Raw genomic sequence first — 56645 nt, forward strand, 5'->3', positions numbered from 1 at the left:
CAATCGTGCCAATGTTGACGTGCGGTTTTGTACGCTCAAACTTTTCCTTTGCCATGATGGCCTCCTTTTTCGGTAATGCAGGGAGCGCGATACCCACGCTCCCTCAAATCTTCGCTTATGCGTATTTCGCCTGAATCTCGTCCGAGATGTTCTGCGGAACCGGATCGTAGTGGTCGAACTGCATGGTGAACTGGGCACGACCCGACGACATCGAACGCAGAGTGTTGATGTAGCCGAACATATTCGCCAGCGGCACGAACGCGTCGATGGCGATCGCGTTGCCGCGCGGTTCCTGACCAGACACCTGACCACGACGCGAGGTCAGGTCGCCGATGATACCGCCGGTATATTCTTCCGGGGTGATCACTTCGACCTTCATGATCGGTTCCAATAGTTTCGCGCCAGCTTTGCGCATGCCTTCACGCATACACATGCGGGCCGCGATTTCGAACGCCAGAACGCTCGAGTCAACATCGTGGAACTTACCGTCCAGCAGAGCCACCTTGAAATCGATCACGGGGAAGCCAGCCAGAGGGCCGCTGTCCATAACCGACTGGATGCCTTTTTCGACACCCGGGATGTATTCCTTCGGAACGGCACCACCAACGATGCGGCTTTCGAACGAATACCCTTCGCCCGGCTCGGTTGGAGTGATCTCCAGCTTAACCTCACCGAACTGACCCGAACCACCCGACTGTTTCTTGTGGGTGTAGGTGTGCTCGACCGGCATCGAGATGGTTTCACGATAGGCCACCTGCGGTGCACCGATGTTCGCTTCGACCTTGAACTCGCGCTTGAGACGATCCACCAGGATGTCCAGGTGAAGTTCACCCATGCCCTTCATGATGGTCTGACCCGATTCCAGGTCGGTTTCGACACGGAAGGACGGGTCTTCGGCGGCCAGACGGGCCAGACCCTGAGACATCTTCTCTTGGTCGCCCTTGGTTTTGGGCTCAACCGCGATCTCGATCACCGGATCTGGGAAGGTCATGGTTTCCAGAACAACCGGATCCTTCGCATCACACAGGGTGTCACCGGTGGTGGTGTCTTTCAGACCCGCCAGCGCGATAATGTCGCCTGCAAACGCTTCTTCGATCTCTTCCCGGTTGTTCGAGTGCATCATCATCATACGACCGATGCGCTCTTTTTTACCTTTGGTCGAGTTCAGGATCGAGTCACCCTTGTTCATGGTGCCCGAGTAGACGCGTGTGAAGGTCAGCGAGCCCACAAACGGGTCGTTCATGATTTTGAACGCCAGACCCGAGAAGGCCATATCGTCATCCGCGCGGCGTGCGATGTCACGAACTTCTTCCTCGTCGCCGGGTTTAAAGCCCATGTAGTCGACAACGTCCAGCGGGCTGGGCAGGTAGTCGATCACAGCGTTGAGCAGCGGCTGAACACCTTTGTTCTTGAACGCGGACCCACCCAGAACCGGAACGAAAGCGATTTCCAGAGTACCTTTGCGCAGCAGGGCGCGCAGGGTCGGAACGTCGGGCTCATTGCCTTCCAGGTATTCCATCATCGCGTCGTCGTCCATTTCGACGGCCGCTTCGATCATTTTGCCGCGCCATTCTTCAGCCATGTCTTTCAGGCTGTCGCGGATAGGAGCTTTGATCCAGCTTGCGCCCAGATCTTCGCCCTGCCACAGCCATTCTTCCATGGTGACCAGATCGATCAGGCCTTCCAGCTCGGTCTCGGCTCCGATCGGAATACCAACCGGAACAGCGCGTGCGCCGGTGCGGTCTTCGATCATGCGAACGCAGTTGAAGAAGTCAGCGCCGATCTTGTCCATCTTGTTGACGAAAACCATACGCGGAACCTTGTAGCGGTCAGCCTGACGCCACACTGTTTCGGTTTGGGGCTCAACACCGGCGTTTGCGTCCAGAACGCAGACCGCACCGTCGAGAACCGCCAGCGAGCGTTCGACTTCAATGGTGAAGTCAACGTGGCCGGGAGTGTCGATGATGTTCAGGCGGTGCTTGGGGGTATCGGCGGTTTTACCGTCTTCGGTGCGTTCCCAGAAGGTGGTGGTCGCAGCCGAGGTGATGGTGATGCCGCGTTCCTGCTCCTGCTCCATCCAGTCCATGGTGGCGGCACCGTCGTGCACCTCACCAATGTTGTGGGATTTCCCAGTGTAATACAGGATACGCTCCGAGCAGGTGGTTTTCCCTGCATCGATGTGCGCCATGATACCGAAGTTACGGTACAGTTCGAGCGGATATTCGCGTGCCATTTTTGATAAGCCTCTGAATTACCAACGGTAGTGGCTGAAGGCTTTGTTCGCCTCAGCCATCTTGTGGGTGTCTTCGCGCTTCTTCACGGCAGTACCGCGGGACTGTACAGCGTCCAACAGCTCACCGGCGAGGCGTTCTTCCATGGTGTTTTCGTTGCGGCCGCGCGCAGCGGTGATCAGCCAGCGGATGGCCAGTGCTTCGCGGCGCTCGGGGCGCACTTCGACCGGAACCTGATAGGTCGCACCACCAACTCGGCGCGAGCGAACCTCGACCGACGGTTTGATGTTGTCGAGCGCTTCGTGGAACACTTCGACAGGGGCGCGCTTTACCTTGTTCTCAACGCGATCAAAGGCGTTGTAAACGATGCGCTCTGCAACCGACTTCTTACCGTCGATCATCAGGTTGTTCATGAATTTGGTCAGAACCTTGTCGCCAAATTTGGCGTCAGGCAGGACTTCGCGTTTTTCAGCGGCGTGACGACGTGACATCTCAGCCTCTCCTTCTTACTTGGGACGCTTCGCGCCGTATTTCGAACGGCGTTGCTTACGGTCTTTGACGCCCTGGGTATCCAGAACACCACGCAGGATGTGGTAACGCACACCGGGAAGGTCTTTTACACGGCCGCCACGGATCAGAACAACCGAGTGTTCCTGCAGGTTGTGGCTTTCACCGGGGATGTACGAGATCACTTCGAACCCGTTGGTCAGGCGCACCTTGGCAACCTTACGCATCGCCGAGTTCGGCTTCTTCGGTGTGGTGGTATATACACGTGTGCAGACGCCGCGTTTCTGCGGGCACTGCTCCAGGTGCATGGACTTCGAGCGTTTTACTTTCGGCTGCCGCGGCTTGCGGATCAGCTGTTGAATAGTTGGCATTCCGGTTTCTTCCCCGTTTTGCAACACACATGACATGCACGCGCGCTGCGTGCGGCTAAATTCACTGCACTTATGCGTCCACAAGCGCAAAACCCGCGAGCGCTCCCATTCCGAGGTGAACGTCGCGGTTGGTTATCAGAGGACGCGAACTGCAAAATTGTCCGGGTCTTGACCAGTTCATTACTGAAATCGGTTTTGGGGCGGCCCCCGGTACCGAGATGCGCGCGTATTAAGGGGAGTCGGCGCAAGTGTCAACAGCCGAGCCGCCCAGCCTGAAGATGCTGCCTGTCTGGCGCTGTCGGGTGGTTGCAGCACAGCTGCCCTGTGGGCATAGTTGCGCGCATACGCTACCCGGAACCCCAGATGCAAGTTATTGGCCTGTGCCGTTTTTCCTATCCCGCTCTTGGCGGCTTTCAAGTTGAACATGAAACGCTCGAAGCGCAGCGGCATTACCTTTACAACCCTAAACGCCTGAATGAGCGGTTTCACCTGTTCGAAACCCTTACTCTGCCCGCCTTGCGCGCGCAGACGGACCCGGAATTCGACTTTGTCATTGTGATCGGGGACTGCCTGCCGAAAGATTCTTTGGATCGTTTACAACAGCTGATTACGGACCTGCCGCAGGCCCGGATTATGGCCCACGCGCCGCTTGAGCATCGCAAGCTCATGCAACAGATCTTGAACGAGGTGCGAAACGCACCGGATCAACCGTGCTTGCAGTTTCGTCTGGACGATGACGACGCCATCGCGGTTGATTTTGTCACCCGCCTGCGCCGCGCTGCGCAGGATTGCAGCACTGCGTTCCAAGGCACTCAAACCGCCGCAATCGATTTCAACAACGGCTATATGCTGGAAACGCGGAAAACGGATTTTGGCGCGGCACAGGTCTACCGGCCTTTGATCTCGGCCGGGTTGGGCATGTATGTGTCAGGCGGGTGTGACCTGACTGTCATGAACTTTGCCCACCAAAGAATGGCCCGGTTCATGCCCGTGATCAGTTATCCTGACGCGCCGATGTGGGTGCGCAGCCTGAACGGATTTAACGACTCGCCGAAAGCACGCAAGGGTAACTTTAAACTTGCCCCTTTTGATCAAGCATTGCGCGACGTGTTCACAGAACGGTTTGCAGTTGAACTGGACAAAGTCTGCCCCGACTAATCTGCCGCATGAACCGCGCGGGCGCGCAGCAAGGTAAACAGGCCCGAGCCCACCACAATGGCGGCCCCAATCAGCGTCACCGCATCGGGCCAGTCGCCAAACACCACCCAGCCCAGCACAAGCGCCCAAATCAGGCTGGAATACCGGAACGGCGAGATGAACCCCACATCCCCGACCCGCATGACCATGACACTGAACAGATACCCCATCAGTACAAACACTGCTGAGGCTGCCACCAGAACCCCAGCATCAGACGTCACCGGCGACCAGCCCTGAAACACCGAGGCGATGCCCGCTGCGATGGTAATCGATACCGAGGTCGCAAGCGTGACCAGCATCGACGGAACCTCAGGCGACATGCGCCGTGTCAGCAGATCGCGCGCGGTAAAGCACAGGACGGCCAGCAAAGCATAGATCAGATACAGGCTCAGCCCATCGGGCCCCGGCCTGACAATAAGCAGCATCCCCAGAAAACCGAACGCGATCGCCAGTTTTCGTCGCCAGCCAACGGTTTCCCCAAAGAACACGACCGCACCAAGGGTCACCGTCAACGGCAGGGCCTGCAAAACAGCGGAAACATTCGCCAGAGGGATATGGATCAAAGCTGACAGAAACAGAAACGCCCCGAACAGCTCGGCCAGGCATCGCAGCACAACCAGCCATCGATCATGCCGGTTGAACCTCAGATGCAGTGCCCCCAAACGATGCGTCAGACCAAAGACCAGCACCGTGGCCAAAAGCCCCCGCAACGCAATCAACTGAAACAGGGGCAGGTCCTGGCCCGCAAGCTTTACCAACGTGTCATTTACGGTAAAGGCGGCCATGCTGCCCATCATCAGCAAGGCGCCTTTTACGTTCGGGGTCAAAGTTCAACCGTCCTAATTCTGTACTGTCACAAAAATCTCTGTGGTCTGAATATCGCCGACATTGAAACCCGATCTGCCTGTGAAACGCCAGTGTTTAGTTGGCGGCGGCTCACGAGCCCGAATATTCGACCAGCGTGTGATCAAGTCCGTCCAATGCCGCCTCGATAGGCGGTGCGATCTCGCCCCAGTCCCCTCGGGCCAGTCCGGCACCGCTCAAAGGATAGACGATCCGTGTAACTGTAAAGGTCGCCGCAATTGCGTCGAAACATCCTTAAATGGCGCAAAGTTCGAGAACTCTGCATAAGCGACGGTCTGCGCGTAGAAATAGATCGTCGGGTCGTCAGCGTCTGTATTCATGCGCGCAGGTAACACCGCAGTGACATACCATTGCAAGGCCCGTGGTCTGTCTCAAAACGTCCACCCAGACTGAATCTTCATATCGTGCAAAGATTTTCTTTTGCCTGAGCGAGGAAAGCGAATACTCTGGCAGCGCGGATCGTGTTTAGGCTTTCCGTCTTCTGTGTGATCGACGCTTAGCTCAAGCGTCAACCACAACCCTCCCCCGAAACTATCCGATTCATGAGGTCAATCAGATGATTTCAGTTCATTATTGCCGCCTAATGGCGCGCTATAATGCCTGGCAAAACAACTCTTTGATAACCGCCGCCGACGGTTTGACAGACACCGAACGTTGGGCCGATCAGGGTGCGTTTTTCAAGTCGATTGCTGCCACCCTCAACCACCTCTACTGGGCGGATGCTTTGCAACTGGCCCGCATCAGAGGGGAGGAACGACCGCAGGGCAGGATCACCCATTCCCTGAGCAATCCTTCGCAATGGACCGAGTTCAAACGAATGCGTAAGCAACAGGATAGGGAAATTGTAAAATGGGCAACCGGGCTGACACGTGAGGCGTTGAACGGCAGTGTGTCCTGGCTTCCGTTGAACGGATCAGATCGGGTTCAGATGCCTAAAGGGCTTTGCATCGTGCAGTTCTTCAACCACCAAACGCATCACCGAGGACAGGTTCATGCCATGCTGACAGCTTTGGGGGTGACACCAGAGCCGACCGATATTTTGGCGATGCCCCCAGAGGGCTGACAATGTGGCGCAAGGCACGTAGCTCGCTTTTCGACTCATGAGAACTGTGTACCCAACAAAAAGGCCCCGCGCGCTGCGCAGGGCCTTTCAAGTCTTTCGACACGGTCGCTTACTCGCGGCTTTCCGGGGTTTCCACCAGAACGTCCAGCTCATCGCCGACCATATCGTCGTCAAAGGTCGGGGCCGCCAGTGCAGCGGCGGCTTCGGCCTCTTCGCGGCGGGCTTCGATCACGACATTGTCGCGCGACTGGGCAACCTGGCGCACGGCCTGGGTTGCGCCACCAGTCCCGGCTGGAATCAGACGACCAACGATGACGTTTTCTTTCAGGCCAACCAGCTTGTCCTTCTTGCCCTGAACCGAAGCTTCGGTCAGCACGCGGGTGGTTTCCTGGAAGGACGCAGCCGAGATGAACGAACGTGTCTGCAGCGAGGCTTTGGTGATCCCCAGCAGGATCGGCTCACCCTGAGCCGGGCGACCGCCGCGGGCGATGGTCTTTTCATTCGCCGCGTCGAACTCCTGCTTGTCGACATGCTCGCCTTTCAGCAGGGTGCTGTCACCTGAATCCAGGATCTCCCACTTCTGCAGCATCTGGCGCACGATGACCTCGATGTGCTTGTCATTGATCTTCACGCCTTGCAGACGATAAACATCCTGCACCTCGTCGATCATGTAATCCGCCAACGCTTCGACGCCCATGATGGACAGGATGTCATGCGGAGCCGGGTTACCGTCCATGATATAGTCACCCTTCTGCACGAAGTCGCCTTCCTGCACCGGGATGTGCTTGCCCTTGGGCACCATGTACTCGATCGTTTCCATCGAATCGTCCGCCGGTTCGATGCTGATGCGACGCTTGTTCTTGTAGTCGCGGCCAAAGCGCACGTAACCATCGGCTTCTGCGATGATCGCGTGATCCTTGGGACGACGCGCTTCGAACAGTTCGGCCACACGCGGCAGACCACCGGTTATGTCCTTGGTCTTGGCACCTTCACGCGGGATACGCGCGACAACGTCACCGGCTTCGACGGTCTGGCCGTCTTCGACCGACAGGATCGCGTCCACCGACATCGGATAGTGAACCGGGTTGCCCGCATCGTTGCGGACCGGTTCACCATCTTCACCGACCAGAATGATCTCGGGCTTCAGGTCGCTGCCTTTGGGGGCGGCGCGCCAGTCAACCACGATCTTCTGGGTCATGCCGGTTGCTTCGTCGGTCTCATCCCGGACGGCAAGGCCCGAAACAAGGTCGACATATTTCGCTGTACCGGCTTTCTCGGCGATGATTGGCAGGGTGTAGGGATCCCATTCGAAAAGCTTGTCGCCACGCGAGATTTGCGCACCATCCTTGACGAACAGCTTGGAGCCATAGCCCAGCTTGAAGCTGGCGCGCTCTTCACCGTGTTCGTCGTTGATGATCAGCTTCATGTTCCGGCCCATGACCAGGCTTTCACCTGCTGCATTGACCAGGATCTGCGGGTTCTCGAAGGCAACAACGCCATCCTGGTTGGCTTCCTGGAACGACTGTTGACCACCCTGCGCAACACCACCGATGTGGAAGGTCCGCATGGTCAGCTGCGTGCCGGGTTCACCGATCGACTGTGCGGCGATGATGCCGACAGCTTCGCCGGTGTTCACCATGGTGCCGCGCGCCAAGTCACGACCGTAGCAGGTGGCACAGACGCCTTCCTCGGACTCACAGGTCAGGGGCGAGCGGATGCGCATCGACTGAACACCGGCCTCGTCGATTGTGTCGGCCATACGCTCGTCGATCAACTGACCGGCTGCTACGATCACCTCATCGGTGCCCGGACGCAGAACGTCGTCAGCCGCGACACGGCCCAGCACACGTTCGGCCAGCGATGCAACAACCTCACCATCGTTCACAGCGGCTTCGGCCGTGATCGCGCGATCGGTGCCACAATCGATCTCGCGCACGATGCAATCCTGCGCAACATCTACCAGACGGCGGGTCAGGTAACCCGAGTTCGCGGTCTTCAAAGCGGTATCCGACAGACCTTTACGGGCACCGTGGGTCGAGTTGAAGTACTCGAGAACGGTCAGACCTTCTTTGAAGTTCGAGATGATCGGCGTTTCGATGATGTCACCGTTCGGTTTGGCCATCAGGCCGCGCATACCGCCCAGCTGTTTCATCTGAGTAACCGAGCCACGCGCACCAGAGTGGGCCATCATGTAGACCGAGTTCGGTTCCTGTTCCGAACCGTCCTCTGCCCGTTCCGAGGATGAGATCGTGCTCATCATCGCCTCGGTGACGCGGTCGTTACACTTCGACCAGGCATCAACAACCTTGTTGTACTTTTCGCCCTGAGTAATCAGGCCGTCCATGTACTGCTGTTCAAAGTCTTTCACCTGGTTGCGGGTGTCATCGACGATGCCCCATTTATCATCCGGGATAACCATGTCGTCCTTGCCGAACGAGATGCCCGCCTTAAACGCTTCTTTGAAGCCCATCGACATGATCTGGTCACAGAAAATAACCGACTCTTTCTGACCGCAGTAGCGATAAACGGTGTCGATCACCTGCTGCACTTCTTTCTTGCGCAGCAGACGGTTAACCAGTTCAAACGGCGCCTTGTTGTTCATCGGCAGCAACGCACCCAGGCGCAGACGGCCCGGCGTGGTTTCAAACCGCTTCTGAACTTCGTTGCCCTCGTCGTCGATCTGAGTGATCCGCGCGGTGATTTTGCTGTGCAGATGCACCTCACCTGCGTCCAGCGCGTGCTGAACCTCTTCCGCAGACCCAAAGACCTTGCCTTCGCCCGGCATGCCTTCGCGTTCCAGGGTCACATAGTAGAGACCCAGGATCATATCCTGCGACGGAACAATGATCGGTGCACCGTTTGCAGGCGACAGAACGTTGTTTGTCGACATCATCAGAACACGGGCTTCCAGCTGGGCCTCAAGGCTCAGCGGGACGTGAACGGCCATTTGGTCCCCGTCGAAGTCGGCGTTAAAGGCCGAGCAGACCAGCGGATGCAGCTGGATCGCTTTGCCTTCGATCAGCACCGGCTCGAACGCCTGAATGCCAAGACGGTGCAGCGTCGGCGCACGGTTGAGCATGACAGGGTGTTCGCGGATCACCTCGTCGAGGATATCCCACACTTCGGGGCGTTCCTTCTCGACCAGTTTCTTCGCCTGTTTCACGGTCGAAGACAGACCCTTGGCTTCAAGGCGCGAATAGATGAACGGCTTGAACAGCTCCAACGCCATCTTCTTGGGCAGACCACATTGGTGCAGCTTGAGTTCCGGGCCGGTCACGATGACCGAACGACCCGAGAAGTCGACGCGTTTCCCCAGAAGGTTCTGACGGAAGCGACCCTGCTTACCCTTCAGCATGTCCGACAGCGATTTCAGAGGACGCTTGTTGGCGCCAGTGATCACGCGGCCACGACGGCCATTGTCAAACAGAGCATCCACGGATTCCTGCAGCATCCGCTTTTCGTTGCGGACAATGATGTCAGGCGCGCGCAGTTCGATCAGACGCTTCAAACGGTTGTTCCGGTTGATAACGCGGCGATACAGATCATTCAGATCCGAGGTCGCGAAACGGCCACCATCCAGCGGAACCAGTGGACGCAGTTCCGGCGGAATAACCGGAATTACGGTCATCACCATCCACTCGGGCCGGTTGCCGGATTCGAGGAAGGATTCAACAACCTTCAGACGCTTGATGATCTTTTTGGGCTTCAACTCGCCAGTTGCTTCGGCCAGATCAGCGCGCAGCTGCTCGGCTTCGGCTTCCAGATCGATCTGGGCCAGCATCTCACGAATGGCTTCAGCACCGATATTGGCAGTGAACGCGTCCATGCCATAGGCATCCTGCGCGTCCATGTACTCTTCTTCGGTCAGCATCTGGCCATAGGTCAGGTCGGTCAGACCGGGCTCGATGACGACATAGTTTTCAAAGTACAGAACGCGTTCCAGATCGCGCAGCGTCATGTCCAGCATCAGACCGATGCGAGACGGCAGCGATTTCAGGAACCAGATATGTGCAACGGGTGCTGCCAGTTCGATATGGCCCATACGCTCGCGACGGACCTTCTGCAGGGTGACTTCCACACCGCATTTCTCGCAGACAACGCCGCGATACTTCATCCGCTTATATTTGCCGCACAGACATTCGTAATCTTTGATCGGGCCAAAGATACGCGCGCAGAACAGGCCGTCACGTTCAGGCTTGAACGTCCGGTAGTTGATGGTTTCGGGTTTCTTGATCTCGCCATAGGACCAAGACAGGATCCGCTCGGGCGACGCCAGTGAGACCTTGATCTCGTCGAAGACCTTCGGGGGCGTCAGCGGGTTGAACGGGTTGTTGGTGATTTCCTGGTTCATTTGTTACCTCAAATCTTGCGGAAGGGGGGACGGGAGAAAGGGCGGCGCCCTTACTCCTCAACCTCCGCATCCAGGAGTTCCATATTCAGGCCGAGGCCACGGACTTCTTTCACCAGAACGTTGAACGATTCCGGTACGCCCGCTTCAAAGTTATCCTCGCCCTTGACGATCGACTCATAGACCTTTGTCCGGCCGGCGACGTCATCCGATTTCACTGTCAGCATCTCCTGCAGGGTGTAGGCGGCGCCGTAGGCTTCCAGAGCCCAGACTTCCATCTCACCAAAGCGCTGACCACCGAACTGCGCCTTACCGCCCAGCGGCTGCTGGGTCACCAGGCTGTACGGCCCAGTCGAACGCGCGTGGATTTTGTCGTCCACAAGGTGGTGCAGTTTCAGCAGGTACTTGATGCCCACAGTCACGGGGCGTGCAAATTGCTCACCGGTGCGACCGTCGAACAGAACCGACTGACCGCTTTCCGAGAAGCCCGCACGCACCAGCGCGTCGTTGACGTCAGCCTCTTTGGCACCGTCAAAGACCGGGGTTGCGATCGGAACACCGCGGGTCACGTTGCCCGCAGCCTCGATCAGGCCATCCTCGTCCATGCCGGTGATGCCTTCTTCGTAGATATCTTCGCCATAGGCCAGCTTCATCGCTTCGCGCACCGGGGTCAGGTCGCCGGACCGGCGGTATTCACCCAGAGCTTCGTCGATGTTCAGACCCAGACCGCGTGCGGCCCAACCCATATGGGTTTCAAGGATCTGACCCACGTTCATACGCGAAGGCACGCCCAGCGGGTTCAGACAGAAGTCAACCGGCGTACCATCGGCCAGGAACGGCATGTCTTCCATCGGAACAACCTTGGAGATCACACCTTTGTTCCCGTGACGACCGGCCATCTTGTCGCCCGGCTGCAGCTTGCGCTTCACGGCGATGAAGACTTTGACCATCTTCATCACACCCGGCGGAAGATCGTCGCCGCGGCGGACTTTTTCGACCTTATCCTCGAACCGCGCGTCCAGAGCACGCTTTTGCACTTCGTACTGCTCATTCAGAGCTTCGACGATCTGTGCGTCTTTTTCGTCCTCCAGCGCCAACTGCCACCACTGACCGCGAGTCAGCATGTCCAGCAGCTCCTCGGTGATCACCGAACCTGCCTTGACGCCTTTCGGGCCTTTGACAGCGGTTTTGCCCAGGATCAGGCCTTGCAGACGCGCATAGATGTTGCGGTCAAGGATCGCCAACTCGTCATCCCGGTCACGGGCCAGACGTTCGACTTCCTCACGCTCGATCTGCAGCGCACGCTCGTCTTTCTCGACACCGTGACGGTTGAAGACGCGAACCTCGACAACCGTACCGTAGTCACCCGGCTTCACGCGCAGCGAGGTGTCGCGCACGTCAGATGCTTTCTCACCAAAGATGGCGCGCAGCAGCTTTTCTTCCGGAGTCATCGGGCTTTCGCCCTTCGGTGTGATCTTGCCGACCAGAATATCGCCCGGCTCAACATCCGCACCGATGTAAACGATGCCTGCCTCGTCGAGGTTGCGCAGCGCTTCTTCACCGACGTTCGGGATGTCGCGGGTGATCTCTTCCGGGCCCAGCTTGGTGTCACGGGCGGCAACTTCGAATTCCTCGATATGAACCGAGGTAAAGACGTCATCACGCGCGATACGTTCCGAAATCAGGATCGAGTCTTCGTAGTTGTAACCGTTCCACGGCATGAACGCGACGACCACGTTCTTACCAAGGGCCAGTTCACCCATATCGGTCGACGGACCATCGGCAATGACCTCGCCCTTCTGGACGGTGTCACCCACCTTGATCAGCGGACGCTGGTTGATGCAGGTGTTCTGGTTCGAGCGCTGGAACTTGCGCAGACGATAGATGTCAACGCCGGCGTCGCCCAGCTCCAGATCTTCGGTGGCGCGGATAACGATACGCTGAGCATCGACCTGGTCGATGATACCGGCGCGTTTCGCCTGGATCGCAGCGCCAGAGTCGATGGCAACCTTTTCCTCGATCCCGGTGCCGACCAGCGGCGCCTCGGCCCGCAACAGCGGAACCGCCTGACGTTGCATGTTCGAACCCATCAGAGCCCGGTTGGCGTCGTCATTTTCAAGGAACGGGATCAGCGAGGCAGCAACCGAGACCAGCTGCTTCGGGCTCACGTCGATCAGATCAACGCTTTCGACCGGCGCAAGGGTGTAATCCCCGGCCTGACGGGTGTTGACCATCTCGTTTTTGAATTTGCCGTCGGCATCCAGCGTCGCGTTGGCCTGCGCCACGGTATGACGCATTTCTTCGGTCGCCGACATGTAGTGAACTTCGTCAGTCACCTGACCTTCGTTCACCACGCGATAGGGCGTTTCGATAAAGCCATACTTGTTCACGCGGGCAAAGGTGGCCAGCGAGTTGATCAGACCAATGTTCGGACCTTCCGGCGTTTCAATCGGGCACATCCGGCCATAGTGGGTCGGGTGAACGTCGCGCACCTCAAAGCCCGCACGTTCGCGCGTCAGACCACCGGGCCCAAGCGCCGAGAGGCGGCGTTTGTGTGTGACCTCGGACAGCGGGTTGGTCTGGTCCATGAACTGCGACAGCTGCGATGAGCCAAAGAATTCACGGACAGCCGCAGCCGCCGGTTTCGCGTTGATCAGATCCTGCGGCATCACGGTATCGATCTCGACCGAGGACATACGTTCCTTGATCGCACGCTCCATGCGCAGCAGGCCAACGCGATACTGGTTTTCCATCAGTTCGCCGACCGAACGCACACGACGGTTGCCAAGGTGGTCGATATCGTCCACGTCGCCTTTGCCGTCGCGCAGTTCCACCAGCGCCTTGATGCAAGCCACGATGTCTTCGCGGCGCAGGGTGCGCAGGGTGTCGGGCGCGTCCAGAGCCAGACGCATGTTCATCTTCACGCGGCCAACGGCAGACAGGTCATAGCGCTCGCTGTCGAAGAACAGCGTGTCAAACAGGGCCGACGCCGCTTCGACGGTGGGCGGCTCGCCCGGGCGCATGACACGATAGATGTCCATGAGCGCGCTTTCGCGGTTCATGTTTTTATCCTGCGCCATGGTGTTGCGCATGTAGGGGCCAACATTGACGTTGTCGATGTCCAGAACCGGAATGTCGGTGATGCCCGCATCCATCAGTTCCTTGACGCTGCCACCGATCAGGTCGCCGTCCTTGTCATATTCCAGGGTCAGTTCATCACCGGCTTCGACATAGATCGCGCCGTTTTCTTCGTTGATGATGTCCTTGGCGACAAACTTACCGACGATGTTGTCGAAGGGGACCAGCAGGTCGGTCACGCTGCCTTCGTCGATCAGCTTCTTGACTGCGCGCGGAGTGACCTTCTTACCAGCTTCGGCAATCACTTCACCTGATTTGGCGTCCACCAGATCATAGGTCGGGCGGGTGCCGCGCACACGCTCGGGGAAGAACGGTGTGACCCAACCCTTCTTCTTATCCAGCTTGTAGGACACAGTGTTGTAATACGCGTCCATGATTGCTTCTTGATCCAGACCCAGCGCATAAAGCAGCGTGGTCACCGGCAGTTTGCGGCGACGGTCGATCCGGGCGAACACGATGTCTTTGGCGTCGAACTCAAAGTCCAGCCAGCTGCCGCGATACGGGATGATGCGGCAGGCAAACAGCAGCTTGCCCGAGGAATGGGTCTTGCCCTTGTCGTGGTCAAAGAACACACCGGGCGAACGGTGCATCTGGCTGACGATAACGCGCTCGGTGCCGTTGACGACAAAAGTGCCGTTGGGCGTCATCAGGGGCATGTCGCCCATGAACACGTCTTGTTCTTTGATATCTTTAACCGACTTGGCGCCGGTATCTTCATCGACATCAAAAACGATCAGACGCAGAGTGACCTTGAGCGGCGCGCTGTAGGTCATGTCGCGCTGCATGCACTCTTCGACGTCATATTTGGGCTTTTCCAGATCGTATTTCACGAACTCCAAAACGGAAGTTTCGTTGAAATCCTTGATCGGGAAAACCGACTGGAACACGCCTTTGATGCCTTCGCCGTCTGTTGGCTGGTCTGCATCGCCGGAGCGCAGGAAAAGATCATAAGAAGATTTCTGGACCTCAATAAGGTTCGGCATTTCCAGCACTTCGCGGATTTTGCCGTAGTATTTACGAAGACGTTTCTGGCCAAGGAACGTTTGAGCCATGTCAGATGTCACCTTTCGATGTTCTCAGCGGGCAAAGACACCGTCGGGCCCCGGCATCTTGCACAATCGAGACAACACGTCCGGATCAATTCATGGCCACCGTCCCGAAGGCGGCCTCCCGATCCGAAAACCGTGTCTTAGAAAACGCCCCAACCGTTGAGGCCCTTTCTAAGACAGGTTCGGCTGGACCCGGATTTCTCCGGACCCAGCCAAATTTTTAGGCACATCAGCGATGTACCTGTCGACGGGCTTAGGCCAGTTCGACCTCGGCGCCAGCTGCTTCCAGCTTGCCTTTGATCTCTTCGGCTTCGGCTTTGTCGACGCCTTCTTTGATCTTGCCACCAGCTTCAACCAGCTCTTTGGCTTCTTTCAGGCCCAGGCCTGTGATGCCGCGAACTTCTTTGATGACGTTGATTTTCGAAGCGCCGGCGTTCTTCAGAACGACGTCGAATTCGGTTTTCTCTTCCTCAGCTGCGCCACCGGCGTCGCCACCAGCTGCAACCATTACGGCGCCACCAGCTGCGGGCTCGATGCCGTATTCGTCTTTGAGGATGGTTTTCAGTTCTTGTGCTTCCAGCAGGGTCAGACCCACGATGCTTTCTGCGAGTGCTTTCAGATCAGCCATTTTATCAGCTCTTTCCGTTTACAGTGTGTGTTCCAACGTCAGGGCGTTTGCCCCACGCAGATCATTCAGTGCCAACCGCTTACGCAGCTTCCGCCTTCTCTTCGATGGTGGAAAGGATGCTTGCGATGTTGCTTGCAGGTGCGCCAATTGCACCGGCGATGTTCGAAGCAGGCGCGCCGATGCAGCCCACGATCGAAGCAATAAGCTCTTCACGCGACGGCATTTTCGACACGGCTGTTACACCAGCCCGGTCCAGAGCGTTCTCACCCATTGCACCGCCAAGGATTTCGAACTTTTGGTTCTCCTTGGCATAGTCCTCGGCCACTTTGGCAGCTGCCACAGGGTCTTCGGAATAAGTCAGAACGGTCATACCCGTCAGCAGGTCAGCGATGCTCTCGCATGGCTTTCCGTCGAGGGCGATTTTGGCAAGCCTGTTCTTGGCAACACGCACAGACCCACCCGCTTCGCGTGCACGCGCGCGCAGGTCCTGCATCTCGGCAACTGTCAGACCGGCGTAGTGCGAAACCACTACGACGCCAGAGCTTTCGAAGATTTGGCCGAGTTCCTCGACCACTTTCTCTTTCTGGGCTCTATCCACAGTTCTCTCCAAGTTAGGGATGTCAGACATCCCGGCTCATATTTGCCGAAGGTAAACCCCGGCGTTCAGGTCCGTTGTTACGGGATTGGCCAAAATGCGCCCGAGGATCGAAGCCCTCAGAATTCTTTGGTCTTACCCGTCTCAGGCAGGAAATTAAGGGGTCCGAGGACACCACCCACCGTCTTGGACGAAACGAAAGAAAGCGCACGACGAATCGCACGCTTTATTCCGCAGGTCTACTTAGGGCAGATGGCAGTGGTTTCCAAGGGGTAAATCACTTCGAAACCTCAAAATACCAGGGGCTCACACCATTCCAGCTTTCCGGATGCGGCTCCTTGCAATCCAGCATACACGATTGTGCAAAATTGTCAGATGACTTCTTTTGCTTTTTGGCCGAGTCTTGCAGCGCAGATGCGCCGCCCATTTTGAGGACCAAGGAATGTGCCGAATTGCCGCCTATTCAGGGCCAAGCATACCGCTGGAAAACATCATCATCAAACCCCGTCACTCGCTTTTGGAACAGAGTCAGCACGCCAATGAGGCCAAGCTGGCTGTGAACGGCGACGGATTTGGCATGGCCTGGTACGCGGATCAGGACAGGCCCGGCCTGTACCGCGATGTCCTTCCGGCATGGTCCGACGGCAATCTGAACGATCTGTGCCGGATGATCAAATCACCCTTGTTTCTGGCCCATGTCAGAGCTTCAACTTTCGGCGAAGTCTCACGCTCAAATTGCCATCCGTTTACCTTTGGAAAGTGGTCCTTTGTGCATAATGGCCAGATCGGCGAATTTGGTCGCTTGAGACGACAGTTGGAAACAACCTTGACCGATGAGCTATACGCCGCACGGCGGGGATCCACGGACTCTGAATTGCTTTTTCTATTGCTGCTTTCCAATGGCTTGGAAACGTCGGCCACCCAAGCAATACAAGCAACATTGCAGCAAATCCTGACACTTGGACATGATCGAACAGAGCCGGACAGGATGGCAGTGGCCATATCTGATGGCTCAACCCTTTATGCGTTTCGCTATTCCACAGATCGCCGCAGCCCAAGTTTGTATTTCGGTGAGGGTTTGGATCATGGCGGTAAGGTGATTGCTTCTGAACCTCTGGACAAAGGAACCGGCACCTGGACCCCGATTGCAGAGAGCAGCTTTTTCTCGCTATCGGAAAATGTGGCGCAACACGACACTTTGACCATTGTATAGAAAGAACGCCCAACCCACATGCCTGCGCCAAGGGCGGACCGCATCAAGCTTTGACATGCAGATGCGCTGCGGGGTCGGCGACGGGTATTTCGTACCGCAACGTGATTTTGCCTGCGGGTAAACCAATCGCGACAACAAAATCCCACCAGGACCCTTGCGCATCATCCCAAGACGTGGCGGGGCTGTTCTGGGGGATGTCGACCCTAAGCCTGATCTGACCGCTATCCAACGCCTCTGCCTGACCGCTCAACTTTAGGTCCGTCACCTTTTCATAGGATACGCCATCACTGTCTTCGACGCGCACGGTCTTCAGGTGCTCCAACCAGACCTCGACCCCTTCGGCACTCAGACCTTGCGCAAACTCCATCATCGCCGAAAACTGCGCCCCGATCCAAGCCGGGCGCGTTTCAGACGTCAGAGTGACAAAGCGTTCCAAACGCCACACCTTCCAGGCGAGTAAGGTCTTGCGGGCCCAATAGACCGCTGCGGCAATGGGAACGATATTGAGCAATACCCAGTAGTTTCCCTCTGCCACCCCGGAACGCAGGGACACACTTCCAACCAGCGCGAACATCCCCAGGATCAGCATAAGCGCCACGCTTCCCCAGAACTCTGACCTGCTGCGAGACGTCATCTCGACCGACCACCAACGCTTGTCGCGCATCTAGGGTTTGTTCGGAAATTCGGTCTTGGATGCGCTGCGAAATCGAAATTCGGTGCGGTCCATCAGGCAAAGAAAAAGGATCACCGCAAATATCGTAAGAAACAACACTGCGAATGGGATGACCCACCAAGAAAACTCCTGATAAGCGATGGCCGCGACCATGACGGCCATCATGCTGACCGAAACAATTCCGATGGCCCCATTTGTCGTGACTCGCATTGAACAGCCTCCGATGACCCAGGCAGAGGGCACTACCCCGCTCGCGCGCGACGCTAGGCTGACTTTGGGACAAAGATATGGCAAGTCTCGGAATAATCGGCTTTGAACAAGTCCATTGGGAGGGGGCATTTCTATATGGCGCTCAACTGGGCGGGGCAAATTTTAGCCATGCAGATGTCTACTGGGTCAATTTCAGCACAGCACACTTGGATGGGACCAACTTCGTTAACGCCGATATGCAGGGGGCAGACCTTTCAAATGCCTCATGTGTAGGAACCAATTTCCGAGACGCCAATTTGGGACGAGATAACCTTGGTGGAAGATCAAAACTTCAAGGTGCCAACCTGACTGCGGCCAAACTGGACGGCACGCAGCTTGATGGCGCTGAATATGATGCGCGGACCCCGTTTCCAGCAGGTTTCGACCCGGTCTCGTTTGGGATGGTGAAACGGGAAGATTGACTAAAACAAAAAAATCCCGGGCGGTTCGCACCGCCCGGAATCTAGCTTCACAGCGTGTCGCCTAGGCTTATTCGCCCGATGCAGCCGCTACGTCCAATGTCACGCCGGGGCCCATGGTCGAGCTCAGCGCGATTTTCTTCATGTAGGTGCCTTTGGCGCCCGAAGGCTTGGCTTTGGCAACGGCCGAGATGAAAGCACGGACGTTTTCGACGAGTTTGGCTTCGTCGAACGACGCTTTGCCAACACCGGCGTGCACAACGCCGCCTTTTTCCGCCTTGAACTGAACCTCACCGCCCTTGGCTGCTTCCACGGCCGCTTTCACGTCCATGGTCACGGTGCCGACTTTGGGGTTCGGCATCAGGTTGCGGGGGCCCAGAACTTTACCCAGACGACCGACGATGGGCATCATGTCCGGGGTGGCGATGCAGCGGTCGAATTCGATGGTGCCGCCCTGAATGGTTTCCATCAGGTCTTCTGCGCCAACGATATCTGCGCCCGCTTCTTTTGCTTCGTCAGCTTTGGGGCCGCGAGCAAAAACAGCAACGCGCATCGCTTTACCGGTGCCGTTCGGCAGGCCGACAACGCCACGTACCATCTGGTCTGCGTGACGGGTGTCGACGCCCAGGTTCAGAGCGATCTCGATGGTCTCGTCGAACTTCGAAGTGGCGTTGCCTTTGACCAGGGAAACAGCTTCTTCGACCGACAGGTTTTCCTTGCCAGCGACAGCTTCGCGCGCAGCGCGGGTACGTTTACCAAGTTTTGCCATCTTACTTCACCTCGATGCCCATAGAGCGGGCCGAGCCCAGGATGATCTGCATTGCGCCTTCGACGTCGTTGGCGTTCAGATCTTTCATTTTGGATTCGGCGATTTCGCGAACCTGTTTGCTGGTCACGGTGGCCACAGTCTCACGACCGGGGTTTTCCGCGCCACGCGGACGGTTCCGCTTGCCAACCGGCTTCAGACCAGCCGCTTTTTTCAGGTAATAAGACGCGGGCGGCGTCTTGATGTCCATGGTGAAGGACTTGTCCTGATAATAGGTGATCACGGTCGGGCACGGAGCGCCGGGCTCCATGTCTGCGGTCTTGGCGTTGAACGCCTTGCAGAATTCCATGATGTTGATGCCGCGCTGACCCAGCGCCGGACCAACTGGCGGCGACGGGTTCGCCTGACCTGCAGGAACCTGCAGCTTCATTGTACCAGCAAGCTTCTTAGCCATTTGGTTTTCCTTTCAACTCGGACGAAACGCGTTTCGCCCAGATTATGTTGCGTGGTCCGGCCCAGGATCGCGATCCCGGCAACCTCCCACAAGAGAATCTCGCCCGAAGACGATAGAGGGGGCGTTTACAGAGGATTGGTGAGGTTGGCAAGTCGCCTGCCCTGCGACATCCGAGCAGATCGAATCGAACTTCAGCGGATTCTTACCGGATGAAGGCAATGGGTCGCTTATGACATAACCGTGAAGTCCGCTAAGTGATTAATAAAGATAAGTTAACCTGCAGAAAACCCTGACCGCGAAGGAAACAGCCCATGCATCATCGAATTATGTATGCTTGTGTTATACTTCGGGAAAATTGGTATTTCAGTGGAGGTTAACTATGCTCGTTCGTTTAATAACAACTCTAGGTGTCGCGCTATCGCTTGCCGTTACCGCGCCTCAGATCGCCCGGGCCGACGCCGGCGAAATTCTGGGAGGCGCGGTTGTTGGCGGGGTCATTGGCTATGCCATTGGCAAAGATCAGCAACGGAAAAAGCAGGCACAGACGACGCGGACCTATCGCTCTGGCATTCCTTCGACCACGCAGGGCGCGCAAACGCAAACCGCACTCAATTATTTTGGCTATAACGCCGGACGAGTCGATGGTCAGATCGGACGCGGAACCCGCGCCGCAATCGAACGCTATCAGGCGTCAATGGGCTATCCTATCAATGGCTACGACTTTCCGCCTTACCAATATGACCTCCTGCAGCAGGCCTACTATTGGGCGACAAGCGGTGGACAGGCGGCGACTCAACTTACCGGCCAACCGCTATTGCTGGAGTATCGCCGGCAGGTCCAAGCGGCCACTGCGCTGGCGGCCGCCCCGGTTGCTCCGGCCCCAGTTGCTCCGGCACCCGTAACGCCTGTTGTCACAACGCCCCAACCCGAAGCGGCTCCGGCGACGGAATCGACGGAAACAGCATCAAGCACCCTGCCCAGCCTGTTTTCTGGCGGAACCGCACGTCCGTCTCTGGCCAATAGCTGCAGCGCGGTCATGCTGCAAACATCGTCCAACGGTGGCTACACGACCTTGGCCAATATGTCCGATCCTGATTTCGCGCTTAGTGAACAGTTCTGTCTGGCCCGCAGCTACGCCATGGCGGGTGGTGAGGACCTGATTCAGGACATTCAGGGACTGACGCCGGATCAGATCAGCGCCCAGTGCGCCGCGTTTGGCGAATCCCTCGCCCCGCAGGTCGCTGCGCTGTCCCTCAGCTCGAAGGCAGATGCCGAGGCGCAGATGCGTCAGTTCGCGCTGGACTCCGGCCTGAGCCCCGACAACCTGGCGGCAACCAGCAAAGTATGCCTGGCGATGGGCTACCGGCAGGACAATATGGACGCGGCGGTTGGCTCTGCTCTGATGCTGGCGGCCATCGGCGAGCCCGCTTACGGAGAGTTGGTGGGCCACCACCTGAGAGAAGGCTTTGGCGTACAAGAGCGGCGCGATTTGGCGGTGCAGTGGTATGATGCCAGCCTGGCGGCACTCGACACCGGATCACAAGCGGTGTTCTTGCCGTCCCAGTCCGATCGGCCACAGCTCCTGCGCGCCGCGGTGACGCAGATCCAATAGCGCAGCGCACCGATCTGCGTTGACGTCAGAACGGTCGAACCCCGACGCCGCGGTGCCTGATGCATCGCGGCGTTTCAATTCTAGTGAAAAGGCCTTGCTGTCCCGCTTCGTCAGCTGAGTTCACGCAGCTTTCAACTGTCCGAACTTTTGGCAGCCGGTCTGATACCGCCGACTCTTCAATTGTCCCGACGCTGCTCATGAAAATGCTATGTTGCCACCATCACATGAACCGGATCCAATAGAGAACAAGGTCGACGCTCTGATCGAATGGATGGTTGACGGGGCCCGCCCGGCGGCGAATGCGGTCGAAATAATCGAGGGTATCTGCACCCGTCTTCTCGATGCCGGAGTGGCAGTTGACCGGTTTGGCTTGTTCATTTGGACGTTGCACCCCAATCTGACAGGGCGCCGATTCCTTTGGAAAGCAGGTGCCGGTGTCGACAGGTTTGACGCGCCGTCACAACTGTTTACCGAAGCAATCTACACTCAAAACCCCCTTCCTCATGTAATTGAGCGGCAACAATCCATCCGCCGTCATCTGGAAGACCCCAATTGCCCCGAGGATTACATCATCGTGGGCGAACTACGCGAACAAGGATTCACTGATTATCTGGCGCAACCACTGATTTACATCAACGGCGATACCCATGTCTGCACTTGGTCCAGTGCTTCACCAGGTGGGTTTTCGGAACGGGATCTGGCGATCTTGAATCGAGTTCGCGGACCGCTTGCGCGATTGACCGAAACCTACATGCTGCGGCTCGACGCTACCTATCTGTTATCAACCTATGTAGGTCGCAACGGTGGAGCACAAATTCTCGACGGAAAGGTTCATCGCGGGGATGGCAGCAATATCGAAGCCGTCATCCTGTTTGCAGACCTCAAAGGGTTTACCCGCCTTTCGAACTCAATATCCGGCGACGCGTTGGTCAAACTTCTGAATGACACTTTTGATTGCCTTGTTCCTTCGGTCATGGATCAAGGAGGAGAAATTCTGAAATTCATGGGTGACGGTTTTTTCTCGATCTTCCCGACCCATGAGAGCCTTCCGCCAAGAACCCAAATCCTGGCAGCCAGTAGGGCCGTAAATGAAGGATTGAGTTTACTGGATGATGCGGACTTCGAGCATAAGCTGGGTGTTCGGACCGCAATCCATCACGGTCGTTTCCATTACGGGAATATCGGAGGTGGTCACCGTCTGGATTTCACAGCCATTGGTCCCGATGTCAATTTGACGGCCAGACTGGTTTCGGCTGCCACCGAGCTGGATTGCGATCACGTCCTGTCCGAAATCGCTGCCGCGTTTCTTCCGAAACTCTGCAAACCCGTCGGGGTCGTGCCACTCAAGGGGTTTGGTCAAGACCAAACTGTCTGGCAAATGCCCGCGCTCCAAACGCCATAGATGCGCCGCTAAAGCAACTCTTGGAGCGGTTTGAAAACCAATCAGCTCTGCTTGGTCACTTGCGTAAAGTCCAACTCGACCGGTGTCTCCCGACCGAAGATCGAAACCGACACTTTCAGCTTCTGCGCCTCGTCGTCGACGCCTTCGACCATGCCGTCGAAATCTTCGAACGGGCCGTCGTTGACCTTGACCTTCTCGCCCACCTCGAAGGTGATCATCAGCTTGGGCGCTTCTTCACCTTCCTGAACGCGGTTGAGGATCTGGTTCACCTCGGCGTCGCGCATCGGCATCGGGCGGCCCTGCGGGCCCAGGAAACCGGTTACCCGGTTGATCGAGTTGATCAAGTGATAACCCTGATCGGACATTTCCATATGCACCAGCACGTAGCCGGGCATAAAGCGGCGTTCAGTGGTGACCTTCTTGCCCCGGCGCACTTCGATCACCTCTTCGGTGGGCACCAGAACTTCGTCAATGTCATCTTCAAGGCCCTGCTCGGCCACCGACGTGCGGATCTGCTCTGCGATCTTCTTTTCGAAATTCGAAAGAACGCTGACCGAGTACCACCGTTTCGCCATGAACCTGTCGTCCTTGTTTCTCGTCGGGGTGGCTGTGGGCACCCCTCGTTAATTCCTATTGCGTCACCCGGAATAAAAAGCGGCGCGCAACCTGATTCGCCGCACGCCCATTCCGAATAATCATGTCACCTACTCTGACATCGTGTTCTGTGCAAGGGGGCAGTGGCGTTTGCGCCTGCCCCGCCCCGGCTTAGCTGAACGCGCCCAGCACCAGTTGCAAGCCACCGCGAATGCCCAGATCAACCAGCGCAAAGAACACAGCGGTCAGCGCGGCCATGATGAACACCATCACCGTGGTCAACAGCACCTCGCGACGGGTCGGCCAAACGACTTTCGAGACTTCGGCACGGACTTGCTGGATGAACTGGATCGGGTTTGTGGTGGCCATGAGGCTTACATCTCTCTGCTAGCGGGTGTTTGGGACATAAACGGGCATTGCGGCAATTTCAAGGGCGCTTGGACTTGTCGGTCAAGGCTTGGGTTTGTCGTCCCATTCGTCGCTCAGGATACGCTGTGCGTCGCCGTCGGGGTCATCATATTGGTTCGACCGAACCGTATAAATAAACGCAACCAAACCAACACCACCCAAGAGCAGAGAAATCGGGATGAGATAGGCCAGAACTTCCATGAACTTACCTTAACCGCAATGCGTTCAGCGATACAGTGATGGATGAAGTCGACATCGCCAAGGCGGCGATAAGCGGCGTTGCCAGCCCGGCCACGGCCAAAGGCACGGCGATCACGTTATAGACCGTGGCAATACGGAAATTCTCACGAATTCGTTTTGTGGCTTTCACAGCAGTGTCACAGGCCTCGGCGATGGGCGAGAGGTCATTGCCCAACAGGACGATGTCCGAGGCCACCCGGGCCGCGTCCAGAGCCGAAGCAGGAGAGATCGACACATGCGCAGCCGTCAGCGCCGCCGTGTCGTTCAAGCCGTCACCAACCATCAGAACCTTGCACCCCCGCGCGCCAAGCGCCTGCACTCGGGCAGCTTTGTCTTGCGGCAGGGCCTGTGCAGTCCAGTTTTCGATGCCCAGCCTTTCGGCCAAAGCACGGACGGCCCCCTCGGTATCACCGGAAATCAGGATCACCTCTTTGCCAGCGGCGCGGAATCCCGCTACCGCCTCTACCGCACCGGGGCGCAGGCTGTCGGTGAAGGTAAAACGCGTTGGCGCCTGTGATCCGATGGCCAACCAGGCCGTGGTCTGGTCGCCGTCAGCGCCACCCACCCATGCCGCTCGTCCCAACCGGACAGGTTGATCACGGTAGATGGCTTCGGTGCCGTATCCCGGCACTTCGGCCACATCCCGCAGAGAAACCGGTTTGATCCCCGCATCACGGGCCGCTTGCGCCAAAGCCACAGACAGTGGATGCGAAGAGGCCTCGGCCAAGGCCAACGCGACCGCAAGATCCGCCCGGGTATGCTCACCCAGATTGGTCAACTCGGGTGTGCCCGATGTCAGGGTGCCGGTCTTGTCGAAAACAACCGTATCGACCTCGGCCAGACGTTCCAGCGCGGTGGCGTCTTTGATCAGCATCCCTGAGCGGAACAATCGCCCCGAGGCTGCCGTGGTCACCGCAGGCACTGCCAGCCCCAGCGCACAGGGGCAGGTGATGATCAACACTGCGGCCGCGATGTTCAGCGCGGTGCGTAGATCACCCGAATAGAGATACCATCCGAGAAAGCTGAGCGCCGACAGGATATGAACCCCCGGCGCGTAAAGCTTGGCCGCCTTGTCCGCCAAAGAGGTATAGCGCGACCGACCGGATTCAGCGATGGCAACCAGATCGGCCATCCGGTGCAGCGAGGTATCTTCGCCCACAGCCGTTGCCCGAATGGTCAACGGTCCGGTCAGATTGACCTCGCCGGAGCTGACGGCCAACCCTTGCTGGGCAAAAACGGGCAGTGTTTCACCGGTCAGCAACGATCGGTCAAGCTCGGACTGGCCCGACACGATGTCACCATCCACGGGCATCCGACCGCCGGGTCGCACAAGGATCAGATCACCTGCTTTCAGCTCGGATACCGCGACCTCTTGCTCGACACCATCCACGACGCGGATCGCGCGGGGCACTTCCAGCGCCGTCAGCTCCTCTGCGGCAGAACGGGCGACGGCGCGCGTGCGGTAGTCAAGATACCGCCCGGCCAGCAGAAAGAAGGTCAGGGTCAGGGCGGCGTCGAAATAGGCGTGTTCACCGCTGAGCGCGGTTTCCCACAGCGACGTGACCAGGGCCAGAAGGATCGCCAGCACAATCGGGACGTCCATGTTCAGACGTCTGACACGCAGCGCGCTCCAGGCGTTGGCAAAGAAGGGCTGCGCCGAAAACGCAATCGCGGGCAAGGCGATGGCAGCCGAGATCCAGTGAAACATGTCGCGCGTTGCGTCGCTTGCGCCAGACCAGACCGACACCGACAGCAGCATCACGTTCATCGAGGCAAACCCAGCCACCGCAAGCCGCATCAGCAGATCGCGGCCCGCCTTGTCGGATTGCGTGGCTGACAGCGCGCCGGGGTCCAGCTCATGCGCCTCATACCCGGCCTGTTCCAGAAGCGGGATCAAGTCCGTGGCCCGGGTATCGGGGGCCGCTTTGATCATCGCGCGTTTCAGGGTCAGGTTCACGCGTGCATCCTCGACCCCGGGATGGGCGTTCAATGCGCGCTCGACCGAGGCGATACAAGCCGAACAATGTATGCCCGGCAGAGACAGCGCAATTTGCACGTCCTCAAGGATCGGGCGCGCCGCGTCCACAGGGGTGGCGACGCAACCCGGGCACACCGCCGTGCCAGTTGTCATCTGCGCACCCAACGCCTTAGCCCTTCACATACAGCGGAACGCGCTGCGCAAATTCGGACCCGTTAAGATCCTTGGCCACCAAGCGAATGTTCCAATTGCCAGCGCCCAGCGCCGCAGGGGCGGCATAGGCGATCCCGTCAAAATTGAACTCAGGCGTAAAGTCGTCACGAACATGGGTCGCGCGCCCAACAACGGCTTGCAGTTCAGCCACTTTGACCGGCGCACCTGTCTGGTCGGTGATGCGCAGCACCAGCAACCCACCGGTCAGCTCGGCACCAACCGTCCACCCAAGGGCCTCTTGTTCTTGCAGCCGTTCGTTGAACTCCTGACTGGCAACATATGAGTTCTTGACCTCAAGCCCAGGGAAGGTCTTGACCGCATTATAGGCCAGCACAAGGTTCACTGTGATGATCACACCAAATGCGGCAACAAAGATCGCCAAGGCGTGTTTCCCTTTGAATTCGCGTTCCGCCATGATCAGTTCCCTCGACCGTTGAAGGTTGTGTCTTTATACGCGCGCGCACCGCTCTCCAGATCCTCGACCCAGATACGCAGCGATGTCACATCAGCCGCAGCCGGACCAGTATCCTGAGCGGCTACGATGTAGACACGAGTCAGTTGAGCGGTATCTGCTGCAACATCGACGGTATCACCTTCGATGCCTTCGATCTGCAATTGCAGCGACGGATCGCCTGCCAAAGTCAATCGGAACGGCCGCTCTTCACCGTGTTTGTTGCGCAGGCGCACATCATAGGTGTTGCGGATCGAACCGTCAGACATCGTGACAAAGGTCGGGTTGCGCACCGGTGCCACCGTCAGATCGATCTCGGACCGGATGAAAAGCGCGAAGAGCAGTGCGATACCCACCAAAGACCAAAGTGCTGTGTACATGATCGTACGCGGGCGCAGGATATGCTTCCAGACGCTTTTGGGAGGTTGGCCACCGCGTTCGCGTGCCTCATCGCTCAGCGCCATGTAGTCTATCAAGCCGCGCGGCTTTCCGATCTTGGCCATCACGTCATCGCAGGCGTCAATGCAAAGCGCACAGGTGATACATTCCAGCTGTTGACCGTCGCGAATATCGATACCCACCGGGCAGACGTTCACGCAGGCCATGCAATCAATGCAGTCGCCCAAATCGGCATCATTGGTCCGCTTGCCCTTGCCGCGCGGCTCACCCCGCCATTCGCGGTAGCCAACGACCAAAGTGTCTTCGTCCATCATCGCGGCCTGAATACGTGGCCAGGGGCAGGCATAGATACAAATCTGCTCGCGCGCGAAGCCACCGAAGAAAAACGTCGTCCCTGTCAGGATCAGCATGGTGGTATAGGCCACCGGATGCGCATTGCCGGTCACCAGATCGCGCGCCAAGGTTGGCGCATCGGCAAAGTAAAACACCCAGGCCCCGCCGGTAGCCAGACCAATCAGGAACCACACTGTCCATTTCGTCAGCCGCAACCGGATTTTGCGCGCATCCAGCTTTTTCTGGTGATGCAGCCTGAGCCTTGCGTTGCGGTCTCCTTCGATCCAGCGCTCCACCAGAATGTATAGATCTGTCCATACGGTTTGCGGGCAGGCATAACCGCACCAGACACGACCCAAGGCGGATGTGAACAGAAACAGGCCAAGCCCCGCCATGATCAGCAGACCGGCGACAAAATAGAACTCATGCGGCCAGATCTCGATCCAGAAGAAATAGAACCGGCGGTTGGCCAGATCCAGCAACACTGCCTGATCAGGAAGGCTTGGGCCACGGTCCCATCTGATCCAAGGGGTGACGTAATAGATGCCCAACGTCACCGCCATGATGATCCATTTCAGATTGCGGAACGGGCCGGAGACGCGTCTGGGAAAAATGGGCTCCCTTGGGGCGTAGAGACTTGGGGCTGGATTGGAATCGCTCACAGACAGGCTCCGCAACTGGCATTTCTGAGTGTGCTTTCTTCCAGATCACAGGACCAGAGACTTTGACATGGGTCAAAACGCGCATCGTAAAGGCATCTTTTTGCTGCGGTGCTATTTAGCGGTGCGCACCTCACGCTTTAGCCAGTTGGTAAAGGTCTTTACGGTTGGTCTAAGGGGCGATTTTGGCGTGACAATATGGTATCCGCGTGTGTCGGGCTCGACAAAAAGCTCGATGATACGGCCCTCCCGAATGTCAGCCTCGATAAAGTGTCGCACGGTGACTGTGACACCCTGTCCCGATCTCAGACCGTCCAATAGCAGGTTGCCCGGCAATTGCGTACGCCCGGCACCGCGTTTCGGGCCAACACCACGCTCGGACAACCATTTGCTTGCCTCCGTGGTGCCGATTTCCTCGAGCCATGGTAGCTGAGCCAATTCGGCTGGCGACCAATCTTTTCTACCACCCAACAGCTTGGGCGCGGCGACAATCACCATCGGTGTTTGCAGTAACATCTCGCATTCAACACCGGGCCAGCCACCCGCGCCGTACCGAATGGCGACATCCACCCCGCCCGGGCGCAGTTCGACAACTTCGTAGGTCGGATCAAGGATCAGGTTAACCTCTGGATGGGCCGCGCGAAAACCGGGCAGCCGTGGCATAAGCCACGATGCGGCAAAGGACGATGTCAGCGAGACATGAACGGGGCGGTCCTGGCCGGAACGGGCAAGGTCGCTTACAGCTGCAGCGATCGCACCAAAACCCAGTTGCAGGGCCCGCGCGAGGTGTTCGCCCTCACCCGTCAGGGTCAGCGCCTTGCACGAGCGGTCCAGCAAGGCAACGCCAATATGCTTTTCGAGCGCGCGCAATTGTTGGCTTATGGCAGCGTGACTGACATTCAAAGCCACTCCCGCATCGACGACGTTGCGTTTCTCGGCAAAGGCCGCAAAGGCCCTGAGGGTCGCAAGAGGAGGCAGGTTCAGCCAATCCATATGTAATTCCAGCTTACATAAGAGAATAGCAATTGAGTCGCATTTTAGATTTGAAACGTCAATCTGTCTTGCAGAGACGCTGCGGCACAGGAGAAACGCCATGCTGACTGTTTTTACCCGGTACTTTGTCACCGAAACCCAGATCAACGCACCCCACGTACGGGATGTACCAAGACCAAAGAGCCGAAAAACCCGGTGGCTGCCTGACCATCACTGGTGGAGAGAACATCCGCGCGCCAGGGATATGAACAACCTTTGAACCCGCTGGCACGACATTTCAAGATTTGGACAATGCCAAAACTCGTGCTGAAAAATCGACACCGGCCGTCCTGGAAACGCGCGAACAGAGGGAACAGCCGGTGTCGCAGCCTTCGGGCGAAAGACCGCCCGGAGGTATTCTCTAGCTCTTACTGACCACCACCAAGCTGATGCACATACGCAGTGACAGCGCGGATCTGTGCTTCGGTCAGGCGGGTGTCCCAGTTCGGCATCACGCCGAACCGGCTATAGACCACGGTTTCGGTCAGCTCTTCCTGGCTGCCACCGAACAACCAGATGGCGTCGGTCAGGTTTGGAGCGCCTTGCGTGATATCGCCTTTGCCATCATCGCCGTGGCAAACTGAACAATTGTCCGCGAAAACCACCGCGCCCGCTTGCGCTGCGGCATCATCGGTTTGGGCATTGGTCAAGGACATCACGTATTGAACCACTTGCGTGATCTCGTCTTCCTCAAGGATCTCACCAAAGGCCGGCATCTGAGAATAGCGCGCGTCGTCGCTTTCCTCGTTCCGAATGCCATAGCTGACGGTGTAGTGGATGTCCTCCATGGTGCCACCCCAGAGCCAGGCATCATCCAGCAGGTTCGGAAAGCCCGGAGCCCCCTGCGCGCCAGAGCCGTGGCATTGCGCACACCAGGTTCGAAACACCGCACTGCCCGCGTTTACTGCATATTGCTGCAGCTCGGCATTCTGGGCGATGTCATCGAGCGGTGTTTCAACGAGTTGCGCGTTCAGGGGGGCGTTGGCCTCTTGGAACGCTACCAGTTCCTGCTGAACCTCACCGCGCGAAGACCAGCCCATGACACCCGCAGTTGCCGACTGCACCAAGGGCCATGCCGGGTACATGATCGTATAGATCAATCCCCAGAAGATGGTGGCGTAGAAGGTCCATAGCCACCACCGAGGCATCGGGTTGTCGAACTCTTCGATCCCATCCCAGCTGTGACCGGTTGTATTCGGATCACCCGGCTGTTTTTCAGGTGTCTTGCTCATGGCCGCGCCTCCTTGGATGTGGCGGGTTTGTTTTGCTGCGGTGCAGGTGCATCAACGTGGCGGAACGGGATGTTGGCCGTGTCCTTGTATTCCTTGCTGGCGCCCGGGCGGAAAACCCAGATCACGATGCCAACAAAGAACGTGAACAAGAGCAGCAACATCCAACTGTCCGCGAACTGTCTGAGGAGAGTGTAAAGTTCCATCTCTAGCCCCCTTAACGGTTCGGATCCGGGGTGAAGGTCGAGAAATCGACCAGCGTGCCCAGCATTTGCAGATATGCGATCAGCGCGTCCGCTTCGGTCAGGTCAGACTGGCCGTCGAAATTGCGCACGTTGACCTTGTCTCCATAGCGTTCAAGCAGCCCGTCAAAATCGCTGTCGGGATCAGCCTGCGCCTGGAAATCGGCCACCGCGTTCTCGATCATCTCTTCGGTATAGGGCGTACCCAGCACCGCGTTAGCCGCCATGATGTCGCCGATATATTCACCGTTGAGCTTGCGGTTCTCCAGGAAACCGTATTTCGGCATAACCGACTCGGGCACCACAGATTGCGCGTCGCGCAGGTGGCGCACGTGCCACTCATCCGAGTAACGCCCACCGACGCGGGCCAGATCAGGGCCGGTACGCTTGGATCCCCACTGGAACGGGTGGTCATACATCGACTCCGCCGCCAGAGAGTAGTGGCCATAGCGTTCAACCTCGTCCCGCATCGGGCGGATCATCTGGCTGTGGCAGACATAGCAGCCTTCACGCAGATAGATTTCACGCCCGGCCATTTCTAAGGGCGTATAGGGGCGCATCCCTTCGACCTTTTCGATGGTGTTCTCAAGATAGAACAGCGGGGTGATCTGCACGATGCCACCGATTGTCACGACCAGAAAGCTGAAGATCAGCAGGAGGGTCGCGTTGGTCTCGAGGATCTTGTGTTTGTCGAGAATTGCCATTGCTCCGGCCCTCCTTATTCAGCCGGGACCGCGACGGTCAGGCTGGCCTCTTTGGCCGGCGCTTTCCGCACAGTCATCCACAGGTTGTAGCACATGATCAGCGAGCCAGCGACGAACATCACGCCACCCAAAGCACGCACCACATACATCGGGAACTTGGCCGCCACGGTGTCGGCGAACGAGTTGACCAGGAAGCCATTGGCATCCACTTCGCGCCACATCAGGCCTTCCATGATACCGGTGACCCACATCGACGCGGCATAAAGCACGATGCCGATGGTGGCGAGCCAGAAGTGCCAGCTGACCATTTGCAGCGAGTAGAGCCGCTCGCGTTTCCACAAGACAGGCACCAGGAAGTACAGTGCACCAAAGGTGATCATACCGTTCCAGCCCAGCGCGCCCGAGTGTACGTGACCAATGGTCCAGTCGGTGTAGTGGCTGAGAGAGTTCACAGCGCGGATCGACATCATCGGACCTTCGAACGTGGACATACCGTAAAAGCCGACCGAGATAACCATCATGCGGATGATCGGATCGGTGCGCAGCTTGTCCCATGCACCCGAGAGAGTCATCAGACCGTTGATCATACCACCCCAGGACGGCATCCACAGTACGACCGAGAACACCATGCCCAGCGTCGAGGCCCAGTCAGGCAGCGCGGTATAGTGCAGGTGGTGCGGACCAGCCCAGATATACAGGAAGATCAGCGCCCAGAAATGGATGATCGAAAGCTTATAGCTAAAGACCGGACGCTCGGCCTGTTTCGGGATGAAGTAGTACATCATGCCCAGGAAACCCGCGGTCAGGAAAAAGCCCACAGCATTGTGACCGTACCACCACTGGATCATGGCGTCCTGAACACCTGACCAGACGATGACCGATTTCGAGCCCCAGATGCTGACCGGGATGGTCATATTGTTGACCAGGTGCAGCATGGCAACGGTGACGATAAAGGCGAGGTAGAACCAGTTGGCCACATAGATGTGTGGTTCTTTCCGCTTGATGATCGTGCCAAGGTAAACAGCCAGATAGGCGACCCAGACGATTGTCAGCCACAGATCGACATACCATTCAGGCTCGGCATATTCCTTGGACTGCGTGCCACCCAGAATATATCCGGTCGCGGCCAGGACGATGAACAGCTGATAGCCCCAGAACACAAACCACGCCAGGTTTCCACCCCATAGCCGCGCCGCGCTGGTGCGCTGAACCACATAGAACGAAGTTGCGATCAAGGCATTGCCCCCAAACGCAAAAATCACCGCCGAGGTGTGCAAGGGCCGCAGGCGTCCAAAGTTCAGATATCCCTGCGCCCATTCAAAGTTCAGCGCGGGAAAGGCCAGTTGGAACGCAATAAAGGTTCCGGCGAGAAACCCGACCACGCCCCAGAATGCGGTCGCGATCACGCCATAGCGGATCACGTCATCCATATATTCGCCCGAGCGGTCCGTCAGCAGAACAGGCTCGTCTGTGTTTCGTAGCGTCCAGATGAAAAGCCCACCGGCGATCAGCATCACCAGTATCGCATGCACCTGATACGCCAAATCGCGTGCATAATTGGTCCCGATTGCGGCGAACACCACGACCAGCCCAAGCACAATCAGCTTGATGTAATTTGACATATTGCGTCCCTTTGCCATGCCTCACGCGATTCTTTTTGCCGCGCGAAACCTGTTTGACTGGGGTTGGTAATGCCGCCAGGGGCCGCAACTTGCCTTGATCTGCATCAAGACGTTTCGCCGAATTCTGTGGTCATGTCCTTTTGAACAGGGTCCCCTGAAGGGGATTGGAACGCGTCGGTCACCAGAACAGCGAAAGATGAGAGCACAATGGCGTATAAATCACTGCTGACAGTCATGACGGATACCGTGCTGGCGCAGGGGGCTTTGGCCCAGATGGTCGCATTGGCAGATGCGACCGATGCCCATGCGGACGCGCTTTGCCTTGGTGTGGATCGCAGCCAGACCGGGTATTACTATGCGGGTGCAAACGCTTTGATCCTGCAAGAAACCTTGAGCCGTGCCAATGCCGAAGCGGATGAGGTTCTGGCCTTTGCCAAAGACTATCTGGGCAAATCCGGCATCCGTTGGGCCGCCGAAAGCGGAGTGGTCCAAATCGCAGATATTTCACGGCACGTTGCACGACGCGCCCGATTTTCAGACCTTGTCATCTTGCCAAGGCCCTATGGCGACGGGCGTGACGCCGAGGCGGAACCGATTGTCGAAGCAGCCATGTTCGAAGGGCATGCACCGGTGCTGCTGGTCCCCGATGACGCGACACCCTTCGTGAAGCCCAAGACCGTTCTGATCGGTTGGAATGAAAGTCCCGAAGCCATGCGGGCCATCCGCCGGGCCCTGCCCTTTTTGCAGCAGGCCGAAATGGCGCGGATCGTGGTCATCGACCCGCCCCGCCATGGCCCCGATCGATCCGATCCCGGTGGAATGCTGTCTCAGATGCTGGCGCGGCATGGCGTGAGATGTGAGATCGATGTCCTCAGCAAAACCATGACGCGGGTATCTGACATCCTTAGCCGCCACGCCACGGATACCGAAGCCGATATGATCGTCATGGGTGCCTATGGGCATTCGCGTTTTCGCGAAGCCATCCTTGGCGGGGCCACCCGCAACATGCTGGAACAATCAACTGTTCCGGTCTTCCTGGCACATTAGCAAAGCGGAAAAGCTCGGACAGGCAAGCTGCCCCGTGTCGGCAGCTTGTCAGTATTCAGGCTTTGCGGATCAGCCCGATAACGAAAAGAAGGATCACCGCGCCTATTGTCGAAAAGATAATCGACGAGATCAGGCCGCCACCAACGCTAAAGCCCAATGCCGGAAAGATCGTTCCCGCTAGAAATGCGCCGACAACACCGACAATGATATTGCCGATCAGGCCAAAGCCACGGCCTTCCATGATCTTACCCGAAAGCCACCCGGCAATCGCACCGATAAAGATCATCGCCAAAAGGCTGCTGAATACCATCTCGTTTCCTTTCCGCGTCAGACCAGAAACCCGCCATCCGAGTCATCTCCGGCTTCGTCCAGCAGACTTCTCATATCGGGAATGATCACGTGGCGCTTGCCTTCCAGCTGAATGACCTGATCCTTCTTCAGAGCTGAAATCTGACGGCTGACTGTTTCCAGCGTCAAACCCAGATAATCGGCCATCGCCTCACGTGTCAGCGGCAGGTCAAAGGCGATCGGTCCCGATAGCCCCTTGCGGTTTACCGAGGCATCCCGGCGCGCGATGATCGACAGCAGGCTGGCGATCTTCTCGCGTGCCGTTTTCCGGCCCAGAACAAGCATCCATTCGCGGGCAGCGTCCAGCTCATCCAGCGTCATTTCCAACAGCCTCTGGGCGATATGAGGCGTTGTGGCTATCATCTCTTCGAACGGCGCCCTGCGGAAACAGCACATCACCAGATCGGTGGTCGCAACCACATCATAAGGCGCAGCCTCGCGCCCCGGGCGACCAACGAAATCGCTGGGCAGCAACAAACCCACCATCTGGGTGCGCCCGTCTTCCATCGTCTGGGTCAGCGATGCGATACCCGAAACAACCGAGCCCACAAAGCTCATCGGATCACCAGACCAGATTATGGTCTGACCGGCCTCAAAGCTTCGGTAATATTTGATGGCCTCAAGCTCTTCGAGCTCATCCTTTTCGCAATGCGCGCAAACGGCCCGATGTCGAATCGGGCAATCGTCGCAGCCGACATGCTCATATGAGGCTTTCAGTGTCATTCGCGTTTCCACTTGATCTCGGTCAAAGCAACTGAGCGTTCCTAGGTATAGCCCTAGCGGTATGACTTTGAAACCTCAATTGGCTCGGCTTGGACTTTTTGACGCGAAAGTACCGCGTTATACCAGCTATCCCACCGCCCCCCATTTCAGCGATGAAGTGGGGGCTGATTTGTTTGGCAACTGGATTTCCCAGATTACCCCAGGCAGTGCAATTTCGCTGTATATCCACGTGCCGTTCTGCCGCCGATTGTGCTGGTTCTGTGCCTGCCGAACCCAAGGCACGCAAACAGATCACCCCGTGATCGCCTATGTGGATATGCTCAAGGCCGAGCTGGATCTGTTGGCGGCACACCTGCCCCAAGACGTGACCCTGTCGCGCTTGCATTGGGGCGGCGGCACGCCCACCTTGCTGAGCCCTGAGCTGATGCGCGATCTGGCGGACCGGATCTTTGCCACCGTGCCAATGGGTGACGATGCCGAGTTCTCGGTAGAAATCGACCCCAATGAAATTGACGAGGAACGTCTCGATGCACTGGCGCTTTCGGGGATGAACCGGGCCTCGATCGGGGTACAAGATTTCGATGACGAAATCCAAAAGACCATCGGTCGTATTCAAGGCTATGACACCACGCGTAATGCCATCGACATGATCCGCGCGCGCGGGATTGCCAGCCTGAATGCCGATATCCTTTATGGTCTGCCGCATCAGACCCGCGCACGGATGACCGAAAGCGTGCAAAAACTTTTGTCGCTGTCACCAGACCGGGTTGCGCTTTATGGCTATGCACATGTGCCATGGATGGCAAAACGCCAGCAGATGATCCCTTCAGATGCTCTGCCGACGCCAGAAAAACGGTTGGACCTGTTTGAAACCGCGCGGCGGCTTTTCCTGTGGGACAATTATGCCGAGATCGGGATCGACCATTTCGCTACAAAAGATGACGGGCTGACCATTGCCCAGCGCGCAGGTCGTTTGAAACGGAATTTCCAGGGCTATACCGACGACCAATCTCCGGTTCTGATCGGTTTGGGTGCAAGTTCGATTTCCCAGTTCCCACAGGGCTATGCCCAGAACGCATCGGCCACTTCAGCCCATACCAAGGCGATCCGGGACGGACGGTTCTCGATAGCGCGCGGGCATGTTTTCAAAGGACAGGACGTGCTGCGGGCGCGCATGATCGAGGCGCTGATGTGCGATTTTCGGATCGATTCAGCGGAAATCTTTCGGGATTTCGATGTGACCGCGGGCGCGTTGCACCAGATGTATGCCAATGCAAATGCGGCCTTTGACGGGCTTTTGCGTGTGGACGACACTGGGTTGTCCATCCCGCCCGAGGCACGCGCTCTGACCCGGATGATCGCGCGCAATTTCGACCAGTACGACCTCAGCAAAGCCGGGCACAGTTCGGCAATCTGAGGCCGACCGCATCGGCAGGCCTTGACGCAGGGGCCCGGTTTTCTCCAAACTGACAGAACAGAGAGCTGCAGCGCTCTGTGCCCCGAGGCAGGCAAATCCGCAGTCAAGTTTCGCCGATGCGTTCTCGCTCGACAGCCCTTTTCGTGCAGTCATCTGCAACCTGAAAGAGGGACAACACTCATGCGCGTCTTTACCGTCCTCGGCCCCAGCCAATCGGGCAAATCCACCCTGGTCGAGGCCATCAGCCGCCTTGACGGGCGGCCCACCACCTTCGACCTGTCCGAAACCGTGCATTTGCACGGTTTTTCTTATTTAGACGAACCTTGGTGCGCCATCGACGTCAATGGGGGCGGCGATGCGCTGGCCTATGTCGGGCCCGCCATGGCGATCTCGGACGCGGCGGTTGTTGTCGCACCACCTGATCCTGACGCGGCTGTTTTGTGTGCCCCTTACCTGCGGTTGGTCGAAGAGGCGGGCATCCCCTGTTTTCTGTTCATCAACCGCATGGACAACCCCAACGGCCGCATCCGCGACATCATCGCCGCCTTGCAGACCTACTGCACCCATCACATCACACTGCGCCAGGTGCCCATCCGCGAGGGTGACACGATCATCGGCGCCGTTGATCTGATTTCGGAGCGGGCGTGGAAGTATCAGGAAGGTCAGCCGTCGGCGTTGATCGAGCTGCCGCAATCGGTTGAAGAACGCGAACAGGAGGCCCGCACCGAACTACTGGAAACCCTGTCGGATTTCGATGACCACCTGTTGGAACAGCTTATCGAAGACAAGCAGCCACCCAGCGCCGAGGTCTATGATCTGGCGGCTCAGGTTCTGCAAAGCCATCAGCTGATCCCGGCCTGCCTTGGCGCTGCCAGCCATGGCAACGGCCTGACACGCCTGATGAAAGCCCTGCGCCATGAAGCACCCGAATTCAACATCGCAGCAGACCGGGATGAGGCCGAAGACAACGCACGCGCGATTGCCGGTTTCTCGGATGTCAAAAAGCACATCGGTAAAATCACCGTTCTGCGCGGGTTGGGGGACGGCGTCAAAGCCCATGCGCCGCTTGGGGGCGAAACAGTCGGCACCCTGACAGCGCTGGACGGTAAAACCCAGATCGACACGCTGGAGGCCGGGCAGATCGGGTTGGCGGTAAAATCCGATCACCTCAACCCCGGCAATATCTACGACAGCACCGGGTCAACACCGTTGCCGGAGTGGGCCGAGTCGCACCCTGTGGCCTATCGTCAGGTCGTCTCGCCCGCGCATGAGCGGGACGATGTGCGCCTGTCAAACGCACTGTCGCGGCTGGTGGAGATTGATCCGGGCCTGCATCTGGACCATGACGACCTGAGCGGGCACGCAATCCTTGGATCGCAAGGGCCTCAGCATATGCGTCGGGTTGCGGCCAAGCTGGCCGAAGATTTCGGGATCGAAATTCTGACAGAGCCTGCCGAGACCGCTTACCGCGAAACCATTCGCGCGCCGATTGAGCATCGCCACCGGCACAGAAAGCAATCCGGTGGGGCTGGTCAATTTGCCGATGTGGTGATCTCGGTCGCACCTTTGCCGCGCGGGTCGGGGTTTCAGTTCGAAGAGGTGGTGAAGGGCGGCGCCGTTCCCAAGAACTATATCCCTTCGGTCGAACACGGAGCGAAAGACGCATTGGCCCAGGGCCCCGAAGGATTTCCGGTGGTGGACGTCAAGGTCACGCTCAGCGATGGCAAGCACCACAATGTCGACAGTTCCGACTATGCCTTCCGCACCGCTGGCAAGAACGCCGTACGCGAGGCCCTGCCTGCCGCCAAGCCTGTGGTTTTGCAGCCCATTCTGAACGCCGAGATCCATCTGCCGTCCAGCTTTGTGGGCGATCTGGTTCCGACCATCAGTTCTTTGCAAGGACAGGTACTGGGGTTCGAAGGCAATCCGAACGCTTCGGGCTGGGAAATCTTCAACGCACAGCTGCCTGCCGTGGCCGAGGACGAGTTGCATCGGATCCTGGCCAGCGCCACCCGCGGGACAGGTTGGGTCAAACTGCAATTCGACCATTACGAAGAGCTGCGTGGCCCGGTTCCGGCAGCGGCCAAAAGTAAAGAACTGGCCTGATCCAATGGCAGGCGGGCGTCAGCCCGCCGCCGCAATCAGCTCACGGGTGTAATCTGTTTGGGCGTTCTCAAAGAGATCCTCAGCCGCACCCATCTCGACCACGTCGCCATTGCGCATCACAATGACATTGTGGGACATCGCGCGCACGACTTTAAGGTCATGGCTGATGAACAGATAGGCCAGCCCGTATTTCCGTTGCAGGTCACGCAACAGATCGACGATCTGAACCTGAACCGTCATGTCCAGGGCACTGGTCGGCTCGTCCAGAACCAAAAGCTTCGGCCGCAACACCATGGCCCGCGCAATCGCAATCCGTTGTCTCTGCCCGCCCGAGAACTCATGCGGGTAGCGGTCCATCGAGTCCGGGTCCAAACCAACCTCGGTCATGACCTCAGCCACCAGTTCACGCGGGGCGCGGTGGGGGTCGACATTGTGGATCTCCAGACCTTCGGCGATGATCTGCATGCAGGTCATTCGGGGGCTCAGACTGCCGAACGGATCCTGAAACACGATCTGCATATCCTTGCGCAGCCGCCGCAGTTCACGCGTGGACCACCGACGGACGTCTTGGTCGCGGAAAGTGATCGCGCCCTCAGACGCAATCAATCGCATGATCGCCAAAGCCAGCGTCGTCTTGCCCGAGCCGCTTTCACCTACAATGCCAAGTGTTTCCCCGGCCCGCACGCTGAGCGTGGCGTCATTGACAGCCTTCACATATCCAACGGTCCGCTTCAGAAACCCCCGCTGGATCGGAAACCAGACCTTCAGATGATCGGTGCGCGCAACCTCTTCGGCATCTGCCGCCACCGGATCGGGCTGGCCCGAAGGCTCCGCCTCAAGCAGCTTGCGCGTATAGGGGTGCTGTGGATTGTCAAAGATGTCGGCGGTCACACCGGCCTCGACAATCTCGCCATCCTTCATCACGCAGACCCGGTCGGCAATGCGCCGCACGATGCCCAGATCATGGGTGATGAACAACATCCCCATATTCTCGGATTTCTGCAACTCGGCCAGCAATTCCAGGATCTGCGCCTGAATGGTCACGTCCAGCGCCGTGGTGGGCTCATCCGCGATCAGAATGTCAGGCTTGTTGGCCAGAGCCATGGCAATCATGACCCTCTGGCGCTGTCCGCCCGACAATTGGTGCGGATAGCTGTCCAGACGCTCCTCGGGGTCGCGAATGCCAACCTTTGTCAGCAGCTCCACAATCCTGCCCCGCGCCGCGTCGCCGGTTACCCCCTGATGCAGCGCAAGCGACTCGGCCATCTGCTTGTAAATCGTGTGCAGCGGGTTAAGCGAGGTCATCGGCTCTTGGAAAATAAAGCTGATGTCGTTGCCGCGCACCTTCATTAGGTGATCTTCGGATGCGCCAACCATTTCCTGGCCTTCATAGGTCACCGAGCCCTCGACGATAGCACTGTCCCCCAGCAGGGACACTGTGGACAACGCCGTCACCGATTTGCCCGACCCGGATTCGCCAACCAGCGCAACGGTCTCACCCCGATCTACGGTGAAGGACACGCCTTTGACCGCGGCGCTCACCTGCCCGTCCTGCCGAAACGAGACCTTGAGGTTGTTCACATCCAGCAGGCTCATGAGAAGGTCTTTCTGGGATCAAACGCATCGCGCACGCCCTCGAAGATGAAGACCAAGAGCGATAGCATGATGGCAAAGGTGAAAAAGGCGGTGAAGGCCAGCCACGGGGCCTGCAGGTTCTGTTTCGCCTGCAAGGTCATTTCACCCAATGAGGGCGCAGATGACGGCAAGCCGAAGCCCAGGAAGTCAAGAGAGGCAAGCCCGCCGATGGTGCCTGTGACGATGAAGGGCATAAAGGTCAGCGTGGCGACCATCGCGTTGGGCAGCATGTGGCGGAACATGATGGTCATGTTGCCGACGCCCAGTGCCCGCGCGGCGCGGACATATTCCAGGTTTCGGGCCCGCAGGAATTCTGCCCGCACGACACCCACAAGGCCGGTCCAACTGAACAGGATCATCAATATGACCAACAGCCAGAAACTTCGCCCAAGGATCGCGAACATAATGATGATCACGTAAAGCGACGGGGTCGCGGACCAGATTTCGATGACCCTTTGAAAGATCAGGTCCAACCAGCCACCGAAAAAGCCCTGAATGGCCCCGGCGAAAATCCCAATCATACTGGCAACACCAGTGACCAACAGGGTGAACAGGATGGACAGCCGGAAGCCATAGATCACCCGCGCCAGTACATCGCGCTTGGTGTCATCGGTGCCCAGAAGGTTCTGACCATTGGGCGGCAAAGGCGCGGCCCCCGGACGATCAACGCTTGTGTTGTAGGAATAGGGGATGGGCGGCCAGATGGCCCAACCCTTTTCAAACCCTTCAGCCTCGAACGTTCCGGCCTTGATCTGTTCGATGATGCCTTCTGGATCGTCAAAACACTGATCCAGACCGCCGCTATCGATAAGGCACATCACTTCGGGGTCGCGATAAATCGCTTCGGTCTGGAAATCGCCGCCGAACTCAGTCTCGGCATAGAACTTGAAAAACGGCGTATAAAGTTCACCCCGATAGCTGACAAGGATCGGTTTGTCATTGGCAATGAACTCGGCGAACAGAGACAGGCCAAACAAGACAGAGAAGATAATCAGCGACCAGAATGCCCGGCCATTGCGTCGGAAATTACGCCAGCGGCGCTGGTTAAGAGGGGAAAGCGCCATCTACCCCTCCCGCTTTTCAAAATCGATGCGGGGATCGACCAGCACATACATCAGGTCACTGATGATCCCGACGACTAGGCCCATCAGACCAAAGATGAACAGCGTGCCGAAAATCACCGGGTAATCGCGCGCCACCGCAGCCTCAAAGCCCAGACGACCCAACCCATCCAGCGAGAAGATCGTCTCGATAATGATCGAGCCCCCAAAGAACACACCGATGAACACCGCCGGGAACCCTGCGATCACGATCAGCATCGCGTTGCGGAACACATGACCGTAAAGCACCTTGCGCTCGCTCAGCCCCTTTGCGCGGGCGGTCATGACATATTGCTTTTTGATCTCATCCAGAAACGAGTTCTTGGTCAGCAGCGTCAGCGTTGCAAAAGCCGAAATCGTCAGGGCGATAATCGGAAGTGTGATGTGCCAGAAATAGTCCGCGATCTTGCCCATCAGGCTGAGGCTTTCCCAATTGTCCGAAGTCAGCCCCCGCAGTGGGAAAATCTGCCAGTAAGAGCCACCTGCAAACAGCACCAGCAGCAGGATCGCGAACAGGAAACCCGGGATGGCATAGGCCACGATGATGGTCCCGCTGGTCCAGGTGTCAAAGGTCGACCCGTCCTTGATAGCCTTGCGGATACCCAATGGGATCGAGACCAGATAGGCGATCAGAGTGGACCACAGACCCAGCGAGATAGAAACGGGCATCTTTTCCAGCACCAGATCGATCACGCTGATTGACCGGAAATAGCTCTCGCCAAAATCCAGCGTCAGATAGTTGCCCATCATGCTCAGGAAACGTTCGAGGGGCGGCTTGTCAAAGCCGAACTCTTTTTCCAATTCAGCGATGAACTCAGGCGGCAGACCGCGCGCGCCGACATATTTGTCATCAAACCCACCGCCGCCTGCGGGTTCGGCACCTGCGCCAGCATCTCCGCCTCCGCCCGCAAAGCCGGCGAAGACATCACCCTGACCTTCGATCTGCGCGATAATCTGTTCGACCGGTCCCCCTGGCACAAACTGCACCAAGGTGAAGTTCACGATCATAATGCCCAGAAGGGTCGGAATGACCAACAACAGGCGCCTTAGAATATACGCGCCCATGTTACCGCAGCGCGCCGGTGGCCTTCAGTTCGGCCTCTTTCTCGGGGTTGATCCACCACAGGTCCAGATGACCCAGCGAGAAAGGAGGCAGGTTTTCAGGATATTCATACATGTCGTAATAGGCTGTCCAATAGTCTGCGATGTATCCCACTGGGACCACGAAGAACTCATATCGCAGGGCCCGGTCAAGTGCGACCAAAGCGGTATCCTGATCGGCTTGATTATCCGTCTCGAACGACGCCTCGATGATCGCGTCCACCAGAGGGCTTGCCAGACCAGCAGGATTGAACAGGCTGAACGCGGCCTCTTCGGATCCGTACATCTGGCTCAATCCGCCACCAGTGGACAGGAAAGACCCATACCGCGTGGAATAAACCATGTCATAGTCGCGTTCACGGCTGCGCAGCGTGTATTGTGCCGGGTCAATTTTCTCGGCAGATGCGTCGACACCAAGCGACTGGAGGTTCTGCACATAGGTCTCAATCATCGTGGCTGTCGAGGTCGGCAGGTTGGACGGGTATGGGATGTTCACCTTCAGCGTTTCCCCTTCCGCGTTTCGCCGCACATTCCCGTCGCCGACAGGCCACCCGGCCTCATCCAGCGCTTTGGACGCCTGCCGCAAATTGCGCCGATCATTCAAACGGGCCGAATTGGATTCGTGCACCGTGACGGCTGGTTCGGTCAGGAAATCTGCAGGGACGACATCACCAAGGGTTTCAATAAAGGCAAGCTCCGCCCCTTCTGGAACGCCAGTTGCTTCCAGCTTGGTTCCTTGGGTGAAAGAGCTTCTGGGCGAGTTGAGACCAAAGAGCAGTGATTCATTGACCCATTCAAAGTTGAACGCCAAAGCAAGCGCTTTGCGCACATTCTTGTCTGCAAACTGCGGCTTGCCCAAGTTGAACACGAAACCCGACGGGGTCGGCGGGCTGCCATCTGGAATTTCGTCGCGGACCACTACGCCCTCATTCAGCTTTGGGAAATCATAGCCCGTTGCCCACAGCTTGGGGTCGCTTTCGATGCGGAAGGTGTATTCCCCGGCTTTGAAGCCTTCAAAGGCCGCTGTCTGGTCTGCGAAATACTCAACACGGATTGTATCGAAATTGTTGCGTCCGCGATTGAACGGCAGGTCTTCACCCCAGTAATCATCCCGACGCTTGTAGACGATGCGACGGTTGATGTCATAGCTGTCCAGCTTGTAGGGCCCTGATCCGACTGCAACTTCCAAACGAGGCTCGTCAAGTCGACGCGACTCATCCGCTTCGAACCACGCTTTCGAGAAGACCGGCGTCGCACCAACCGTTTCGATCAGGCTGCGGCGCGTGACTTCGGGGTTGAAGGTGAATTTGACCGTGTGATCATCCAAAGCCTCGGCGCCTGTGACCATGCGACCAACGGCCTGGGCATAAGATGGCAGGCCCTGTTCAATGAACAGACGATGGCTATAAACTGCATCTTCGGCGGTTACCGGTGTGCCGTCCCAGAACGTGGCTTCGGGGCGCAGGTGAAAAATCACATAGTTTCGATCCGCGTCATATTCGAGGCTTTCTGCAAGAACACCGTAATACTGACCCACGCTGTCATCCGAGCTTTCGATCAAACGGTCGTATTGAAGTGTCGTCAAAGCACCCGACCGGCCCTTGCGTGAATAAGGGTTCAAAGAATCGAACGTTCCCGACGCAGCCAAAGACAGCTCTCCCCCTTTTGGTGCATCCGGATTGACGTAGTTCAGGTGCTCGTAATCGGCGGGATAGTCGAGATTGCCAAAATAGGAATACCCGTGACTTTCGATAATCTTGTCTTCCGTTGCCGAAAGGGACGTCCCAAATGCCATTGCAGTGGTCAGACCGATGACAAAGGTCAAAGGCTTCATTCTTGTGACACGCATCGACGTCAAATGGGATTTCATCAGGTACATCCTCTGGGTTCGTTCACATGCTCATTTTCGTGCGCGCTAGCTAAAAGACCAGCTCAGTTAGATGCAAGTTTAGACTGCGTGAGCGCTTTGTGAAGATTTGTTCACACAAAAATTAAGGCCGCTGCGCGGGGCAACGGCCTTTTAAAACTCCGATCCAGGCTCAGGATCAGTTACCGATGGTTTGCAGGTAGGCAATCACATCAGCACGCTCTTGCGCCTTTTTCAAACCTGCAAAGCTCATGCTTGTGCCTGCGATATAGCCGCTGGGACGTTCAAGAAACGCATCAAGCGCTTCGGGTGTCCAGTTGCCACCATGGGCCAGCATCGCGGCCGAATAACCGCCAAAACCCTTGGCGGTACCAAGCGGACGATCCACGACGCCATAAAGATAAGGTCCGGTGCCATTGGCACCATCTTCCAGCTTGTGGCAGGCGGTGCATTTGCGGAACACGCGCGCGCCTTTCTCGGGGTCAGCGGCGGCCAGCAGATCTGCGAATACGACCTCTTCGCCGTCGGCGCTTTCGCCCGCGCTGTCGGTTTCGATAATGTAGGAAGCCTCGGCATGATGGCTATCGGAACTGTAGAGGATGTCCCCGGCCCATTTTGCCAGAAGCAACACCAGGAAGGTGCCAAACAGGCCTGCGGCGGCCTTGGTAACTGTCATCGTGTCGAACATTGATCGCGTGTCCATTTCAGCTGTCTGCCGGGTGTCTAAGGCTTCCCCTTGCAAGAGGCAAGGTATAGACACCGCGACGAAACGCCCAATTCGAAAACTTGTTGCACGGAATCGACCAAATGACCAACCGCATTGCTTTTCAGGGGGAACCCGGCGCCTATAGCCACGAGGCCTGCCGCGACGCGCGGCCCGATATGGATGCTCTTCCTTGCCGCACCTTCGAGGATGTGATCGAATCGGTCAGGTCTGGTGAGGCGGATCTGGCGATGTTGCCGGTCGAGAACACCACTTACGGGCGGGTGGCCGACATTCACCGATTGCTGCCCGATAGCGGGCTTCACATTGTCGATGAGGCGTTTGTCCGCGTGCATATCAACCTGCTGGGCGTTCCCGGGGCCAGTCTGGACGACATCACCGAGGCGCATTCGCATCTGGTGTTGCTGCCTCAATGCGCGGGGTTTCTCCAACACCACAATATCCGCGGCCGCGTAAGCCCGGACAACGCAAGGGCGGCGCGCGAAGTGGCCGAAGCCGGAGAAAAACACTCAGCCGCACTGGCCAGCGAGCTTGCGGGCGAAATCTATGGGCTGAACGTTTTGGCGCGCCATATCGAAGACAAGGATAACAATACGACACGGTTCCTGATCATGTCGCGCGAGGCAGACGAATCGCGGCGGGGGGATCACGGCATGATCACCAGCTTTGTATTTCAGGTCCGCAATATCCCAGCAGCGCTTTACAAGGCGATGGGTGGGTTCGCCACCAACGGGATCAACATGACCAAACTGGAAAGCTACATGGTCGACGGCTCATTCACCGCCACGCAGTTTTATGCGGATATCGTCGGACATCCTGCGGACAGAAACGTTCAACTGGCGCTGGATGAGCTGGAGCATTTCACGACCAATGTAGAGGTCCTTGGCGTCTATCCAGCCGCTCAACCGCGGGGCTAGGCCGGGCTTTTATCGGGGCTACGAGAAATCCGAACAGCGCACCCCGCTGCGCCACGTATTGAGAATGGCGTCGACATTTGCTTCGATCCCGTCTTCGGACCGCAGCTCCAGATCATAACGCCTGCCTTTGTGGATCGTCTTTTGATCCTGAACCGCACTGCCTTCGGCGCGGTCAGCGCGCCCGGTTTCCCGGCGGGCAAGTTCCATCAGCGCGCAGTGGATCGCCACGAACAGAACGTCATGCGGGGCAAAAACCTGCTGCAGTGTTTTGTCCCATCCGTCGGTGTCCAGAATGTGCTCAAGGATCAGATCATTACCAGCATCCGCATAGGCACCGATCGAGGCGTGAAATCCCTCAAATACCCGGGCGCGTTCCTTGGACCATTCAAAATCCCCTGCCCTGAATCGCGCCATTGGTATGACACCACTGTCTCGCAGATGATCAATCGAAATGTGCCAGAAGGGGCGCTCGATCTGCCTTTGCAATGCGCGTGCGATCGTCGATTTTCCACTGCTCGACGCACCATGCAGGAAGATGATCTGCGCCATTTGAAACTCCGTTTTTCGCAACCCCGATTGGTCAAATTCCGTGATCGTTACTCTGCGCCAGGAATATGATATGACGACGGATAGACAAGAGTTTTGGAGCAAGAAAGGTGTTCGCAGGATCAATCTTGAGTTTCGTCTTTTCGATCTGCACCTTTTGTGAAGCCGGGCACTACCATCTCGTCACGGAAGCAGAAAGAATACAGTCGCGTGCCTTTCCGAATGACGAAAAACCCCACGAACCTGATCTGTCCGGCAAATGGTACGCGACACTACAATGCAGTGTGGGGTCTGGCCGCTATATCTACTATTTTGAGCAAACGCCCAACGGCAGACTGTCAGGCAAGTCACGAGGGGTCAGCTTTGGTGTAAAAGACATAACGGGGTTCTTGGTAAACGGCAGCTTTGCCGCGACACGTTTCGAGTTCTTTGAGCAAGTTAGCGAAGGCTATTTCATCGAGGTATCAGGTTCGACCTGGTTGGCGGGAGGTTACGTTTTCGCCACCTACAAGAATACGCGCACAGACAATGAATGCAGATTGCGGATGAAGAAAATGAGAGATCAGAGGCCCGTAGATCCCTGAGAAATACCTGCACGAGTTGTGTGTTTGTGGATGTAAACAGCCGACTCTGCGCGCCAGATCCCTTAAACCAAAGCAGCTGATTGCACCGCCAAAGCGAACGGCAGCTTTGTTCGCCGAGCTGCCGGAACCCACATCGTCACCGGACATTCTCAATATCAGAACCAGCCCTTTGTTTAGGATGCAAAGAATGTCTGCCGCGTGCCCAAGAGCCGACATAGGTTACCGCGCCCTTTTTCGGGCCAAGCTGCGTATGGTAACGTCGCCGCAGTTGAACGGAGATTGACCTATGGATCGTGTTTTTGGATGCAGCGTTGACCATCATTTGAAGCTACCAATCGAACTGCGAGGAGGGGAAAAACCGTTCGATCATTGGGTCGACAACAAAGTAATTGACCACATTGACGAACTTGCCGGGCGCTTTATCGCAGCGTCCTCATTGGCGATCTTGTCTACGACGCGTCATGACGGAGTATTAGACATCACCCCTCGCGGCGACCCCGCAGGTTTCGTAAAGGTCATTGACAAAAAACTCATCGCAATTCCCGATCGCCCCGGGAACAATCGGATGGATACGTTCGAGAATATTCTGGCGAACCCGAATGTCGGCATATTGTTCATAATTCCTGGGCATCGAGACACACTGCGCGTCAGTGGCAAAGGAGCGGTCGTTAGGGACACCAAACTGGGGCAACAGCTTTCGGTCAACGGACGGCCCTCGGATCTGATCCTGCTCGTACATGTCGAAAGGGTTTTATGCCATTGCCCAAAAGCGTTCATACGCGGAAAGGTCTGGCAATCACAGGATTGGCCGGACACCTCCGATGTCCCCACTCTTGCAGAGATGTTGAAGGTTCACGGCGCGATGCCTGAAACCGTCACTGAGATCGCGGATGGCTGCAAAGAAGATGCCGAAGAAAACCTGTACTGATATTCATACAGCCATTCTCGACAAAACTTCTGTTGGCCCGCTGACTTAGGTCGGAAAAGTCCGCGTTTGAGATCTACGTTGATTCAACAGCGAAAACTGGGTTTCAGTCGCAACCAAATCGACACACTTCGAAGACAGCTTCGGAACATGTGTTATAGCGACGAGCGGTGTAAATTCTAAACCTCGAAAACCAAGTTTCGCCACTTACCCGACCGGGTCAGTATTTGAGTGTAGGCTCACCATTCTGGAAAACGATCAGAGCCATCCGAGGTGCCTTTTGCCGAACCTCGACTTGTCAAACCCCGTGGTTGTGACGCTGTTCGAGCTCTTGTGCGAAATCGCTGAGTCGCGCCTGAAATTGTCTGCGAAACCGGGCCTGGCCCAGCTTCATGGATTGCAACAGTAGTCGCGCCGGAAGGGTCTTGGCGGCAAGAGACAGCTGGATGCTAAGCCGCGTATGGCGCGGAGACAGGGCCAACAGCTCGATCACTGTCTGACCGATCATGCCGCGGCTGCTTGAGGTGAACTGCATCAGCGATGGCCGCTCACACTCTGTCATCAGAACCGATATGTCGCGCGGTTTGCCCCGAAAGCTGAACCTCGTATGCCATTCGGCCCCCGCCTGCAGCGGTGTTTTCGAAACAACACGACGCACCTCGACCCCGCGTCGCATGGCCATGCGTTCAAAGCGGTCGACATCGGACACCATGGAAAACACGGCATCAATCGGGGCGGTTATGTCCTCCTGCGCTTTGAACTGCATCTGTTTTTCCGCTCAGCCTTTTCCCTGCTTATCGTTCTAAGGGTTAATCCAGCGTATCCGCCAGCCAATGTTGCAGGATAAAATGAGCAATCGAACCCTTTCTGGCGGGTTTCAGTTTCGGATGATCCCCGGCGAACGCCTGCATCATCTCGGTCTTGCTCACCCACATCGCCTCTTCGATTTCAACCGGGTCGATCTTGATATCACGTGACAAAGCCTCGCCCGCGCAGCCGAACATCAACGAGGCCGGGAAGGGCCAGGGCTGGCTTGAGAGGTAGTGCACAGCGCCCACGGGCACGTTGGCTTCCTCCATCACCTCGCGGCGCACCGCAGCTTCGAGCGTTTCGCCTGGTTCAACAAAACCGGCCAGCAGCGAATACATGCCCTCGGGCCACCCAGGTGAGCGCCCGACCAGAACCGCGTTGCCATGTGTGATCAGCATGATCACCACGGGGTCGGTTCTTGGGAAATGCTGGGCACCGCAATCGGGGCAACTGCGCTGCCATCCCGCTTGCGCCATCTCGCTGGGAGCGCCGCAGCGGGCGCAAAACCGATGGGTTTCGTGCCAGCCGATGACGGCCTTGGCTGTCGCGGCCAATTCGGCATCGCGCGCCGATAGACGGGTCATGATCCTGCGCAGCTCGGCAAAGACCTGACCGGTGGGCAAATCTGGATGCTGCTGCTCGGTCTGATCGACAAACGCACCTACGCCAGCCAGATCCAACCCTTCGGCGGCCCAGCCGGAAATATCGGTTGCGAACAAAGGCGCTCTCTCTTTGGTAAGGCCGAGAAAAACCGGTGCGTCAACGATACCACCGGGACCGTCGGTCAACAGGGTGTGGCTGAGCGGAACGAGCGCCAGTTGGTCCAAATTCTCGCCCTGCACCAAAACCTTTCCGCGCCAGAGCAAAAGGCAGCGCGCCGACGGATCCGCCAAATCCTGAGCCAGCAAGGCAGCGTCACTGCGCCGCTCAGCCGCCCTGTTCAGGCCGGACCCCCCAAAGGTCACCTCCTCTGCTCGTTTCATGCACCGCCCTCATTTTGGCGACAGGGCTGCCACGTCTTGATCGTTGACGCAATGACCTTTCAAATATGCTATCGTTAGAATGCGGCAGATTGTCCGCGAACTTGTCGTTTTTATTGCGCTTATTCAACCTATAGGATTATTCAATTGCACAACAACATGCAGAAGTTTTACACTTGAATACAAAAGACAAGACCGCCGAAGTTTCATCATCGCCGGCGCGTATCCAGATCCTAGCGACGACCGACCTTCATATGAATTTGACCGGATTTGACTATTATTCGGATCGCAAGGACCCAAGGATCGGATTTACCAGAACCGCAAGCTTGATCCGTGCTGCGCAGGATGAGGCGCATTCCGAAGGGGTGTTGAGTTTGCTGTTCGACAATGGTGATGCCTTGCAGGGCACACCCTTTGGCGATTGGGCTGCCGCGCACTGTGCGGAAACTCACCCCTTGCCTCAAGCGTTCAATCGGCTTGGGTACGATGCCGTTGGGCTGGGCAATCACGATTTCAGCTTCGGGCTGGATCTGATCGACGGCTTTGCGTCACAACTGAACTGCCCCGTGCTTTGCAGCAATCTGGACCGTGAGCCCACAGGCGCGGGCTGGCGACCCTACACCGTTTTAAGCCGCAACATAACGCATGATACTGGAACAGCCACCATCAAGATCGGCGTCATGTCCGCACTACCTCCACAAACCACAATGTGGGAGCGGCACAAGCTGGACGGTCAGGTGGCTTCGCACGACATTTTGCGCAGCGCCGAAGAAACTGTCAGCACGCTGCGCAACCTTGGCTGCGATCTGATTATCGTTCTGGCCCATTCCGGCCTGCAAGCCGAAAGCGCGGGGCCCGGTCTGGAAAACACGGTAATACAACTGGCAGCAATCGACGGCATCGACGTAATCATAGCCGGACATACCCACCTGACCCTTCCGGGCCCTGCGCATGACCATTTGCCCTTTGTGGATGCTCGACGAGGGAGGGTTCATGGCAAACCGGTCGTCATGGCCGGGTCGGCAGGGTCTTATCTGGGTGTCATAGACATAACTTTGGACAATAAGATGTCCGGCGCCTGGACCATATGTGATTTTGAAACCGAACTGCGTTCGATTTGTCCCAAAAATACGGATGTTCTGGAAGATCCCGAAATGGTAGCCCTGTTCGCTCGGGGGCACGCCGAAACGCGGACCCTTGCGCCAGAGCCTGTGGGGCGTCTTGAAACGTCGATACACAGCTATTTCGCCTATTGCGCGCCAGATCGGGCCCTGGCGCTTTTGGCGGCCGCGCAGGCGGCCGCGTTACGCGCCTTGTTGAATGATGATCCTGCATCGGAATTGCCTGTGCTCTCGGCGGTCGCCCCTGCCAAGTTCGGAGGGCGCTCGGGCCCAGATTTCTATACTGACATACCCGCCGGGGATATCTCGATGCGGCATGTCGCAGATATTCACCTGTTCCCAAATGAACTGCGTGCCGTGCGTGTCACCGGGGTACAGCTAAGCGAATGGCTCGAAATGTCGGCGGGGATTTTCAGGCAACTGAATCCAGACTCGGCAACAGTTCTGACAGACCCCGATCGCGCGGGTCACAACTTTGATATCATTCATGGGCTGACCTATGAAATCGACCTCAGCCAACCGGCGCGTTATCGGGCGGATGGGCATCTTTCAGATCCAGAGGCCCGCCGGATCCGAAATTTGCGCTGGCAAGCGCGACCTGTTGACGATGCAGCGGAATTCGTCGTCGCTACCAACAACTATCGCGTCAATGGTGGTGGAAATTTCAACGCCGTGACCGATGCACGCAAACTCCACCTTCCATCCTGCAGCATCCAAAGCGTTTTGCGGGACTATTTGGCCGAAAGCAGCCAGGTAGATCCTTTGGAACACGCCGAAAATCCCTTTGGCTTCAGCAATCTGGGTGGTGCCAAAGCGATTCTGGAGACCGGACCAAAAGCGTTGGACCATATCGACGAGCTTGACCCATACGCGCCAGAGTTACTGGGGACCGATGCGCAGGGTTTCCTGCGGATCGCGTTGACGCTCTGACGGGTTGCGAATCCGACGGTGCTTGCTTATATCCAAGGTCGAGAGGTTGGCGCGGGCGAGCGCCTCGCCAACCTGGTCAGGTCCGGAAGGAAGCAGCCACAACGAGCCCCGCTTGGGTCGATGTCCAACCTCTCACTTACTTCCACAACCTTTCTAGACACCCTGCTGTGCGATAAGACGCGGCCAGATGGCCGAGTTGCGCCGCGCGAAAGCCCCGATATGGCCCACTGATTGCAAGCCATGGTCCTTCGGGTCGATCAGATGGCGTTGCGCGTCAGGTCCGAACAGCTCGGCCAGCCGCCAAACGGCTTGTGGTGGGACCATTTGATCGTCGGTGAAAGTCACCAGGTCGACTGTGCCTGAGGTCGAATCCCAGGTGACATCGGGCAAGGACCCGCCGATTTCAGGCTCATAATTGCGCGGAGCCGCGCACCATCGGCGCCATTGCCAATATACTGCCGCCGGCAGGTCCGGGCCAAACCCAACCGCCCTGCCGGGCAGATACCCCAACATACGCGCAAGCAGTGGTGCGTGCCCGTACCAGAACAACCCAGCCAAGGCACGGTAGGGCCAGGGATGGTCGGTAAAGGTCACAAGCCCCGAGTTCACGCAAATCAACCGGTCGATCTGCGCCACGTCCGGCTGAACCGGGCCTAACATTCCACCGATGGAATGCCCTATGGTCCAATGCTGCGCCTGCGGATAGCGGCGGCGCAGTTCTGCACGCGCTGCCGGTATATCCACCAAGGCCCAATCGGCCATGGTAACAATTGCATCCTGAATGCGCCCGGTCAGCGACTGCCCAAAGCCGCTATAATCATAGGTAAGACAAGCCATACCATGCTCAAGCGCCAGCCAGAGTGCGAAATGCTGGTAGTAGTCGCGCGGAACTCCGGTTGCACTGTTCAGCGTCACCACAATTTCCGGCTCGATGACTGGCTTGTAGAGCCGCGCCGACAAGTTTCCGCCCTGTGACGGGATCCAAAAATCCTCGGTTTCGATGATATGCTGGTCATCTCGCATAGTGTCACCCGCCCACACTGAACCAATCAGTTCAGAATTAATATGCGCCCAGCTCGACCATCACTGTCAAGCCGCAGCGCGCATGACCAAACGTCCGCTTGACAGCGCCCCGCCCCGAACGCTAGCGGTTGTGTGATGGTTCTCGCACCCCGGTTTGGGGTCGGGATGAAAAGGGAACGCGGTGCGGGCCAATCCGATCTGATCGGAACGGCCCAAATCCGAGACTGCCCCCGCAACTGTAGGCGGAGAGCAATGTCGAAAAACCACTGGCCGCAAGGCTGGGAAGGTCGGCAGAGCGATAACCCGCAAGTCAGGAGACCTGCCATCAAGAATTGAAACCGAAACTCGGGCGGGGTGTCCGGGCGGGCCTGCTTGTCGGAAGCCAAGTGTTCCTGATCTTCGCCCCTGCCCATTGCGCGGAGGGCGCGGTATGATCTGGAACACAAAAACTCATCAATTTTCGGCCACTCTTTGCCAGCGCACTGGCAAACCCTGCCCGGCGCTGGCGCAATTGGCGCGCGCGATAGCCCAGGCGATGTCAGCGGCCAAACCTGTGACAACAGATGGGTTCGAAGTTGACGGCCACGCACAGCTGACCCATTGCGCCAAAGGGTGCACCGCACGATATCTGGCCCGACCAAAGCAGGTTCGATTTTTTTGTGACGCTGATCCCCGGACTGAAAACGAGACTCTGGAACAGTTCGCTGACTTGATGTTCTCGGCCAAAGTAACTTCGATGGCCGCAGACGCCTTGGTCAAGACGCCATGCGCCATGTTGCAGGTCACCACCAACGCCGCGCCAGTAGCGGCGCAGGCTGCCGAGCAGGCCTCGATCTAGCTCAGCCTTGATGGCCCATCGCCCAGTCCATCTGTCCTTGAGTTTCCACAGCGCAAGCGCGGGTTTTTCTGAGCCGCGCCAACGCCTCTGCCGGCGCTTCGCCGCTATCAATCATCAACCGCAGCACCACCATCCCAGACCGCCCGCAGCCGCCACGACAATGCACCAGAACCCGGCCGCCACCAGACAGCTGGCGCAGGCCCAGAGCTCTGACATCTTCCCACGTCGACTGTGCGTCATCCTCGGGCGTGCCGAAATCAGCAATCGGGAAATGGACCCACTTCGCACCGATATTCTCAACGTCGCGCCCCAACGCCGAGGCCCCCAGCTGGGCCATTTCTTCGGCAGTCGTCAAAGTGATCACCAGATCCGGCGCCCAAGCCGCAATCGCACGTAGATCAGCTTCGTAATTGCCATCGCGCCCCGGCAATGGGCACAATGCCAACTGCCCATCGCGCACAGTCAGACTGTAAATCTGAAATCCACTCATGTCTCGTGTCCTTCGGCGCCTCTGTGCCTCAGCGGTGTAACCAAGCCAAGCCAAATCCAAAACGAAATTCGCGCCCTCGTGGTGGACGCGACGAGCAGGTCGCTCTACGCTGCATCGGAACTCGAATCCGTCAGAGACAACATGACCGACACGCCAAGCCCTGCCTATCAGGTTCTCGCCCGCAAATATCGCCCGGAAACCTTTGCCGATCTGGTTGGGCAAGACGCCATGGTCCGCACGCTGAAGAACGCGTTCGAGGCGGACCGGATTGCGCAAGCCTTTGTCATGACCGGCATTCGGGGAACGGGGAAAACCACAACGGCCCGGATCATCGCTAAGGGTATGAATTGCATCGGTCCTGACGGCACGGGCGGAGCTACAACGGAACCCTGCGGTCAATGCGAGCACTGTCAGGCCATCATGGAAGGCCGCCATGTCGATGTGATTGAGATGGATGCCGCAAGTCGCACCGGTGTGAATGATATTCGCGATATCATCGACAGCGTGCGCTATCGCGCCGCCAGCGCGCGGTACAAGATTTATATAATCGACGAGGTTCACATGCTCTCGACCAGCGCGTTCAACGCGCTGCTCAAGACGTTGGAAGAACCACCCGAACATGTAAAATTCATCTTTGCCACGACCGAGATCCGCAAGGTCCCGGTGACGGTCCTATCCCGTTGCCAGCGTTTTGATCTGCGCCGGATCGAACCCGAGGACATGATCGCGCTGTTGCGCCGGATCGCGGATGCCGAAGACGCCCAAATCGCCGACGACGCGCTGGCGCTGATCACGCGAGCTGCCGAAGGTTCAGCCCGCGATGCCACGTCTCTGCTCGATCAGGCGATCAGCCACGGCGCGGGGGAAACCAGCGCCGACCAGGTGCGCGCTATGTTGGGTCTGGCCGACCGGGGCCGGGTGCTGGATCTGATGGATATGATCCTGCGCGGCGACGCAGCAGGGGCACTGACCGAGCTGGGCAGCCAATATGCCGAAGGGGCAGATCCGCTGGCAGTTCTGCGCGATCTGGCGGAAATTACCCACTGGGTCTCGGTCGTGAAAATCACCCCCGACGCTGCCGAAGACCCAACAGTATCCCCCGACGAACGCGCCCGGGGTCAGCAAATGGCCGAGGCGCTACCGATGCGGGTGCTGACCCGGATGTGGCAGATGTTGCTGAAAGCGCTTGAAGAGGTTTCGGCTGCACCCAACGCCATGATGGCGGCGGAAATGGCGGTGATCCGCCTGACCCATGTGGCCGACCTGCCCAGCCCTGAAGAGCTGGTGAAACGGTTGCAGGACATGCCTGCCCCACCACCGAATGGCGGACCGGATGGTGGCGTGCCAACCCGAGCGCCTGACGCTGCTCCGACACAAGCCATTGCGCAACCTGCCATGGCCGCGCGCGGCCCCGCCGGGGGGCCTTCCGCTGCGCTGGCCCAGGACCCCGCCACCGCCCTGGCACGCTATCCAACCTTCAACCACGTCGTCGAACTGATCCGCAGCAACCGGGACGTAAAACTGTTGGTCGAAGTGGAAAACGGCGTGCGTCTGGTGTCCTACCAGCCCGGCCGGATCGAGTTTACACCCGCCGAACAAGCGCCGTCAGACCTGGCCGCGCGGCTGGGATCTGCGCTGCAGCGCTGGACCGGGAACCGCTGGGCCGTCTCGATTGTCTCGGACGGCGAAGCCCCCACGATCGGAGAAACCCGCGACGCCGCCGATCTGGCTCTGAAATCCAAGGCAAAGGCGCACCCGCTGGTTCAGGCAGTATTGGAACAGTTCCCGAAAGCACGGATCACCAAAATCGAAACCCCCGAGCAACGCGCAGCCCAGATCGAAACCGAAGCCCTGCCCGAGGTCGAGGATGAATGGGACCCGTTCGAGGAGGACTAAGATAAAGGCAAAACTCCCGCGCCCGCCACGGGCTATCGGCTGACGCCGTTACCCCTGAGCGGACTTGGGCCCGGCAGCGCGGGCAAAGCCCGCGCTGCCGGGCCCAACGGGAGGAAAGGTCTTGCCAAAGACCTCGACGACCGGCGGGAGCATTCCTGCCCCTTGTGCCACACCGACGCCCTTCGTATTTAAGCGTCAAACCAGTTAAAGGAGATTACCGATGCTCAAAGGACTCGGCGGGCTTGGCGGCCTGGGCGATATGGCCAAGATGATGAAATCCGCGCAGGACTTGCAGACCAAGATGACGGAAATGCAGGAAGAGCTGAACACTCTGATGGTTGTTGGCGAATCCGGGGCCGGTCTGGTCAAGGCCACTGCCACTGCCAAGGGCGAGTTGAAGGGGCTCGACATTGATCCGTCGATATTCAATGGCGACGACAAGGAAGTGGTCGAAGATCTGATCCTGGCCGCCATCAAGGACGCCCAGACCAAAGCCGCCGAACGCGCGCAGTCGGAAATGGCCAAACTGACCGAAAGCATGGGGCTGCCGGCGGATATCAAACTGCCCTTCTGATCTTCATCTTTTCAAAAATACTCCCGCCGGAGGCTCCCTCCGGTGCCAGACAGGACAGGC

52 protein-coding genes, 1 other RNA gene and 1 riboswitch are annotated in these 56645 nt (G+C 57.7%); of the genes, 17 read left to right on the forward strand and 36 right to left on the reverse strand.

The window, feature by feature from the left end; translation table 11 throughout:
* Positions 1-115: 115 nt before the first annotated feature.
* From fusA to rpsL, 3 genes are read right to left on the reverse strand one after another with little or no spacing between them, the layout of a single operon-like run.
* A complete protein-coding gene (gene fusA / locus GOW40_RS20375; RefSeq protein ID WP_171133685.1) occupies positions 116-2233 on the reverse strand; it encodes an elongation factor G in 2118 nt (705 codons plus the stop codon).
* An 18-nt stretch (positions 2234-2251) separates the two neighbouring features.
* The gene (gene rpsG / locus GOW40_RS20380; RefSeq protein ID WP_010441203.1) at positions 2252-2722 is read right to left on the reverse strand and encodes a 30S ribosomal protein S7; all 471 of its coding nucleotides are present in this window, start codon (positions 2720-2722) and stop codon (positions 2252-2254) included.
* Between the two features lie 15 nt (positions 2723-2737).
* Entirely contained in the window at positions 2738-3109 is a 372-nt protein-coding gene (gene rpsL / locus GOW40_RS20385) for a 30S ribosomal protein S12 (RefSeq protein WP_005621086.1), read from the reverse strand.
* A gap of 363 nt (positions 3110-3472) precedes the next feature.
* Here rpsL and GOW40_RS20390 point away from each other — a divergent pair, with 363 nt between their 5' ends.
* Positions 3473-4267 carry a putative rhamnosyl transferase gene (locus GOW40_RS20390; RefSeq protein WP_171133686.1) on the forward strand — a complete coding sequence of 265 codons (795 nt, stop codon included), beginning with the start codon at positions 3473-3475 and terminating at the stop codon, positions 4265-4267.
* On the opposite strand, the gene GOW40_RS20395 is transcribed toward GOW40_RS20390, so the two are convergent.
* Complete coding sequence (locus GOW40_RS20395) at positions 4264-5133, reverse strand: DMT family transporter (protein ID WP_171136776.1); 870 nt, start codon at positions 5131-5133, stop codon at positions 4264-4266. The two genes, GOW40_RS20390 and GOW40_RS20395, sit on opposite strands and share 4 nt — an antisense overlap.
* 213 nt (positions 5134-5346) lie before the next feature.
* Entirely contained in the window at positions 5347-5490 is a 144-nt protein-coding gene (locus GOW40_RS20400) for a hypothetical protein (protein ID WP_171231141.1), read from the reverse strand.
* A gap of 236 nt (positions 5491-5726) precedes the next feature.
* Here GOW40_RS20400 and GOW40_RS20405 point away from each other — a divergent pair, with 236 nt between their 5' ends.
* The gene (locus GOW40_RS20405) at positions 5727-6233 is read left to right on the forward strand and encodes a DinB family protein (protein WP_171133688.1); all 507 of its coding nucleotides are present in this window, start codon (positions 5727-5729) and stop codon (positions 6231-6233) included.
* A gap of 109 nt (positions 6234-6342) precedes the next feature.
* Here the strand turns inward: GOW40_RS20405 and rpoC are convergent, their stop codons facing one another.
* From rpoC to rplJ, 4 genes are all read right to left on the reverse strand, one after another.
* A complete protein-coding gene (gene rpoC / locus GOW40_RS20410; RefSeq protein WP_171133689.1) occupies positions 6343-10584 on the reverse strand; it encodes a DNA-directed RNA polymerase subunit beta' in 4242 nt (1413 codons plus the stop codon).
* Positions 10585-10634: 50 nt separating this feature from the next.
* A complete protein-coding gene (rpoB, locus tag GOW40_RS20415) occupies positions 10635-14771 on the reverse strand; it encodes a DNA-directed RNA polymerase subunit beta (protein ID WP_171133690.1) in 4137 nt (1378 codons plus the stop codon).
* A 250-nt stretch (positions 14772-15021) separates the two neighbouring features.
* Positions 15022-15396: a 50S ribosomal protein L7/L12 gene (gene rplL / locus GOW40_RS20420; RefSeq protein ID WP_170385945.1), complete on the reverse strand. Its 375-nt coding sequence runs from the start codon at positions 15394-15396 to the stop codon at positions 15022-15024.
* A 79-nt stretch (positions 15397-15475) separates the two neighbouring features.
* A complete protein-coding gene (rplJ, locus tag GOW40_RS20425; protein ID WP_171103652.1) occupies positions 15476-15994 on the reverse strand; it encodes a 50S ribosomal protein L10 in 519 nt (172 codons plus the stop codon).
* 439 nt (positions 15995-16433) lie between these two features.
* Between rplJ and GOW40_RS20430 the strand changes: the two genes are divergently transcribed.
* On the forward strand, positions 16434-17204 hold the full coding sequence (locus GOW40_RS20430) for a class II glutamine amidotransferase (RefSeq protein ID WP_171133691.1): 771 nt from the start codon (positions 16434-16436) through the stop codon (positions 17202-17204).
* 43 nt (positions 17205-17247) lie between these two features.
* Here GOW40_RS20430 and GOW40_RS20435 read toward each other — a convergent pair whose 3' ends face one another.
* A complete protein-coding gene (locus tag GOW40_RS20435; RefSeq protein WP_171133692.1) occupies positions 17248-17868 on the reverse strand; it encodes a hypothetical protein in 621 nt (206 codons plus the stop codon).
* On the reverse strand, positions 17869-18087 hold the full coding sequence (locus tag GOW40_RS20440; RefSeq protein ID WP_171133693.1) for a hypothetical protein: 219 nt from the start codon (positions 18085-18087) through the stop codon (positions 17869-17871).
* 77 nt (positions 18088-18164) lie between these two features.
* On the opposite strand from GOW40_RS20440, the gene GOW40_RS20445 reads away from it, so the two are divergent.
* Complete coding sequence (locus GOW40_RS20445) at positions 18165-18548, forward strand: pentapeptide repeat-containing protein (RefSeq protein ID WP_171133694.1); 384 nt, start codon at positions 18165-18167, stop codon at positions 18546-18548.
* A 67-nt stretch (positions 18549-18615) separates the two neighbouring features.
* Here the strand turns inward: GOW40_RS20445 and rplA are convergent, their stop codons facing one another.
* The gene (rplA, locus tag GOW40_RS20450) at positions 18616-19314 is read right to left on the reverse strand and encodes a 50S ribosomal protein L1 (protein WP_170590383.1); all 699 of its coding nucleotides are present in this window, start codon (positions 19312-19314) and stop codon (positions 18616-18618) included.
* 1 nt (position 19315) lies between these two features.
* Complete coding sequence (gene rplK / locus GOW40_RS20455) at positions 19316-19765, reverse strand: 50S ribosomal protein L11 (RefSeq protein ID WP_171231142.1); 450 nt, start codon at positions 19763-19765, stop codon at positions 19316-19318.
* Between the two features lie 379 nt (positions 19766-20144).
* Between rplK and GOW40_RS20460 the strand changes: the two genes are divergently transcribed.
* Positions 20145-21377: a peptidoglycan-binding domain-containing protein gene (locus tag GOW40_RS20460; protein WP_171133695.1), complete on the forward strand. Its 1233-nt coding sequence runs from the start codon at positions 20145-20147 to the stop codon at positions 21375-21377.
* 208 nt (positions 21378-21585) lie between these two features.
* On the forward strand, positions 21586-22779 hold the full coding sequence (locus GOW40_RS20465; protein WP_171133696.1) for an adenylate/guanylate cyclase domain-containing protein: 1194 nt from the start codon (positions 21586-21588) through the stop codon (positions 22777-22779).
* A 41-nt stretch (positions 22780-22820) separates the two neighbouring features.
* On the opposite strand, the gene nusG is transcribed toward GOW40_RS20465, so the two are convergent.
* From nusG to ccoN, 11 genes are all read right to left on the reverse strand, one after another.
* Complete coding sequence (gene nusG, locus GOW40_RS20470) at positions 22821-23354, reverse strand: transcription termination/antitermination protein NusG (protein ID WP_170533167.1); 534 nt, start codon at positions 23352-23354, stop codon at positions 22821-22823.
* Positions 23355-23544: 190 nt separating this feature from the next.
* Positions 23545-23742: a preprotein translocase subunit SecE gene (gene secE, locus GOW40_RS20475; RefSeq protein ID WP_170460241.1), complete on the reverse strand. Its 198-nt coding sequence runs from the start codon at positions 23740-23742 to the stop codon at positions 23545-23547.
* 81 nt (positions 23743-23823) lie between these two features.
* Positions 23824-23982 (reverse strand): cbb3-type cytochrome oxidase assembly protein CcoS, encoded by a 159-nt coding sequence (ccoS, locus tag GOW40_RS20480; protein WP_171103665.1) that lies wholly within the window; start codon positions 23980-23982, stop codon positions 23824-23826.
* A 4-nt stretch (positions 23983-23986) separates the two neighbouring features.
* Positions 23987-26152: a heavy metal translocating P-type ATPase gene (locus GOW40_RS20485; RefSeq protein WP_171231143.1), complete on the reverse strand. Its 2166-nt coding sequence runs from the start codon at positions 26150-26152 to the stop codon at positions 23987-23989.
* Positions 26153-26168: 16 nt separating this feature from the next.
* Complete coding sequence (locus tag GOW40_RS20490) at positions 26169-26627, reverse strand: FixH family protein (protein ID WP_171133698.1); 459 nt, start codon at positions 26625-26627, stop codon at positions 26169-26171.
* Between the two features lie 2 nt (positions 26628-26629).
* Positions 26630-28057: a cytochrome c oxidase accessory protein CcoG gene (ccoG, locus tag GOW40_RS20495; protein WP_171133699.1), complete on the reverse strand. Its 1428-nt coding sequence runs from the start codon at positions 28055-28057 to the stop codon at positions 26630-26632.
* A gap of 111 nt (positions 28058-28168) precedes the next feature.
* A complete protein-coding gene (locus GOW40_RS20500; protein WP_171133700.1) occupies positions 28169-29047 on the reverse strand; it encodes a LysR family transcriptional regulator in 879 nt (292 codons plus the stop codon).
* A 407-nt stretch (positions 29048-29454) separates the two neighbouring features.
* The gene (gene ccoP / locus GOW40_RS20505; protein ID WP_171133701.1) at positions 29455-30318 is read right to left on the reverse strand and encodes a cytochrome-c oxidase, cbb3-type subunit III; all 864 of its coding nucleotides are present in this window, start codon (positions 30316-30318) and stop codon (positions 29455-29457) included.
* Positions 30315-30521, reverse strand: a complete 207-nt coding sequence (locus tag GOW40_RS20510; RefSeq protein WP_171133702.1) for a cbb3-type cytochrome c oxidase subunit 3 — start codon at positions 30519-30521, stop codon at positions 30315-30317. Before GOW40_RS20510 ends, ccoP begins: the two co-directional genes overlap by 4 nt.
* Before the next feature lie 11 nt (positions 30522-30532).
* Entirely contained in the window at positions 30533-31261 is a 729-nt protein-coding gene (gene ccoO / locus GOW40_RS20515; protein WP_171133703.1) for a cytochrome-c oxidase, cbb3-type subunit II, read from the reverse strand.
* 14 nt (positions 31262-31275) lie between these two features.
* A complete protein-coding gene (ccoN, locus tag GOW40_RS20520) occupies positions 31276-32883 on the reverse strand; it encodes a cytochrome-c oxidase, cbb3-type subunit I (protein WP_171103681.1) in 1608 nt (535 codons plus the stop codon).
* Positions 32884-33090: 207 nt separating this feature from the next.
* Between ccoN and GOW40_RS20525 the strand changes: the two genes are divergently transcribed.
* Complete coding sequence (locus GOW40_RS20525; RefSeq protein WP_171133704.1) at positions 33091-33930, forward strand: universal stress protein; 840 nt, start codon at positions 33091-33093, stop codon at positions 33928-33930.
* Between the two features lie 55 nt (positions 33931-33985).
* Here GOW40_RS20525 and GOW40_RS20530 read toward each other — a convergent pair whose 3' ends face one another.
* Both GOW40_RS20530 and fnrL read right to left on the reverse strand, forming a co-directional pair.
* On the reverse strand, positions 33986-34240 hold the full coding sequence (locus GOW40_RS20530) for a GlsB/YeaQ/YmgE family stress response membrane protein (protein WP_171103685.1): 255 nt from the start codon (positions 34238-34240) through the stop codon (positions 33986-33988).
* A 17-nt stretch (positions 34241-34257) separates the two neighbouring features.
* Complete coding sequence (gene fnrL, locus GOW40_RS20535) at positions 34258-35001, reverse strand: transcriptional regulator FnrL (protein WP_171103687.1); 744 nt, start codon at positions 34999-35001, stop codon at positions 34258-34260.
* Between the two features lie 61 nt (positions 35002-35062).
* Here fnrL and hemN point away from each other — a divergent pair, with 61 nt between their 5' ends.
* Positions 35063-36418, forward strand: a complete 1356-nt coding sequence (gene hemN, locus GOW40_RS20540; RefSeq protein ID WP_171133706.1) for an oxygen-independent coproporphyrinogen III oxidase — start codon at positions 35063-35065, stop codon at positions 36416-36418.
* Between the two features lie 180 nt (positions 36419-36598).
* Positions 36599-38524, forward strand: coding sequence for an elongation factor G (locus GOW40_RS20545; protein WP_171136779.1), 1926 nt, complete (start codon positions 36599-36601; stop codon positions 38522-38524).
* 18 nt (positions 38525-38542) lie between these two features.
* Here GOW40_RS20545 and GOW40_RS20550 read toward each other — a convergent pair whose 3' ends face one another.
* The 5 genes from GOW40_RS20550 to GOW40_RS20570 all read right to left on the reverse strand — a co-directional run bounded on the left by GOW40_RS20550 (position 38543) and on the right by GOW40_RS20570 (position 44915).
* A complete protein-coding gene (locus GOW40_RS20550; protein WP_171133708.1) occupies positions 38543-40120 on the reverse strand; it encodes an ABC transporter ATP-binding protein in 1578 nt (525 codons plus the stop codon).
* A complete protein-coding gene (locus tag GOW40_RS20555) occupies positions 40117-41223 on the reverse strand; it encodes an ABC transporter permease (protein WP_171133709.1) in 1107 nt (368 codons plus the stop codon). Before GOW40_RS20555 ends, GOW40_RS20550 begins: the two co-directional genes overlap by 4 nt.
* Positions 41224-42324, reverse strand: coding sequence for a microcin C ABC transporter permease YejB (locus GOW40_RS20560; RefSeq protein WP_171133710.1), 1101 nt, complete (start codon positions 42322-42324; stop codon positions 41224-41226). It abuts the gene before it with no gap.
* Between the two features lies 1 nt (position 42325).
* Positions 42326-44230 (reverse strand): extracellular solute-binding protein, encoded by a 1905-nt coding sequence (locus GOW40_RS20565; RefSeq protein ID WP_171133711.1) that lies wholly within the window; start codon positions 44228-44230, stop codon positions 42326-42328.
* Positions 44231-44405: 175 nt separating this feature from the next.
* Positions 44406-44915 (reverse strand): cytochrome c family protein, encoded by a 510-nt coding sequence (locus GOW40_RS20570; RefSeq protein WP_171103743.1) that lies wholly within the window; start codon positions 44913-44915, stop codon positions 44406-44408.
* 119 nt (positions 44916-45034) lie between these two features.
* Between GOW40_RS20570 and GOW40_RS20575 the strand changes: the two genes are divergently transcribed.
* Positions 45035-45868 (forward strand): prephenate dehydratase, encoded by an 834-nt coding sequence (locus GOW40_RS20575; RefSeq protein WP_171133712.1) that lies wholly within the window; start codon positions 45035-45037, stop codon positions 45866-45868.
* Between the two features lie 18 nt (positions 45869-45886).
* Here GOW40_RS20575 and GOW40_RS20580 read toward each other — a convergent pair whose 3' ends face one another.
* A complete protein-coding gene (locus GOW40_RS20580) occupies positions 45887-46417 on the reverse strand; it encodes a chloramphenicol phosphotransferase CPT family protein (protein WP_171133713.1) in 531 nt (176 codons plus the stop codon).
* Positions 46418-46542: 125 nt separating this feature from the next.
* On the opposite strand from GOW40_RS20580, the gene GOW40_RS20585 reads away from it, so the two are divergent.
* A complete protein-coding gene (locus GOW40_RS20585) occupies positions 46543-46998 on the forward strand; it encodes a hypothetical protein (RefSeq protein ID WP_171133714.1) in 456 nt (151 codons plus the stop codon).
* Between the two features lie 286 nt (positions 46999-47284).
* On the forward strand, positions 47285-47926 hold the full coding sequence (locus GOW40_RS20590; protein ID WP_171133715.1) for an MSMEG_1061 family FMN-dependent PPOX-type flavoprotein: 642 nt from the start codon (positions 47285-47287) through the stop codon (positions 47924-47926).
* Positions 47927-48221: 295 nt separating this feature from the next.
* On the opposite strand, the gene GOW40_RS20595 is transcribed toward GOW40_RS20590, so the two are convergent.
* Together GOW40_RS20595 and nudC are read right to left on the reverse strand one after the other, a co-directional pair.
* Entirely contained in the window at positions 48222-48689 is a 468-nt protein-coding gene (locus GOW40_RS20595; protein ID WP_171133716.1) for an SRPBCC family protein, read from the reverse strand.
* Positions 48690-48732: 43 nt separating this feature from the next.
* Entirely contained in the window at positions 48733-49716 is a 984-nt protein-coding gene (gene nudC, locus GOW40_RS20600; protein WP_171133717.1) for an NAD(+) diphosphatase, read from the reverse strand.
* A gap of 173 nt (positions 49717-49889) precedes the next feature.
* Here nudC and GOW40_RS20605 point away from each other — a divergent pair, with 173 nt between their 5' ends.
* Positions 49890-51764, forward strand: coding sequence for a bifunctional 2',3'-cyclic-nucleotide 2'-phosphodiesterase/3'-nucleotidase (locus GOW40_RS20605; protein ID WP_171231144.1), 1875 nt, complete (start codon positions 49890-49892; stop codon positions 51762-51764).
* A 39-nt stretch (positions 51765-51803) separates the two neighbouring features.
* An RNA gene (ffs, locus tag GOW40_RS20610) (signal recognition particle sRNA small type) lies at positions 51804-51902 on the forward strand.
* Between the two features lie 15 nt (positions 51903-51917).
* Here the strand turns inward: ffs and GOW40_RS20615 are convergent.
* On the reverse strand, positions 51918-52787 hold the full coding sequence (locus GOW40_RS20615; RefSeq protein WP_171133719.1) for an alpha/beta fold hydrolase: 870 nt from the start codon (positions 52785-52787) through the stop codon (positions 51918-51920).
* Positions 52788-52906: 119 nt separating this feature from the next.
* Positions 52907-53129: riboswitch (cobalamin riboswitch) on the forward strand.
* An 88-nt stretch (positions 53130-53217) separates the two neighbouring features.
* Between GOW40_RS20615 and GOW40_RS20620 the strand changes: the two genes are divergently transcribed.
* Entirely contained in the window at positions 53218-53625 is a 408-nt protein-coding gene (locus GOW40_RS20620) for a hypothetical protein (protein ID WP_171133720.1), read from the forward strand.
* A 1-nt stretch (position 53626) separates the two neighbouring features.
* Here the strand turns inward: GOW40_RS20620 and GOW40_RS20625 are convergent, their stop codons facing one another.
* On the reverse strand, positions 53627-54115 hold the full coding sequence (locus GOW40_RS20625) for a protein-tyrosine phosphatase family protein (protein ID WP_171133721.1): 489 nt from the start codon (positions 54113-54115) through the stop codon (positions 53627-53629).
* Between the two features lie 141 nt (positions 54116-54256).
* Between GOW40_RS20625 and GOW40_RS20630 the strand changes: the two genes are divergently transcribed.
* Both GOW40_RS20630 and GOW40_RS20635 read left to right on the forward strand, forming a co-directional pair.
* Complete coding sequence (locus GOW40_RS20630; RefSeq protein ID WP_171133722.1) at positions 54257-56011, forward strand: DNA polymerase III subunit gamma/tau; 1755 nt, start codon at positions 54257-54259, stop codon at positions 56009-56011.
* Positions 56012-56231: 220 nt separating this feature from the next.
* A complete protein-coding gene (locus tag GOW40_RS20635) occupies positions 56232-56585 on the forward strand; it encodes a YbaB/EbfC family nucleoid-associated protein (RefSeq protein ID WP_171103721.1) in 354 nt (117 codons plus the stop codon).
* Positions 56586-56645 lie beyond the last annotated feature (60 nt).

This window comes from Ruegeria sp. HKCCA6707 (genome assembly GCF_013033515.1).
Taxonomy (GTDB): Bacteria; Pseudomonadota; Alphaproteobacteria; order Rhodobacterales; family Rhodobacteraceae; genus Ruegeria.

Excerpts from the sequence above, each read along its gene's own strand:
- fusA (WP_171133685.1), bottom strand. The coding sequence starts at position 2,233 with ATGGCACGCGAATATCCGCTCGAACTGTACCGTAACTTCGGTATCATG.
- rpsG (WP_010441203.1), bottom strand. The coding sequence starts at position 2,722 with ATGTCACGTCGTCACGCCGCTGAAAAACGCGAAGTCCTGCCTGACGCC.
- rpsL (WP_005621086.1), bottom strand. The coding sequence starts at position 3,109 with ATGCCAACTATTCAACAGCTGATCCGCAAGCCGCGGCAGCCGAAAGTA.
- GOW40_RS20390 (WP_171133686.1), top strand. The coding sequence starts at position 3,473 with ATGCAAGTTATTGGCCTGTGCCGTTTTTCCTATCCCGCTCTTGGCGGC.
- GOW40_RS20400 (WP_171231141.1), bottom strand. The coding sequence starts at position 5,490 with ATGAATACAGACGCTGACGACCCGACGATCTATTTCTACGCGCAGACC.
- GOW40_RS20405 (WP_171133688.1), top strand. The coding sequence starts at position 5,727 with ATGATTTCAGTTCATTATTGCCGCCTAATGGCGCGCTATAATGCCTGG.
- rpoC (WP_171133689.1), bottom strand. The coding sequence starts at position 10,584 with ATGAACCAGGAAATCACCAACAACCCGTTCAACCCGCTGACGCCCCCG.
- rpoB (WP_171133690.1), bottom strand. The coding sequence starts at position 14,771 with ATGGCTCAAACGTTCCTTGGCCAGAAACGTCTTCGTAAATACTACGGC.
- rplL (WP_170385945.1), bottom strand. The coding sequence starts at position 15,396 with ATGGCTGATCTGAAAGCACTCGCAGAAAGCATCGTGGGTCTGACCCTG.
- GOW40_RS20430 (WP_171133691.1), top strand. The coding sequence starts at position 16,434 with ATGTGCCGAATTGCCGCCTATTCAGGGCCAAGCATACCGCTGGAAAAC.
- GOW40_RS20435 (WP_171133692.1), bottom strand. The coding sequence starts at position 17,868 with ATGCGCGACAAGCGTTGGTGGTCGGTCGAGATGACGTCTCGCAGCAGG.
- GOW40_RS20440 (WP_171133693.1), bottom strand. The coding sequence starts at position 18,087 with ATGCGAGTCACGACAAATGGGGCCATCGGAATTGTTTCGGTCAGCATG.
- GOW40_RS20445 (WP_171133694.1), top strand. The coding sequence starts at position 18,165 with ATGGCAAGTCTCGGAATAATCGGCTTTGAACAAGTCCATTGGGAGGGG.
- rplA (WP_170590383.1), bottom strand. The coding sequence starts at position 19,314 with ATGGCAAAACTTGGTAAACGTACCCGCGCTGCGCGCGAAGCTGTCGCT.
- rplK (WP_171231142.1), bottom strand. The coding sequence starts at position 19,765 with ATGGCTAAGAAGCTTGCTGGTACAATGAAGCTGCAGGTTCCTGCAGGT.
- GOW40_RS20460 (WP_171133695.1), top strand. The coding sequence starts at position 20,145 with ATGCTCGTTCGTTTAATAACAACTCTAGGTGTCGCGCTATCGCTTGCC.
- GOW40_RS20465 (WP_171133696.1), top strand. The coding sequence starts at position 21,586 with ATGTTGCCACCATCACATGAACCGGATCCAATAGAGAACAAGGTCGAC.
- nusG (WP_170533167.1), bottom strand. The coding sequence starts at position 23,354 with ATGGCGAAACGGTGGTACTCGGTCAGCGTTCTTTCGAATTTCGAAAAG.
- secE (WP_170460241.1), bottom strand. The coding sequence starts at position 23,742 with ATGGCCACCACAAACCCGATCCAGTTCATCCAGCAAGTCCGTGCCGAA.
- ccoS (WP_171103665.1), bottom strand. The coding sequence starts at position 23,982 with ATGGAAGTTCTGGCCTATCTCATCCCGATTTCTCTGCTCTTGGGTGGT.
- GOW40_RS20485 (WP_171231143.1), bottom strand. The coding sequence starts at position 26,152 with ATGACAACTGGCACGGCGGTGTGCCCGGGTTGCGTCGCCACCCCTGTG.
- GOW40_RS20490 (WP_171133698.1), bottom strand. The coding sequence starts at position 26,627 with ATGGCGGAACGCGAATTCAAAGGGAAACACGCCTTGGCGATCTTTGTT.
- GOW40_RS20500 (WP_171133700.1), bottom strand. The coding sequence starts at position 29,047 with ATGGATTGGCTGAACCTGCCTCCTCTTGCGACCCTCAGGGCCTTTGCG.
- ccoP (WP_171133701.1), bottom strand. The coding sequence starts at position 30,318 with ATGAGCAAGACACCTGAAAAACAGCCGGGTGATCCGAATACAACCGGT.
- GOW40_RS20510 (WP_171133702.1), bottom strand. The coding sequence starts at position 30,521 with ATGGAACTTTACACTCTCCTCAGACAGTTCGCGGACAGTTGGATGTTG.
- ccoO (WP_171133703.1), bottom strand. The coding sequence starts at position 31,261 with ATGGCAATTCTCGACAAACACAAGATCCTCGAGACCAACGCGACCCTC.
- ccoN (WP_171103681.1), bottom strand. The coding sequence starts at position 32,883 with ATGTCAAATTACATCAAGCTGATTGTGCTTGGGCTGGTCGTGGTGTTC.
- GOW40_RS20525 (WP_171133704.1), top strand. The coding sequence starts at position 33,091 with ATGGCGTATAAATCACTGCTGACAGTCATGACGGATACCGTGCTGGCG.
- GOW40_RS20530 (WP_171103685.1), bottom strand. The coding sequence starts at position 34,240 with ATGGTATTCAGCAGCCTTTTGGCGATGATCTTTATCGGTGCGATTGCC.
- fnrL (WP_171103687.1), bottom strand. The coding sequence starts at position 35,001 with ATGACACTGAAAGCCTCATATGAGCATGTCGGCTGCGACGATTGCCCG.
- hemN (WP_171133706.1), top strand. The coding sequence starts at position 35,063 with ATGACTTTGAAACCTCAATTGGCTCGGCTTGGACTTTTTGACGCGAAA.
- GOW40_RS20545 (WP_171136779.1), top strand. The coding sequence starts at position 36,599 with ATGCGCGTCTTTACCGTCCTCGGCCCCAGCCAATCGGGCAAATCCACC.
- GOW40_RS20550 (WP_171133708.1), bottom strand. The coding sequence starts at position 40,120 with ATGAGCCTGCTGGATGTGAACAACCTCAAGGTCTCGTTTCGGCAGGAC.
- GOW40_RS20555 (WP_171133709.1), bottom strand. The coding sequence starts at position 41,223 with ATGGCGCTTTCCCCTCTTAACCAGCGCCGCTGGCGTAATTTCCGACGC.
- GOW40_RS20560 (WP_171133710.1), bottom strand. The coding sequence starts at position 42,324 with ATGGGCGCGTATATTCTAAGGCGCCTGTTGTTGGTCATTCCGACCCTT.
- GOW40_RS20565 (WP_171133711.1), bottom strand. The coding sequence starts at position 44,230 with ATGAAATCCCATTTGACGTCGATGCGTGTCACAAGAATGAAGCCTTTG.
- GOW40_RS20570 (WP_171103743.1), bottom strand. The coding sequence starts at position 44,915 with ATGTTCGACACGATGACAGTTACCAAGGCCGCCGCAGGCCTGTTTGGC.
- GOW40_RS20575 (WP_171133712.1), top strand. The coding sequence starts at position 45,035 with ATGACCAACCGCATTGCTTTTCAGGGGGAACCCGGCGCCTATAGCCAC.
- GOW40_RS20580 (WP_171133713.1), bottom strand. The coding sequence starts at position 46,417 with ATGGCGCAGATCATCTTCCTGCATGGTGCGTCGAGCAGTGGAAAATCG.
- GOW40_RS20590 (WP_171133715.1), top strand. The coding sequence starts at position 47,285 with ATGGATCGTGTTTTTGGATGCAGCGTTGACCATCATTTGAAGCTACCA.
- GOW40_RS20595 (WP_171133716.1), bottom strand. The coding sequence starts at position 48,689 with ATGCAGTTCAAAGCGCAGGAGGACATAACCGCCCCGATTGATGCCGTG.
- nudC (WP_171133717.1), bottom strand. The coding sequence starts at position 49,716 with ATGAAACGAGCAGAGGAGGTGACCTTTGGGGGGTCCGGCCTGAACAGG.
- GOW40_RS20615 (WP_171133719.1), bottom strand. The coding sequence starts at position 52,787 with ATGCGAGATGACCAGCATATCATCGAAACCGAGGATTTTTGGATCCCG.
- GOW40_RS20620 (WP_171133720.1), top strand. The coding sequence starts at position 53,218 with ATGATCTGGAACACAAAAACTCATCAATTTTCGGCCACTCTTTGCCAG.
- GOW40_RS20625 (WP_171133721.1), bottom strand. The coding sequence starts at position 54,115 with ATGAGTGGATTTCAGATTTACAGTCTGACTGTGCGCGATGGGCAGTTG.
- GOW40_RS20630 (WP_171133722.1), top strand. The coding sequence starts at position 54,257 with ATGACCGACACGCCAAGCCCTGCCTATCAGGTTCTCGCCCGCAAATAT.
- GOW40_RS20635 (WP_171103721.1), top strand. The coding sequence starts at position 56,232 with ATGCTCAAAGGACTCGGCGGGCTTGGCGGCCTGGGCGATATGGCCAAG.